62 protein-coding genes, 4 tRNA genes and 1 pseudogene (2 of these 67 only partly in view) are annotated in these 54,964 nt (G+C 71.1%); 42 read left to right on the top strand and 25 right to left on the bottom strand.

What is annotated here, in order from left to right; translation table 11 throughout:
- The 6 genes in view from PH190_RS17295 to PH190_RS17270 are tightly spaced (at most 49 nt apart) and all read left to right on the top strand, a layout consistent with a single transcriptional unit that may run on beyond the window.
- Positions 1–270, top strand: the 3' end of a protein-coding gene (locus PH190_RS17295) for an NADH-quinone oxidoreductase subunit H (protein ID WP_274232768.1). Its footprint begins 672 nt before the window's first position; only the last 270 of its 942 coding nucleotides appear in the window; its start codon lies beyond the left edge, outside the window; its stop codon occupies positions 268–270.
- Positions 267–830, top strand: a complete 564-nt coding sequence (locus PH190_RS17290; RefSeq protein ID WP_420791664.1) for an NADH-quinone oxidoreductase subunit J — start codon at positions 267–269, stop codon at positions 828–830. Before PH190_RS17295 ends, PH190_RS17290 begins: the two co-directional genes overlap by 4 nt.
- Positions 827–1,132 carry an NADH-quinone oxidoreductase subunit NuoK gene (locus tag PH190_RS17285; protein ID WP_274232766.1) on the top strand — a complete coding sequence of 102 codons (306 nt, stop codon included), beginning with the start codon at positions 827–829 and terminating at the stop codon, positions 1,130–1,132. The genes PH190_RS17290 and PH190_RS17285 overlap by 4 nt, the downstream gene beginning before the upstream one ends.
- A 2-nt stretch (positions 1,133–1,134) precedes the next feature.
- Positions 1,135–2,949 (top strand): proton-conducting transporter transmembrane domain-containing protein, encoded by a 1,815-nt coding sequence (locus PH190_RS17280; RefSeq protein ID WP_274232765.1) that lies wholly within the window; start codon positions 1,135–1,137, stop codon positions 2,947–2,949.
- A 1-nt stretch (position 2,950) separates the two neighbouring features.
- Positions 2,951–4,456 (top strand): complex I subunit 4 family protein, encoded by a 1,506-nt coding sequence (locus PH190_RS17275; RefSeq protein WP_274232764.1) that lies wholly within the window; start codon positions 2,951–2,953, stop codon positions 4,454–4,456.
- A gap of 49 nt (positions 4,457–4,505) precedes the next feature.
- The gene (locus tag PH190_RS17270) at positions 4,506–5,906 is read left to right on the top strand and encodes an NADH-quinone oxidoreductase subunit N (RefSeq protein ID WP_274232851.1); all 1,401 of its coding nucleotides are present in this window, start codon (positions 4,506–4,508) and stop codon (positions 5,904–5,906) included.
- 36 nt (positions 5,907–5,942) lie between these two features.
- Here the strand turns inward: PH190_RS17270 and PH190_RS30635 are convergent.
- Positions 5,943–6,452, bottom strand: a pseudogene (locus tag PH190_RS30635) (TetR/AcrR family transcriptional regulator); the annotation flags it as partial.
- A gap of 128 nt (positions 6,453–6,580) precedes the next feature.
- Here PH190_RS30635 and PH190_RS17260 point away from each other — a divergent pair.
- Both PH190_RS17260 and PH190_RS17255 read left to right on the top strand, forming a co-directional pair.
- The gene (locus PH190_RS17260) at positions 6,581–6,802 is read left to right on the top strand and encodes a hypothetical protein (protein WP_274232763.1); all 222 of its coding nucleotides are present in this window, start codon (positions 6,581–6,583) and stop codon (positions 6,800–6,802) included.
- A gap of 14 nt (positions 6,803–6,816) precedes the next feature.
- Positions 6,817–7,338, top strand: a complete 522-nt coding sequence (locus PH190_RS17255; protein WP_274232762.1) for a DUF2269 family protein — start codon at positions 6,817–6,819, stop codon at positions 7,336–7,338.
- A 45-nt stretch (positions 7,339–7,383) separates the two neighbouring features.
- On the opposite strand, the gene PH190_RS17250 is transcribed toward PH190_RS17255, so the two are convergent.
- Genes PH190_RS17250 through PH190_RS17240 form a run of 3 tightly spaced genes read right to left on the bottom strand, consistent with a single transcriptional unit; the run spans position 7,384 to position 9,221 of the window.
- Positions 7,384–7,905: a DinB family protein gene (locus PH190_RS17250; protein WP_274232761.1), complete on the bottom strand. Its 522-nt coding sequence runs from the start codon at positions 7,903–7,905 to the stop codon at positions 7,384–7,386.
- 24 nt (positions 7,906–7,929) lie between these two features.
- A complete protein-coding gene (locus PH190_RS17245) occupies positions 7,930–8,676 on the bottom strand; it encodes a methyltransferase domain-containing protein (RefSeq protein ID WP_274232760.1) in 747 nt (248 codons plus the stop codon).
- Positions 8,673–9,221, bottom strand: a complete 549-nt coding sequence (locus tag PH190_RS17240; protein ID WP_274232759.1) for an ArsI/CadI family heavy metal resistance metalloenzyme — start codon at positions 9,219–9,221, stop codon at positions 8,673–8,675. Before PH190_RS17240 ends, PH190_RS17245 begins: the two co-directional genes overlap by 4 nt.
- A gap of 90 nt (positions 9,222–9,311) precedes the next feature.
- On the opposite strand from PH190_RS17240, the gene PH190_RS17235 reads away from it, so the two are divergent.
- From PH190_RS17235 to PH190_RS17210, 6 genes are all read left to right on the top strand, one after another.
- A complete protein-coding gene (locus PH190_RS17235; protein WP_274232758.1) occupies positions 9,312–9,740 on the top strand; it encodes an ArsR/SmtB family transcription factor in 429 nt (142 codons plus the stop codon).
- A 79-nt stretch (positions 9,741–9,819) separates the two neighbouring features.
- Positions 9,820–10,233 (top strand): arsenate reductase ArsC, encoded by a 414-nt coding sequence (locus PH190_RS17230; protein WP_274232757.1) that lies wholly within the window; start codon positions 9,820–9,822, stop codon positions 10,231–10,233.
- Between the two features lie 2 nt (positions 10,234–10,235).
- Positions 10,236–11,396, top strand: coding sequence for an MFS transporter (locus PH190_RS17225; RefSeq protein WP_274232756.1), 1,161 nt, complete (start codon positions 10,236–10,238; stop codon positions 11,394–11,396).
- Positions 11,397–12,730: 1,334 nt separating this feature from the next.
- The gene (locus tag PH190_RS17220) at positions 12,731–13,903 is read left to right on the top strand and encodes a hypothetical protein (RefSeq protein WP_274232755.1); all 1,173 of its coding nucleotides are present in this window, start codon (positions 12,731–12,733) and stop codon (positions 13,901–13,903) included.
- 299 nt (positions 13,904–14,202) lie between these two features.
- Complete coding sequence (locus tag PH190_RS17215) at positions 14,203–15,246, top strand: CHAT domain-containing protein (RefSeq protein ID WP_274232754.1); 1,044 nt, start codon at positions 14,203–14,205, stop codon at positions 15,244–15,246.
- Positions 15,247–15,252: 6 nt separating this feature from the next.
- The gene (locus tag PH190_RS17210; protein WP_274232753.1) at positions 15,253–16,413 is read left to right on the top strand and encodes a hypothetical protein; all 1,161 of its coding nucleotides are present in this window, start codon (positions 15,253–15,255) and stop codon (positions 16,411–16,413) included.
- Between the two features lie 802 nt (positions 16,414–17,215).
- On the opposite strand, the gene PH190_RS17205 is transcribed toward PH190_RS17210, so the two are convergent.
- Positions 17,216–17,917, bottom strand: a complete 702-nt coding sequence (locus PH190_RS17205) for a creatininase family protein (protein ID WP_274232752.1) — start codon at positions 17,915–17,917, stop codon at positions 17,216–17,218.
- Positions 17,918–18,013: 96 nt separating this feature from the next.
- Entirely contained in the window at positions 18,014–19,168 is a 1,155-nt protein-coding gene (locus PH190_RS17200) for a helix-turn-helix domain-containing protein (protein ID WP_274232751.1), read from the bottom strand.
- A gap of 125 nt (positions 19,169–19,293) precedes the next feature.
- On the opposite strand from PH190_RS17200, the gene PH190_RS17195 reads away from it, so the two are divergent.
- The 8 genes from PH190_RS17195 to PH190_RS17160 are packed head-to-tail and all read left to right on the top strand — an operon-like array spanning position 19,294 to position 25,083.
- Positions 19,294–19,692, top strand: coding sequence for a hypothetical protein (locus tag PH190_RS17195; protein WP_274232750.1), 399 nt, complete (start codon positions 19,294–19,296; stop codon positions 19,690–19,692).
- Positions 19,689–19,910: a hypothetical protein gene (locus PH190_RS17190; RefSeq protein ID WP_274232749.1), complete on the top strand. Its 222-nt coding sequence runs from the start codon at positions 19,689–19,691 to the stop codon at positions 19,908–19,910. Before PH190_RS17195 ends, PH190_RS17190 begins: the two co-directional genes overlap by 4 nt.
- Before the next feature lie 18 nt (positions 19,911–19,928).
- A complete protein-coding gene (locus PH190_RS17185; protein ID WP_274232748.1) occupies positions 19,929–20,855 on the top strand; it encodes a hypothetical protein in 927 nt (308 codons plus the stop codon).
- A gap of 43 nt (positions 20,856–20,898) precedes the next feature.
- A complete protein-coding gene (locus PH190_RS17180) occupies positions 20,899–21,732 on the top strand; it encodes an FtsK/SpoIIIE domain-containing protein (RefSeq protein WP_274232747.1) in 834 nt (277 codons plus the stop codon).
- Entirely contained in the window at positions 21,729–22,016 is a 288-nt protein-coding gene (locus PH190_RS17175; RefSeq protein WP_274232746.1) for a hypothetical protein, read from the top strand. Before PH190_RS17180 ends, PH190_RS17175 begins: the two co-directional genes overlap by 4 nt.
- Positions 22,013–23,542, top strand: coding sequence for a replication initiator (locus PH190_RS17170; RefSeq protein ID WP_274232745.1), 1,530 nt, complete (start codon positions 22,013–22,015; stop codon positions 23,540–23,542). Before PH190_RS17175 ends, PH190_RS17170 begins: the two co-directional genes overlap by 4 nt.
- Before the next feature lie 21 nt (positions 23,543–23,563).
- The gene (locus tag PH190_RS17165) at positions 23,564–23,812 is read left to right on the top strand and encodes a helix-turn-helix domain-containing protein (RefSeq protein ID WP_274232744.1); all 249 of its coding nucleotides are present in this window, start codon (positions 23,564–23,566) and stop codon (positions 23,810–23,812) included.
- Positions 23,809–25,083, top strand: coding sequence for a tyrosine-type recombinase/integrase (locus PH190_RS17160; protein ID WP_274232743.1), 1,275 nt, complete (start codon positions 23,809–23,811; stop codon positions 25,081–25,083). The genes PH190_RS17165 and PH190_RS17160 overlap by 4 nt, the downstream gene beginning before the upstream one ends.
- A gap of 393 nt (positions 25,084–25,476) precedes the next feature.
- Here the strand turns inward: PH190_RS17160 and PH190_RS17155 are convergent, their stop codons facing one another.
- The gene (locus tag PH190_RS17155; RefSeq protein WP_274232742.1) at positions 25,477–25,815 is read right to left on the bottom strand and encodes an SLOG family protein; all 339 of its coding nucleotides are present in this window, start codon (positions 25,813–25,815) and stop codon (positions 25,477–25,479) included.
- Positions 25,816–26,418: 603 nt separating this feature from the next.
- Here PH190_RS17155 and PH190_RS17150 point away from each other — a divergent pair.
- Both PH190_RS17150 and PH190_RS17145 read left to right on the top strand, forming a co-directional pair.
- A complete protein-coding gene (locus PH190_RS17150) occupies positions 26,419–27,759 on the top strand; it encodes a hypothetical protein (protein ID WP_274232741.1) in 1,341 nt (446 codons plus the stop codon).
- Positions 27,760–27,774: 15 nt separating this feature from the next.
- Positions 27,775–28,554: a zinc-ribbon domain-containing protein gene (locus PH190_RS17145; protein WP_274232740.1), complete on the top strand. Its 780-nt coding sequence runs from the start codon at positions 27,775–27,777 to the stop codon at positions 28,552–28,554.
- 153 nt (positions 28,555–28,707) lie between these two features.
- Here the strand turns inward: PH190_RS17145 and PH190_RS17140 are convergent, their stop codons facing one another.
- From PH190_RS17140 to PH190_RS17130, 3 genes are read right to left on the bottom strand one after another with little or no spacing between them, the layout of a single operon-like run.
- Entirely contained in the window at positions 28,708–31,647 is a 2,940-nt protein-coding gene (locus PH190_RS17140) for an NACHT domain-containing protein (protein WP_274232739.1), read from the bottom strand.
- Positions 31,648–31,661: 14 nt separating this feature from the next.
- On the bottom strand, positions 31,662–32,309 hold the full coding sequence (locus tag PH190_RS17135; protein ID WP_274232738.1) for an HAD family hydrolase: 648 nt from the start codon (positions 32,307–32,309) through the stop codon (positions 31,662–31,664).
- A gap of 2 nt (positions 32,310–32,311) precedes the next feature.
- Positions 32,312–33,574: an NsdA family TPR-like regulatory protein gene (locus PH190_RS17130; RefSeq protein ID WP_274232737.1), complete on the bottom strand. Its 1,263-nt coding sequence runs from the start codon at positions 33,572–33,574 to the stop codon at positions 32,312–32,314.
- 270 nt (positions 33,575–33,844) lie between these two features.
- Here PH190_RS17130 and PH190_RS17125 point away from each other — a divergent pair, with 270 nt between their 5' ends.
- Genes PH190_RS17125 through PH190_RS17095 form a run of 7 tightly spaced genes read left to right on the top strand, consistent with a single transcriptional unit; the run spans position 33,845 to position 37,982 of the window.
- A complete protein-coding gene (locus tag PH190_RS17125) occupies positions 33,845–34,249 on the top strand; it encodes a hypothetical protein (protein ID WP_274232736.1) in 405 nt (134 codons plus the stop codon).
- A 1-nt stretch (position 34,250) separates the two neighbouring features.
- Positions 34,251–34,616, top strand: a complete 366-nt coding sequence (locus PH190_RS17120) for a WhiB family transcriptional regulator (RefSeq protein ID WP_337993825.1) — start codon at positions 34,251–34,253, stop codon at positions 34,614–34,616.
- A 3-nt stretch (positions 34,617–34,619) separates the two neighbouring features.
- Positions 34,620–35,873 (top strand): hypothetical protein, encoded by a 1,254-nt coding sequence (locus PH190_RS17115; protein WP_274232735.1) that lies wholly within the window; start codon positions 34,620–34,622, stop codon positions 35,871–35,873.
- Positions 35,870–36,112: a hypothetical protein gene (locus PH190_RS17110; RefSeq protein WP_274232734.1), complete on the top strand. Its 243-nt coding sequence runs from the start codon at positions 35,870–35,872 to the stop codon at positions 36,110–36,112. Before PH190_RS17115 ends, PH190_RS17110 begins: the two co-directional genes overlap by 4 nt.
- Positions 36,109–36,462 carry a hypothetical protein gene (locus PH190_RS17105; protein WP_274232733.1) on the top strand — a complete coding sequence of 118 codons (354 nt, stop codon included), beginning with the start codon at positions 36,109–36,111 and terminating at the stop codon, positions 36,460–36,462. The genes PH190_RS17110 and PH190_RS17105 overlap by 4 nt, the downstream gene beginning before the upstream one ends.
- Before the next feature lie 3 nt (positions 36,463–36,465).
- Positions 36,466–36,708: a helix-turn-helix domain-containing protein gene (locus PH190_RS17100; RefSeq protein ID WP_274232732.1), complete on the top strand. Its 243-nt coding sequence runs from the start codon at positions 36,466–36,468 to the stop codon at positions 36,706–36,708.
- Positions 36,705–37,982 (top strand): tyrosine-type recombinase/integrase, encoded by a 1,278-nt coding sequence (locus PH190_RS17095; RefSeq protein ID WP_274232731.1) that lies wholly within the window; start codon positions 36,705–36,707, stop codon positions 37,980–37,982. Before PH190_RS17100 ends, PH190_RS17095 begins: the two co-directional genes overlap by 4 nt.
- 91 nt (positions 37,983–38,073) lie before the next feature.
- Here PH190_RS17095 and PH190_RS17090 read toward each other — a convergent pair.
- The 4 genes from PH190_RS17090 to PH190_RS17075 all read right to left on the bottom strand — a co-directional run bounded on the left by PH190_RS17090 (position 38,074) and on the right by PH190_RS17075 (position 40,212).
- Positions 38,074–38,148, bottom strand: a tRNA-Val gene (locus PH190_RS17090).
- A 23-nt stretch (positions 38,149–38,171) separates the two neighbouring features.
- Positions 38,172–38,687 carry a TIGR02611 family protein gene (locus PH190_RS17085; RefSeq protein WP_274232730.1) on the bottom strand — a complete coding sequence of 172 codons (516 nt, stop codon included), beginning with the start codon at positions 38,685–38,687 and terminating at the stop codon, positions 38,172–38,174.
- Positions 38,684–39,631, bottom strand: a complete 948-nt coding sequence (locus PH190_RS17080) for an anti-sigma factor domain-containing protein (protein ID WP_274232729.1) — start codon at positions 39,629–39,631, stop codon at positions 38,684–38,686. The genes PH190_RS17085 and PH190_RS17080 overlap by 4 nt, the downstream gene beginning before the upstream one ends.
- Positions 39,628–40,212 (bottom strand): sigma-70 family RNA polymerase sigma factor, encoded by a 585-nt coding sequence (locus PH190_RS17075; RefSeq protein WP_274232728.1) that lies wholly within the window; start codon positions 40,210–40,212, stop codon positions 39,628–39,630. The genes PH190_RS17080 and PH190_RS17075 overlap by 4 nt, the downstream gene beginning before the upstream one ends.
- A 300-nt stretch (positions 40,213–40,512) precedes the next feature.
- On the opposite strand from PH190_RS17075, the gene PH190_RS17070 reads away from it, so the two are divergent.
- The 4 genes from PH190_RS17070 to PH190_RS17055 all read left to right on the top strand — a co-directional run bounded on the left by PH190_RS17070 (position 40,513) and on the right by PH190_RS17055 (position 41,316).
- Positions 40,513–40,938: an SsgA family sporulation/cell division regulator gene (locus PH190_RS17070; protein WP_274203592.1), complete on the top strand. Its 426-nt coding sequence runs from the start codon at positions 40,513–40,515 to the stop codon at positions 40,936–40,938.
- Between the two features lie 109 nt (positions 40,939–41,047).
- Positions 41,048–41,120 (top strand) — tRNA-Gly (locus PH190_RS17065).
- A 51-nt stretch (positions 41,121–41,171) separates the two neighbouring features.
- Positions 41,172–41,243: transfer RNA gene (locus PH190_RS17060), tRNA-Cys, on the top strand.
- Between the two features lies 1 nt (position 41,244).
- Positions 41,245–41,316 (top strand) — tRNA-Val (locus tag PH190_RS17055).
- 59 nt (positions 41,317–41,375) lie between these two features.
- On the opposite strand, the gene PH190_RS17050 is transcribed toward PH190_RS17055, so the two are convergent.
- Complete coding sequence (locus PH190_RS17050; RefSeq protein WP_274232727.1) at positions 41,376–41,828, bottom strand: YybH family protein; 453 nt, start codon at positions 41,826–41,828, stop codon at positions 41,376–41,378.
- A 53-nt stretch (positions 41,829–41,881) separates the two neighbouring features.
- Here PH190_RS17050 and PH190_RS17045 point away from each other — a divergent pair, with 53 nt between their 5' ends.
- The 4 genes from PH190_RS17045 to PH190_RS17030 all read left to right on the top strand — a co-directional run bounded on the left by PH190_RS17045 (position 41,882) and on the right by PH190_RS17030 (position 44,118).
- Complete coding sequence (locus PH190_RS17045; protein WP_274232726.1) at positions 41,882–42,535, top strand: TetR family transcriptional regulator; 654 nt, start codon at positions 41,882–41,884, stop codon at positions 42,533–42,535.
- A gap of 99 nt (positions 42,536–42,634) precedes the next feature.
- The gene (locus tag PH190_RS17040; RefSeq protein WP_274232725.1) at positions 42,635–43,009 is read left to right on the top strand and encodes a YybH family protein; all 375 of its coding nucleotides are present in this window, start codon (positions 42,635–42,637) and stop codon (positions 43,007–43,009) included.
- Between the two features lie 32 nt (positions 43,010–43,041).
- Entirely contained in the window at positions 43,042–43,200 is a 159-nt protein-coding gene (locus PH190_RS17035) for a hypothetical protein (protein ID WP_274203588.1), read from the top strand.
- Between the two features lie 87 nt (positions 43,201–43,287).
- Complete coding sequence (locus tag PH190_RS17030) at positions 43,288–44,118, top strand: IclR family transcriptional regulator (protein ID WP_274232724.1); 831 nt, start codon at positions 43,288–43,290, stop codon at positions 44,116–44,118.
- Here PH190_RS17030 and PH190_RS17025 read toward each other — a convergent pair.
- The 5 genes from PH190_RS17025 to PH190_RS17005 all read right to left on the bottom strand — a co-directional run bounded on the left by PH190_RS17025 (position 44,115) and on the right by PH190_RS17005 (position 47,677).
- Positions 44,115–44,288: a hypothetical protein gene (locus tag PH190_RS17025; RefSeq protein WP_274232723.1), complete on the bottom strand. Its 174-nt coding sequence runs from the start codon at positions 44,286–44,288 to the stop codon at positions 44,115–44,117. The two genes, PH190_RS17030 and PH190_RS17025, sit on opposite strands and share 4 nt — an antisense overlap.
- A gap of 35 nt (positions 44,289–44,323) precedes the next feature.
- Entirely contained in the window at positions 44,324–45,193 is an 870-nt protein-coding gene (locus PH190_RS17020) for an AAA family ATPase (RefSeq protein ID WP_274232850.1), read from the bottom strand.
- A gap of 14 nt (positions 45,194–45,207) precedes the next feature.
- Positions 45,208–45,999: an alpha/beta fold hydrolase gene (locus PH190_RS17015; RefSeq protein WP_274232722.1), complete on the bottom strand. Its 792-nt coding sequence runs from the start codon at positions 45,997–45,999 to the stop codon at positions 45,208–45,210.
- A gap of 3 nt (positions 46,000–46,002) precedes the next feature.
- The gene (locus PH190_RS17010) at positions 46,003–46,977 is read right to left on the bottom strand and encodes an NADPH:quinone oxidoreductase family protein (RefSeq protein WP_274232721.1); all 975 of its coding nucleotides are present in this window, start codon (positions 46,975–46,977) and stop codon (positions 46,003–46,005) included.
- 61 nt (positions 46,978–47,038) lie between these two features.
- Positions 47,039–47,677 (bottom strand): class I SAM-dependent methyltransferase, encoded by a 639-nt coding sequence (locus PH190_RS17005; RefSeq protein ID WP_274232720.1) that lies wholly within the window; start codon positions 47,675–47,677, stop codon positions 47,039–47,041.
- Between the two features lie 148 nt (positions 47,678–47,825).
- Here PH190_RS17005 and PH190_RS17000 point away from each other — a divergent pair, with 148 nt between their 5' ends.
- The gene (locus PH190_RS17000) at positions 47,826–48,095 is read left to right on the top strand and encodes a hypothetical protein (protein ID WP_274232719.1); all 270 of its coding nucleotides are present in this window, start codon (positions 47,826–47,828) and stop codon (positions 48,093–48,095) included.
- On the opposite strand, the gene PH190_RS16995 is transcribed toward PH190_RS17000, so the two are convergent.
- Together PH190_RS16995 and PH190_RS16990 are read right to left on the bottom strand one after the other, a co-directional pair.
- Complete coding sequence (locus PH190_RS16995) at positions 48,074–48,466, bottom strand: hypothetical protein (RefSeq protein WP_274232718.1); 393 nt, start codon at positions 48,464–48,466, stop codon at positions 48,074–48,076. The genes PH190_RS17000 and PH190_RS16995 overlap by 22 nt on opposite strands.
- 25 nt (positions 48,467–48,491) lie before the next feature.
- On the bottom strand, positions 48,492–49,142 hold the full coding sequence (locus PH190_RS16990) for a TetR/AcrR family transcriptional regulator (RefSeq protein WP_274232717.1): 651 nt from the start codon (positions 49,140–49,142) through the stop codon (positions 48,492–48,494).
- 112 nt (positions 49,143–49,254) lie between these two features.
- On the opposite strand from PH190_RS16990, the gene PH190_RS16985 reads away from it, so the two are divergent.
- Entirely contained in the window at positions 49,255–51,774 is a 2,520-nt protein-coding gene (locus tag PH190_RS16985; RefSeq protein ID WP_274232716.1) for a DEAD/DEAH box helicase, read from the top strand.
- On the opposite strand, the gene PH190_RS16980 is transcribed toward PH190_RS16985, so the two are convergent.
- On the bottom strand, positions 51,743–52,375 hold the full coding sequence (locus PH190_RS16980; RefSeq protein WP_274232715.1) for a MarR family transcriptional regulator: 633 nt from the start codon (positions 52,373–52,375) through the stop codon (positions 51,743–51,745). The genes PH190_RS16985 and PH190_RS16980 overlap by 32 nt on opposite strands.
- Positions 52,376–52,616: 241 nt before the next feature.
- A complete protein-coding gene (locus tag PH190_RS16975) occupies positions 52,617–53,597 on the bottom strand; it encodes an AraC family transcriptional regulator (protein WP_274232714.1) in 981 nt (326 codons plus the stop codon).
- A 143-nt stretch (positions 53,598–53,740) separates the two neighbouring features.
- On the opposite strand from PH190_RS16975, the gene PH190_RS16970 reads away from it, so the two are divergent.
- On the top strand, positions 53,741–54,604 hold the full coding sequence (locus tag PH190_RS16970) for an NmrA family NAD(P)-binding protein (RefSeq protein ID WP_274232713.1): 864 nt from the start codon (positions 53,741–53,743) through the stop codon (positions 54,602–54,604).
- Positions 54,605–54,616: 12 nt separating this feature from the next.
- Here PH190_RS16970 and PH190_RS16965 read toward each other — a convergent pair whose 3' ends face one another.
- A protein-coding gene (locus PH190_RS16965) for an exodeoxyribonuclease III (protein ID WP_274232712.1) crosses the window boundary here: on the bottom strand, positions 54,617–54,964 show its 3' portion. The gene runs 507 nt beyond the window's last position; only the last 348 of its 855 coding nucleotides appear in the window; its start codon lies beyond the right edge, outside the window; it ends in the stop codon at positions 54,617–54,619.

Genomic DNA, 54,964 nt, shown 5'->3' with positions numbered 1-54,964 from the left:
GTGGCCGGGCGGTGGCTCCTGCTGGTGGCGGCAGCGGCAATGGCGGTGCCGCTGTTCCTCGGCGGGGGGCACGGGCCGTGGCTGCCGGCCTGGGCCTGGGTGCTGGTGAAGACCCTGGCCGTGCTCGTGGCACTCGTCGCCCTGCGCCACCGGATCCCGACCATCCGCATGGAGCGCTGGACCGAGTTCTCCCTGGTGGTCCTCACACCCGCCACCATCGCGCAGGCCCTCGTCGTGACCCTCGTCGTGCTCGGCGAAGGAGGCTTCTGATGACGACTGCCCTGTTCGTGGTGCTCGCCGTGACCGCCGTCGTCGCCGGCGCGCTGGTGTTCCGCGTCGACTCGATGGCGCGCGCGACGTTCCTGCTGCTCCTCTCGTTCCTCGCCGTCGCCGGACTGGTGCTCATGACGGGACTCCAGTACCTCGGCGTGGTCATCGTGCTGATGATGGTCATCGAGATGGTCGTCATGGCCATCTTCATGATCATGTACATGATGAACCCGGCCGGGCTCATGCCGATGTCGATGTTCCACAACACCCGTGGGGCCGCAGTCATCGCCGTGACCACCTTCGTGGCCCTCGCCGGGGGCGCGCTCCTCGTGGACTGGCCGGTGCGCGGGGGCCGGCCGGCGGCGGACCTCACGATGGCCCTCGGCGAGAGCCTCATGGGCGGCCAGATGCTGACGATGATGACCCTGGGCGTGACGCTGTTCGCGACGATCGTCGGCACGGTCGTCCTGGCCGCCGGCCGGGGCCGGTACGACCGGCTGGGCGACGAGCTCGACGCCCCGGCGTCCGACGACCGCGACCGCGGCGGTGTCGGACGATGAACCTCCAGGCCTTCCTCGTCGTCGCCGCCGCGCTCGTCGCCGTCGGCCTGTTCGGGGCGCTCACCCAGCAATCCATCGTCATGCTGATGATGGGCCTCGAGCTCCTGCTCAACGGCGTCGTCCTCGCCGCGGCCGCGTTCTGGTACTTCCTGGCCCCCGCCGGCACGGAGGGCCAGGTGCTGATCGTCATCGTCGTCACGGCGATGGCCATCGAGATGGCGGCCGGCTTCGCGGTCACGACCGCGATCTACCGGGCGAAGCGCATCGACATGACCGACGACGCCGCCGAGCTGCGGGGCTGACGATGAGCGTCCTCCTCGTCGCCCTGCTCGCCGTCCCCCTCGTCGGCGGCATCGCCCTGATCGTGGTGCGTCCTCCGCGCGGCGCCGTCCCCGCGGGACTCCTGATCGCCGCGGCGACCGTCGGGCTGGCGGTGGCCGCCGCCCGGCAACGCCCGGTGGGTGTCGTGCCGCTCCTCGACGGCATCGCCGCCGGTTTCGCGGTCGACGACCTGTCGGCGGTGATGATCGTGCTCGTCGCGGTCGCGCTCCTCGCGGTGCTGGCGTTCGCCGCGGGCGAGCCGGCCCTGCGATCGGGCCGCTTCGTCGGCCTCGTGCTGGTCTTCGCCGGCGCGATGCTGGCGACGGTCACCGCGACGACGCTGCCGCCGCTGCTCGCCGCGTGGGAGGTCATGGGCGCGACCAGCTGGGCGCTCATCGCCCACCACACCGGCGACCCGGCGGCGGCCCGCGGCGCGAGGACGGCCTTCCTCACCACGCGCACGGCCGATCTCGGGCTCTACCTCGCGGCGGGCGCCATCCTGGCGGGCGGCGTCCCGACACTCGCGATCGACGCACTACCCGTGGTGGCCGGTGGCTGGCGAGACCTCGCCGTGGCCGGCGTCGTGGTCGCCGCGGTCGGCAAGTCCGCGCAGCTGCCGTTCAGCTTCTGGCTCGCGGGCGCCATGCACGGCCCGAGCCCGGTGTCGGCGCTGCTGCACTCGGCGACGATGGTCGCCGCCGGTGCCTATCTGCTCCTGCGGACAGCTGCCGGGCTGGACGCGACCGATTGGGCCGGGCCGCTGGTGGCGTGGGTCGGCGTGGCGACCGCCCTGCTGCTCGGTCTCGTCGCGCTCGCCCAGAGCGACCTCAAGCAACTGCTCGCCGCCTCGACCTCGGCCCAGATCGGGTACATGGTGCTCGCCGCCGGGGTCGGCGCCGTGCCGGGCGGGGTGCTCCAGACCGTCGCGCACGGCGCGACCAAGAGCCTGCTGTTCCTGGTGGCCGGCGCGTGGCTGGTGCGGGTCGGCAGCCGGGAGCTCGACGATCTGCGTGGCGCCGCGCGGCGCCATCCCGTCCTCGGCGTGAGCTTCACCGTCGGCGCCGTGGCCCTGGCCGGCGTGCCACCGACGGGCCTCTGGGTGAGCAAGGACGCCGTCCTCGCGGGCGCGGCGGCGAGCAGTCCCGCGCTCTACGCCGTCGGTCTGGCCGCCGGCCTCGTCTCGGCCGGCTACGCCACGAAGGCGCTGTGGTTCGTGTGGCGACCCTCGCCCCCGGCCACCGAGGACGCTGCGATCGGGCGCGCCGGGGCGCGGCTCCAGGCCGCCGTCGCCGTGACCCTCGCGGTGACGGCAGCGGCGGCGGGGCTGCTCGCCCTCGGCCCGGACATCCTCCGGCCGGCTCCGGAACCGACCGTTCTCGAGCTCGTCGTGTCCGGGGCGATCGCTCTCGTCGGCGTCGGGGTGACGTGGCGCGCGGCCGGCCGGTTCCCGGCCCCGGCGGCACTCCGCGCGTGGCTGGGCCTCGAGCGGCTCGCCGTCGCCGTCTCCGTCCGGCCGGCCCTCCGGCTCGCCACCGCCCTCGCCCGCCTCGACGACCGGTTCCACCACCGCGTCGTGCTCGGAGCGGGCCGCGCCGCGGTCCGCGCCGCCGACGTGGTCGATCGACGTGTCGAGCGGGGTCTCGACCGGGGCGTCGACGGTGTGGCGGCCGGCGCCCGAGCTCTCGGCCGTACTGCCCGCCGACCCCAGACCGGCCAGCTCCACCAGTACTACGCCCAGGCCGCCGTCGGTTTCGGCGTGCTGGCCGCCCTCGCCGTGATCCTGATCGGGGTGAGCTGACGTGCTCTCCGTCGTCGTGTTCCTGCCCGTCGTCGTCGCGCTCGCCCTCGCCGCGCTGCCGGCCACGAGCCGACCGCGCCGCTACACCGTGCCGTGGGTGGCCACCGGGCTCGTGCAGCTCGCCCTCGTCGCCGTGATGTGGCGGCAGCTGCCCGCCGGCGGCTACGGGTTCGTCGAGCAGGTCGCCTGGATCCCGAGCGCGGGCATCTCGTACCACCTGGGGGTCGACGGGCTCTCGCTCCCGCTCGTGGCGATGACGGTCGTCGTGTTCACCGCGGCCGCGGTCTGGTCGTTGCGCGAGGACCGACGCCCGAAGTCGTACGTGCTGCTGTTCCTGGCCCTGCAGACCGTCAGCGTCGGTGTCTTCGTCGCCCTCGACCTGATCCTGTTCTTCCTGTTCTTCGACCTGTCGATCGTGTTCATGTACTTCGTCATCGCCGGCTGGGGCCACGGCGCCCGCGCACGCTCGGCGGCCCTGACGTTCTTCCTGTACACCTTCCTGGGCTCGCTGGCGCTTCTCCTCGGCTTCATCCTGATCTACCTCGCCGCGACCCCCCACACCTTCGACATCCCCGCCCTCGCCGCGCAGAACCCGCTCGCGGCCGGAGGCCCCGTGGCCGGCGCCGCCCTGCTCGCGATCGGTGTCGGGCTGGCGGTGAAGACCCCGCTCGTCCCGTTCCACACCTGGCTGCCGCCGGCCCACACGGAGGCCCCGGCCGCAGGTTCCGCCGTGCTGGCCGGCGTGCTGCTGAAGATGGGGACCTACGGCTTCGTCCGCATCGCGATGCCGCTGCTGCCCGCGTCGTGGCGGCAGTTCGCCGGTGTCGTCGTGGTGCTCGGCGTCGTGTCGGTGATCTACGGCGCGATGGTCGCGCTCGCCCAGACCGACCTGAAGCGCATGATCGCCTACACCTCGGTGAACCACATGGGCTACGTCCTGCTCGGCGTCGGCGCCGCCGGCCTGGTCGCCGGGAGCGACGCCCAGGCCCGGCAGCTCGCGACGACCGGCGCGGTCACCCAGATGGTGTCGCACGGCCTCATCACCGGCGCCCTGTTCCTGCTCGCCGGCGCGCTGCACGACCGCGGCCGCACCTACGACATGAGCGCCTACGGCGGCCTGGCGGCGCGCACGCCGCGGTTCGCCGGCCTGTTCGCGGTGGCCGCCTTCGCCTCGCTCGGGCTCCCCGGCTTCTCCGGGTTCATCGCCGAGTTCCAGATCTTCACCGGCGCGCTGGGCGCGGCACCCGTGGCGACCGCGATCGCCGTCGTCGGCATCCTCGTCACCGCCGGGCTGTTCCTGCTCGCGCTCTCCCGGATGTTGCTCGGCGAGCTGCGCTTCCCCGACGCGCCGGGCACGCCACGTCCCTTCCCCGACCTGCGGGCCCGGGAGCTCGGGGCCGTCGTCCCGCTGCTCCTGCTGGCCACCCTGATCGGCGTGGTGCCGCGCTTCCTCCTCGACCTGATCGAGCCCGCGGCGCGGGTGGTCAACGAGCTGGTGTCCCGATGAGGGACGTGTCGGAGGCGTCAGTGCCCCGTCGGGGGGAGCCGCCGTGGTGATGATGACCGAGGACCCCACGACGCTGGTCCCCGAGCTCGCGCTGCTCGGAGGCGCGGTGCTCGCCGTCCTCGTCGGGGCATGGACACCACGCCGCCGGCAGGGGCGGGTGCGCGTCCTCGCCCTGCTCGCCGTGGGCGTCGGCGTGGTCGCGACGGTCGTCGCCGCGACGAGGCCGCCCAGCACCACCTTCGACACCTACGTCCTCGACACGACCACCCATGCGGTGCGCGCGATCGTCCTGGTCGCGGTCGCCCTGATCCTCTGGTGGTCCCGCGACGCCGTCGCCGCGCACCCGCGCGAGAGCGAGTTCACCGCGCTCGTCCTGCTCGGCGGTCTCGGAGCGGTGCTGATGGCCGGTGCCTGCGATCTCCTGCTGCTGTTCGCCGCGTTCCTTCTCGCGAGCGTCCCGCTCTACGCCCTGACCGGGTGGGCCAAGTCGGGCGCGACGACCGAGGCCGCGTTGAAGTACTACCTCTCCGGTGCCTTCGCCGGAGTCACGATGCTCGCCGGCACCACCCTGCTGTACGGAGCCGGCGGGACGACCGGCTACGAGGCCCTGCCCGGCGGACTCGCGACGGGAGCGGCCGGGCCGGCGGCCGTCGGACTCGTCGCGGTGCTGGCCGGCCTGGCCTTCAAGGCCGGCGCCGTCCCCGCGCACTTCTGGGTCCCCGACGTCACCGACGGCACGCCGCCGGCTGTCGCCGCCGTCCTGACGACCATTCCCAAGGTCGGCGCGCTGGCCGCGATGTGGCGGCTCCTCCTGGCCGTCCCGGACCAGATCGTCCCCTGGCCGTTGCTGGTCGCGGTGCTGGCAGCGCTCAGCATGACCCTGGGCAACCTCGCCGCGTTCGCCCAGACGTCCGTCCTGCGGCTGCTCGCCTACTCCACGGTCTCCCAGGTCGGCTACGTGCTGATGATCATCGCCGTGGGCGCCCGTGCCCCGCAGGCGCTGCCCGCCCTGCTCTTCTACCTCGCCGCCTACACGCTCACGAACGTCGCGGCCTTCGCCGTGGTCGCGGCCCACCCCGCGCGCACCATCGAGGAGTTCCGGGGGCTCGGCCGACGTCGTCCCCTGCTCGCGAGCGCCCTCGTCGTGAGCCTGCTCGGCCTGGTCGGGACACCGCCCACGGCCGTCTTCGTCGGCAAGCTCACCGCCTTCGCCGCGGCCTTCGACGGCGGGATGGCCTGGCTCGCCGTCCTCGCCGCGATCAACACCGTCGCCTCGCTCTTCTACTACCTGCGCTGGATCGCCCCGCTGTTCCGGGACGAGCCATCAGGGTCCGCGGACGGGATCCGTGAGTCCCGGACCGCACGCCACGGCGCCGTCACCGCCGCCCTTCTCTCCCTGGTCCTCGGCATCGCCGCCGGCCTGGTCCTGCCCGTCTTCGTCGCGTCGTGACACCGAGCCCGGACCGGCGGCCTCCGGCTCCAGTCCGGCGAGCGTGAGCTCGACGAGGCGGTCGACGCCCTCCGGTGAGTGAAGCTCGGCTGCTGCTCCCAGGGCGTGCCGGCAGAAGCGGACGAGGAGGTCGACCTCGATGTCCGCCCGCACGTGGCCCGCCTCGACGCGGGACGTGATCAGTCGCCGCAGGAGGTCGTCGACCCGTGCCTCGCTCGTCCGGTGATCGCCCGGCCGGTGCAGCGACGCGGCGAGCTCGGGGCCGTGCCGTCCACGACGAGCGATCATCCCGGCGTAGGCGCCGAGGACCGATCGCAGGGCTTGCTCCGGGTCGTCGGCGGACTCGCTCATCGCGGTCAGCTGCTCGAGGTGCGCGTCGACCTGGCGCTGGTGCCAGGCCGCGAGGACGGACTCGACGTCGGGGAAGTACTTGTAGATCGTCGCCCGGGAGATCCCCGCGGCGGTGGCGATCCCGGCCATGGTGACGGCCCGGAGCCCGTGCTCGTCGGCGAGCGCCCACGCGGCGTCCTCGATCGCCTCGCGCACCACGCGGCGGTGGGACTCGACGGTCTCGTCCCAGAGCTTCGGCACGCGCCGACGGTACCGCCGATCGCGCTCCTGTAGACAGTCTGTCGTGGTGTAGACACACTGTCCACGAAACTTCGGAGGTGCTCATGGCCGACGACCCCCACCCGCCGGACACCGCTCGCGGACGGGCCGGCCGCCGCGTGCTCGTCCCGCGATGGGTCACGGTGTTCGTGCTGGTCGTGCTGGCGATCGCCCTCGCCCTGCTCGTCCACACGATCGTGGGCGGCGGCTCGCACGGGCCGGCGCAGCACGGCTCCGCCGCCCTGGTCCACGTCGGGACGGTCCCGACGCGGGTGGCGATGTCGTGAGGATCGATCGGCGTGTGCGGCTGGGCCTCCTGACGGTCCACCTGGTGGCCTCGGTCGGCTGGGTGGGTGCCGCCGCGTGCTACCTCGTCCTCGGGATCGTCGCGGGCTCGAGTGACGAGCCGGACGTGGTCCGCGCCGCGTGGCAGATGCTGGAGACCGTGGGGTGGACCGTGGTGGTCCCTCTGGCCGTCGGAGCACTGGTCACCGGCGTGGCCGTCTCTCTCAGCACCGCCTGGGGCCTCGTCAGGCACTGGTGGGTCGTCGTGAGCCTCGTCCTGACGAGCGTGGCCACGCTGATCACGGTGCTCCACATGCGGGACGTCAGCGAGACCGCACGACGCGCGGCGACCGCGCCGGCGGAGGAGGTGCTCCGCCTGGGCGGTGACGTCGTCCATCCCGGCGCCGGCCTGGTCGTCCTGCTCGTCGTCGCGGTGCTCAACGTCTACAAGCCGCGCGGCCGGGTCCTCGCCGATGAGACCCGGACCGACCCCGATCGACGACCACCGCGAGTCGCCGTGCGGGACCCCGAGGACTGAGCGCGCCGGCCGTCTCGTGATCCGGCCTGGCCGCGGCGACGACCCTCACGGAGGGCCGTCGAGGGTGAGCTGTCGTCGGTGGTGGTCGAAGTGCCGGGTGGGGTACGCGTAGACGTCGGCGAGGGTCATGTACGGCGTGAAGTACGGGTCCCAGCGCGTGGGGTAGTGCATCCCCCGCGCGAGGTCGGCGTCGGTCTCCCGGTCCAGGCGGCGGTGCAACGCGGCGATCACCCGGTCGAAGAGCGCCGTCTGCCCCCGCGGCCCGAGAGTGCTGCCCCCGGCCCACGAGCCGGCGTAGTTGACGACGTCGAAGGGGCGTGTGCCGGCGTCCAGGACCCTCGCCCAGGCCCGACCCACGCCGGGCGGGAGCCGTCCGACGATGCGGACGAGGTTGCCGAGCGCCCGAATGATCAGGTAGCCGAGCAGCATGTGGAACAGCAGTTGCTGGTTGGACCACCGCGTGCCGTTCGAGCGGCGCGCCAGAGCCGCGGGTGTCGCCCGGGCGTGCAGTTCGTGGAACGTCGAGCGCGCGCGCTCGAGGTCCCGATGAACCGCGTGTCGGTCCATCCGGGCAGTGTGCGCCCGGCCTCGTCAGGTGCGCGAGGCCTGGATGACGGCCGAGAAGACACCGCCGGCGACCTCCTGGGTGAGGGTGATCGCGACCTCGGAGAGGCCGGCCTCCCGGAGCTGGGCCCGGTACTCGGCCCGACGGAGGACACCGGTGATCGCCCCGACCGATGCCGCCCCGTCGGCGACCGTCGCGCGGTCGGCCTCGTCGTCCGCGACGAGGTCGGAGACGCCGAGGCGCCCGCCGGGCCGCAGCACTCGCGCGATCTCGCCGAACACGGCCGGCGCGTCCGTGGACAGGTTGATCACGCAGTTGGAGATGACGACGTCGACCGAGGCGTCGGGCAGCGGGATCGCCTCGATGTGCCCGCGCAGGAACTCGACGTTGGTGACGCCCGCGTCGGCGGCGTTCTGGCGGGCGAGGTCGAGCATCTCGTCGGTCATGTCCAGCCCGTAGGCGAACCCGGTGGGTCCGACGCGGCGGGCGGAGAGCAGCACGTCCAGCCCGGCGCCGGACCCGAGGTCGAGCACGGTCTCCCCGGCGAGCAGCTCCGCGACGGCGAGCGGGTTCCCGCAGCCGAGGCTGGCGACCCCGGCCCCCGCGGCGTCGGCGAGGTCGGACGGGTCGTAGGCGTCGCCGCACATCCCGGCCGGGTCGGACCCCGAGCAGCTCGGGGTCCGGCCGGCGCGGACCTGGTCGGCCGCGGCGGCGTAGCGGGCGCGGACCCGCTCGCGTGCCACGGCCGACCCGTCCGCGGACTCCGTGGTCACGCGACGCACCCGCAGCCGGCGGCGGTCGTGGCCTCGGTGACGGTCACGCCGGGCTCGGTGGCGTGCTCGTCGTGGGAGCAGCAGGCGGTGACCCCGCAACACGCGGTCTGGCCGCCGGCGGTCTCGGCGGTGGCGTCGTCGGGCATCGTGGCACCGATGCCGCTGGTGCCGAAGTCCGCGGAGTCCTCCTTGACGGTGTAGACCTCCCAGGGCTCGCGGCCCGGGCCCCGCACCCACACCTTGTCCTGGCGGGCGTAGCAGCAGGTGGTGTCGTCCTCGACCTGGGTGAACAGCCCCAGCTCCGAGAGGCGCGCCGTGGCGTCGTCGACCTCGGCGGTCGACGCGACCTCCACCCCGAGGTGGTCCATCACGGTCGGGCGGTCGGCCTCACCCTCGAGCAGGACCAGCTTGAGGGGCGGCTCGGTGACCGCGAAGTTGGCGTAGCCGGGACGGCGCTTGGCCGGCTCGACACCGAAGAGCTGGGAGTAGAAGCGGATCGAGCCCTCCAGGTCGGAGACCCGCAGGGCGAGCTGCACACGGGACACGGCGTCCTCCTCGAACACGTTCCGGCGCCTGTTTCGACGTCTATCGAACCAAAGGTTGCCTCGTGGTTCGACGCATGTCAAGGTAGACGTATGTCAAAGCAGGATGGGGCGCAGGAGCGGATGCTCGCCGACCTCGCCGCGGTCGTCGGGTGCTGCGAGCCGCTCGCGCGCGAGCCGCTGTCCGCTCGGCAGTCCACCGAGCTCGCGCGGGTGTTCAAGGCGATGGGCGATCCGGTGCGGTTGCGGCTGCTCTCGCTGATCGCGTCGCACGCGGGCGGCGAGGCGTGCGTCTGCGACCTGACCGACGTCTTCGACCTGTCCGGCCCGACGATCTCGCACCACCTCAAGGTGCTGCGCGAGGCCGGGCTGATCACGGGCGAGCGTCGCGGCACCTGGGTCTACTACCGAGTGCGCCCCGAGCTGCTGGACCAGCTGTCGGCCGTCCTCGTGCCCGCGGCCCCGGACAGCCCCGCCACGATGCCCGCCGACCGCGACGAGCTGCCGGTGGTCGACGCGTGAGCGATCCGGACGCCACCGACACCGCGGGTGATCCGCCCGCGAGCGCCTGACCGCCGCCGCCCGAGCCCAGGGAGCACTCGTGTCCGACGTCCCCGAGGTCCTGTTCGTCTGCGTCCACAACGCCGGCCGATCCCAGATGGCCGCCGCCCTGCTCGACCACCACGCCCGGGGCGCCGTCCACGTCCGCTCCGCGGGCTCCGCCCCGGCCGACGAGATCAACCCCGCGGTCCGCGAGGTCATGGCCGAACTCGGTCTCGACCTCTCCCGTGAGTTCCCCAAGCCGCTGACCACCGACGCCGTCGCCGCCGCCGACGTCGTCATCACCATGGGCTGCGGCGACGCCTGCCCGATCTTCCCCGGCAAGCGGTACCTGGACTGGGAGCTCACCGACCCGGCCGGCAAGGGCATCGACGACGTCCGCCCGATCCGCGACGACATCGACCGCCGCGTCCGCGAGTTGCTGACCGAGCTGGTCCCCGCCACCACCATGTGACCGTGGCCGACACCGGCGCTGCAGCGGGCAGCAAGCGACGCGCGCTCACCGGCGCCGTGCTGCTCGACCTCGCGGTCAGTCCGCTGTTCGCCTGGGACGTCTTCACGGACTCGCTCGGCCGCGATCTCGGCGTGGGCCACGCGGTGCTCGCGGGTGTGTTCTCCGTCGGCCTGGCCGCCTTCATGCTCGGCGTCCTCGCCGGGGGACGTGCCGCCGACCGGTTCGCGCCGCGGCGGCTCGCCCTCGTCGCCCTCGCCGGCACGGTCCTCGGACTGTCGGGCAGCGCCGCCGCGTCCTCCGTGGTGGTGCTGTTCCTGACCTTCGGTGTGCTGGTCGGCGGCTCCACCGGACTCGGCTACGCCACCGCCGTCCGTGTCGCCGGCACCGTCGCCACCGGCCGCGGGCTCGCCCTCGGCCTGGTCGTGAGCGCCTACGCCGCCGGCACGGCCGTTCTCGCCCCGGTCGCCTCCACCCTGATCGACGCGGTCGGCCGCGTCGGGACCTTCGTCGTCCTGGCCGGCGCCCTCGGTGTCCTGCTCGCCGTGGCGGCCTTCCTCGTACCGGGTGCCGCGCCCCGCTCGGGCCCGCGGCGCGAGGCCGGCGACGGACCGACGCGGCCGGGTGGACCCGTCGTCGTGCTGTGGCTCGCCTTCGGCCTCGGCAGCGCGCCCGCCCTCGCGGCCTTCGCCCAGGCCGGCAACCTCGCCGGAGACGTGGCCGTGGTGACCCTCGCGGTCGTCCTGCTCAACCTCGGCAACTTCGCGGGCCGGCTCATCGCCGGACCTGTCTCCGACCGCATCGGCCGACGCGCCGCGCTGCACGCCAACTCGGCGCTCCTCGTGCTCGCCTGCCTCCCGTTGGCCCTCGGCGCGAGCGGACCCGTCGCCCTGGCGGCCCTGCTCCTGCTCGGCACCCAGTACGGCGCGCTCTCGACCCTCACCCCGGCGGCCACCTCCGACGTGGTCCCGCCCGAGCGCTTCGGCACCACCTACGGCCTGGTGTTCACCGCCTGGGGCATCGCCGGCCTGCTCGCGCCCGTGGCCGCCGCGACGCTGGCCCCCACACTCGGCTACGACCGGGTCTACCTGGCGTTCCTCGTCGTGGCGGCGGCCGCGTGGGGATGTGTGGTCGTGTTCGCGGGCATGGTCCGTTCTCGCGCGTGACGACGACGAGGGAGACCGCGATCACTGCTGCATCTCTGCTTCGATCTTCGCCGGATCGGCGGGCCGAGCCGAGGAATCGGACGGTGATGATCGTCCCGGACGGATCGGTGTTCCAGCGTGTCTGCGCGCCCTGTGCCCGAGGCCTGCGGACACCGCACGCCGTCACCGGGTCCTGCCTGCCGAGGCGTATCCCGACTTCGTGAGGCGCGCTCGGAGGAGGGCCTCCGTCTCGGAGTCGAGATCGACAGGTCTGCGCGGTCGTGCCGCGAGCTGTTGTTCGAGCCTGATCGCGCTGCTGCGCAGCCGCGCTGCACGGGCGGCAGCGGTCGCTTCGGCCGCGTGGGAGAAGGCCGCGCCGGCGCTGAGCTGCTCTGGCTTCCGTCGCATCGGCATCTCCCCCGAGGTGGCGGGCTGCTGGCTGATCCAGGAGCCGGCGCTCGAGGTGGACCGGTTGGTCCGAGCTGCCCACTCTCACGCAGGGAAGAAACCCTCACCCGACCGACGCGGTGGGGCCCACTCGAGGTTCGGTCCTCGACCCAGGGCGGAGCGCCCGGCCGCCACGTCGGGCCCGTGTACACGCTGAGGTGGCGTCGGCGCGGGGATCCATCGTCTTCGGCGGGGTCGTCACCGAGCTCGTGGGCGCTCATGGTGCGGCCGGTGACGGCCTCGCGCGCCGAGGAGTAGCGGAGCACGAGGCCGCCCCGCCCCCCGCCGCCCCCCGCGATCAGCGCGCCCTCCGAACGTCTGCCCAGCACTATTCCAGAGCATCGCCGCAGGTCAACGGACTCTTAGCGAAGACCTTGGCCCATCAGCGGCATGGCGTCACGGGCGCATGCGGGCCGATCAGGAGCTCGCGCCGTCCTGCGCGTGGGTCACCGTCGGCACCGACCACGGTCCAGCAGGTCGTGAGCCACGAGCGGGCCTCGACGACCCTCGACAGAGACGAGAAAACCCCTGGCCGGCGGCTCTGTCAAGCCGGTGACCAGGGGTTTTGCTGGTGGGCGATACTGGGATCGAACCAGTGACCTCTTCGGTGTGAAGCCTGCCCCGCCGTGCTGTCGACCGCCACCGCGGGTCGCCGAGTCGAGCTGAGCTGGGCGTTCGTGTCGAGTAGCCCTGGGGACTAGCACGGCCGGCCACGCCGCACGTTCCCGTGATGTTCCCGGGTGAGCGAGGCTAGGCCTGATCTTTGACAACTCCATCACGAGTGAGCGGAGACCGAGACTGAGCAGCGGCGAGGTCAAAGTCGTTGGCCGACTCTGGTTTGCCGTCCCCGCTGCGCTGTTCACCCTCAAGGCCATCAGCAGCCGAGTGGCGCGCGATCAGGAGGACCGATGACCGACCTCGAACGGGGACAGAGCCCGAATGCGGTGGCCGCCGGTCGCCGCACGCTGGTGGTGGGCCTGCTCGCCGATCCCGACACTCCTGCGGAGATCGCCGCCAAGCTAGTCGACGAGCTCCCCGACGAGCTCGGCACCCACGTCGACAGCCACATCACCTGGGACGTCCGCACGATGACCCACCCGGTGACCGCCTCGGTGCAGGACCCCGAGGAGGTGCTCGGGGCCGTCGCCGACAAGACCGCCGACACCGACTGGGACATCGGCGTCTACCTCACCGACCTGCCGATGCAGCACGGGCAGCAGCCGATCCTCGCCGACCTCGACCACGACCGCCGCGTCGCTGGGCTCTCGCTCCCCGGGTTCGGCCCGTTCCTGCAGCACCACAAGGTGCGCCACGCGATCGTCCGCCTGGTCGCCGACCTCACCGGCACCGCCGACGCCGGCCTCGACCACGGACAGCACCACCCCAACCGCCTCGGACGCGCCCCCGCCCAGCACCTGCAGCCGGTGCACGTCGTCCAGGCCGGAGACGGCCAGCACACCAGGCGCTACGTGACCACCCCGTGGCGCGGGCGGGCGCGCCTGCTCGCCGGCATGGTGCGCACCAACGAACCCTGGCGCCTCGTGCTGGGCATGCGCAGCGCGCTCGCCGCCGTGCTGGGCACCAGCGCCTACCTGACCCTGACCTCCACGACGACCTGGGTACTCGCCACCCGCCTCGGGGCCGGCAAGCTCGCTCTGACCCTGCTGGTAGCGGTCGCGCTGATGGTCGCCTGGATCATCGGCGCCCACCACCTCTGGGAACGAGCTCGCGACGAGGGCGAGCGCGAGGAGACGTTCCTCTACAACGCCTCCACCGTGATCACCCTAAGCATGGGCGTACTCGCCATGTCCGCCACGGTCTACGTGCTCACCCTGCTCGGGTCACTGTTCTTCCTCGAGCCCTCGGTACTCGGCTCCTACCTCGGCCGCCCACCGACGTTCGGCGACCACCTCGCGCTCGCCTTGCTGACCACCGGCCTCGCCACCGTCGCCGGCGCCCTGGGCTCCGGGCTCGACAGCGAGGACGCCGTGCGCCGGGCGGCCTACGGCTACCGCGAGCGCCAACGCCGTGACGAGATCGGCCAGGACAGCGAGAACACCGAGGATGCGTCCTCGTCGTAGTTCATCTGGCCGACCGAGCCGCCGTGCGGCTATCGCTCCACATAACAGTCAGCTCGGCGAACTCGCCCCCTTGACCCCCAGGACGAGCCCCGACGCGGTGCTGCACGTCGCGCCTGAGCGCAACCCGTCACTGGCGAGCACGACGTGTATAGGTCTACGCCCTGTGCCCGGAGTGTGGTCCCCGACTGGTCCCCAACACGGCTGCCTCAGGCGGGGCTTGCGGCCGCGCGAACCGACGTTGTCGGTGCTCCATGCGATGGTCGTGATGGGGGCGGCGGTCGCCCACGAGGAGGTGTGCGGTGTCTTCGTCCAACGATCGGCGACGAGTTGCGAAAGAGAAAAAGGCCGAATCTAAGCACGCAGACAAGGCGGCGAACAAGCGGGAGAGCGCCGCCAAGGAACGCGAGAAGGCGCAGAAGAAGGCAGAGTCTGCAACCCGTGCCAAATCCCCAAGCGTTGCAAGGCAACGTGCACGGGCCGCCAACCGAAGCGAACAAAAAGCAGCAGCCCTCGACAAAGCCGCAGCGGCGGAATCTAAGCAAGAAGCCAAGGCTTCGGTGCGCGCAGGGCGAGCCGAGGACAGTCTCCGATCTTCCGTCGTATCGGAGCGCCGACGAGATGAACTCGCTGACAAGAGGCGACGGAAAGAGGAGCTAGCTCACGCCCGGCGCTTGGCAAGTGAACGCACGAGCGGAACAGCCGTCAGTCCTGCCGTCCTCCCGCCCCGCACCAAGGTCCGGTTGGCCCTGCTCACCGCGAGCCCAGCAGGTGAAGAACGCATCAGGGTCGACCAGGAAGCCCGCGAGATCCGCGAAGCGCTGAAGCGAGCTGTTGTCGGCACTGACATTGAGGTAACTGTCTGGCCGGCAGCGACGACCGATGACGTACTCCACGCCCTGAATGACGACCATCCCGACATTGTCCACTTCTCGGGTCATGGCTCCGAAGAAGGGTTGTATTTTGATGAACCGGATGACGTGGGCGCTGATGGTGTTGAGTACTCGTATAGCTACCTAGGAAGGGCCTTCGCTGCGACCGACTGGACACCCAAACTGGTAGTGCTGAACGCTTGTTATTCCTTCAGTGGCGTCGAAGACGTTCTGTCGGCGACACCCGCCGTTGTTGCAATGACCGAATCCGTTACCGACATTGGCGCCAAGGCATTCGCGGCGAAGCTCTACGCAGCGATTGGCAGCGGACAGTCGCTGCAGTCCTCGTTCAACCAGGCCAAGTTGGCTCTTGATGCCGTCACAGGCGAGGGCGATAAGGCAGAATTGATCACGGTCGACGGTGTGAGCGCGATCGATTTCCGCTTGGTATCACCTCCCGCCGAAGGGGATTAGTACGTCATGGAGAGCCCGGAAGGCCAGCGTCGCGCCATCGATGAGTACCTACGATCTCAGTCAGGCCCCGATTTCGCAGTCGAGCACGTCGAGAAGGTGAACAGCGAGTCGATCCTAGGGCGTGATTACGACGTTTGGGACGCGCACACGAACGAAGGCCGTTGGTGGGTGATCACACCGCCAACCAACCTCTACAGCCAAGAACAGATCAAGAGCATGGACATCGCCCTCTCCTTCCATATCGGACTGATGACCCGCATGGAGGCTCGGAACCCGGTCATCTTTAGAGAGGCCGAAGACCGGACTTGGGTGCTTGAGGTCCTACGCCGCATCGAGACTGCTAGCGACAACCTGGACAGAGCAAAAGAAGTCGAGGACGTTCAAGCAGTTGGCATGAGACTTCGCGAATGTCTACTTAGTCTTGTCTCCAAGATGCGCGAGATCAGTCTCAGTCTGCCTCCAGAATCTACCTTGCCATCTCAGAATGGTAATTTCAAGGAGTGGGCAGCGGTATTTTCAAACGCGATTGCCCCGGGACGGAGCCTCGCACATCTACGAAAGCTATTGAAATCGCAGAGCGACAGCACTTGGGAACTTCTCGGCTGGCTGACTCATGCTCGCAATGCTAGTCATCTCGATGGCCGGCTTGCTTTGGTAGCGGCGAACTCCCTTGTGGAGTTGTTCCTGTTCGCACTTGCTCGGGCAGAACGTGAAGCGCTTGAGCGCTGCCCAGCGTGTTCCTCGTATCAGGTCGAGAAGCAAATGGCCGAACCCGGAGAAGGATGGCTGCTAGTCTGCTCGACGTGCGGTTGGTCTCGCCAGACTGACCCACCCGGCCCTTCACCTGCTCGTGCTTCCCCGGAGCCGCGAGAGGAGGAGATCGACCCGGATGACTGCATACCTCTCCAAGACTTCGGCATCTTTCTCACTCCAGGGCAGGCGCGGGCAGCTTTACAGGCTGCAGCAGCACAGATCACCGAGGATGAGCAACCAGCCTGGTCGAATACCTTCGCTGTGCAGTTTCCTGAGGATGGAAGCATGCACGACATCCACCGACTTGTTCATAACAGCTTCAACCCAGATGATCCATCTGTCGGGGCTGAACTCGTCTACGAATGCGGCGAACCGAACTGCGTCAGCCCCAACATGCTGGCGTGTGCGAGCTGAAGGAAATGTCTGGCTGGCAACCAGCCGTGGTTGAGCGAGTAATTCCAAGGCCAGACGGCCTTGAGCTTCTTCTTTCCGACCCAGAGAAGGGAAGACGCACGCTCCTCTCACCGCACGAGCTACTTACGCGATACGGCCTCGGAGACGGAAGCAGTGTTCTAGAGCGGGTCGTGTTTGTAGGCCCGGAAGACGAACACGGCCAGGTTCTACTTGTGCCCGCGGCCCGACGTGTGGACCTGAGCGGCCGGTCCATCGTGCGCGGCAGTGTGATCGCAGAGCGCGAGAGGGCTGATGGGCGCCAGGACCTCGCATGATGGGGGCCTCCAACCAGAGCGGCGGTGCGTCGGCGCGTTGTGGGTGGGGGCCCGTTCTTGGCCCCACCGCGCACGCGGGCGCTTCGGTCGTCGGAGGCTCGCCAGCAAGGGAGGAAGTGAACGATCTTGGACGGCCCCTCCTGCTGACCGATCACGTCCTCGCGGTGTCGCCGGCAAGATGGTTTGCGGCCCTTGCTGGTGAGGGACGGCCGGTCAAGCTCGCGCCGACGCATCGCCGTCAGAGCACCGCCGGAGGCGGTTCTGGTGTTCCTCGTCTTGGCCGCGCGGCCTTGAGCTGCCTCGCGATCGGTGAGGCTTGCGCGTCTGCTGCTGATCTACGGGTGTGGCCGGGCGTGCCCGCGCCGGCCGCCGGGTCGAAGACAAGAGGCGGTCCGGCAGCGGAGCCGCCCGGTCCGGCCCGTCAGGGCCGGCTTGAAGACGTAAAGAAAGTCCTCACCGACAACGAGGGCGTGCAGATCGCTCTCGGCCTACCGCAGGACGTCGAGATAGTCCTTGAACTGCGCGGAGAACGCGTCGAGCAACAGGCGGCCCTTCTCCGCACTCGCTGCGGAGGGTTCGCCGATGACCCCGGAGTCTGTGTAGCCACCCATGCCGAGGGTGAGCAGATGTGGCCGGTGGTCGGCGCGGTGATCGGCCTCGCGGTAACTCCCGCGAACGACCTCGGGGCACTGGTCGAGAAGGATCGAGGTCTCACCCTCGCCGGCGTGCATGTCCTGGCTCGCGGTGGTCTGGCAGCCGGCGTGCTCGCGGGCCGTGTCCCACTCTTTCGACGATGGGAACAGCACGACCCGTCGTGCGTGGACGTTGGCCTCCTGGGCGACGTGGGAGAGCACGTAGTTGCCGCCGTGCGCGTTGATGATCGCGAGACGGTGGATGTCGGACCCGGCGAGCGATTCGAGGACGTCGCCCAGGATCGCGGCCAGTGTGCTCGAGCTGATGGAGACCGTGCCGGGGAAGTCGGCGTGCTCGTGGGAGCACCCGAGGGTGACCGGCGGCAGGAGGAACAGGTCGTAGTCAGCGGCGAGCCGGGAGGCGATGGCGGAGGCGATGAGGGCGTCGGTTGCGAGGGGGAGGTGTGCGCCGTGCTGCTCGAAGCTCCCGACGGGCAGGACCGCGACGTCGGCGCCGCGGGCGGCCTCGTCGTGCGACGACGCCGTAGTGATGAACATCGTCGTCCTTCCCTCCCGGTTCGGCCGGGACTAGCTCGGCTCTGGTTGCGAGCCTAGCGAGCCAGCGACGACGGACGCCGCCGCCGACCCGGACGGTCAGGCGACCTCGGCGATCTCGCGGGCCAGGTCCCGTATACGGCGGTCCTGGCGATACGGCGCCAGCCGTGTCGCGATGAGCTGGAGCATGTGCAAGGTCCGGGCGGATGGTGCCGTGCGGGCCCGGTCCAGTGCGGTCGATGTTGCTTCCCGAGCCTCGTCGATCTGCCGGAGCTGCAGGTGGGCGACGGCCAGTCGCGTCCGGCACAGCGCTTCGTCGCGGACGAGCTCGGTGGGCCACCGGGTCAGAGCGGCCGTGCACGCCTGGACGGCGTCGGCCGGGCGGCGCAGGGTGAGCCAGCACAACGCGGCTTCCATGTGGAGGTAGCCGGTCGTGCAGTACGACGAGAACTCGTCGCCGGTCAGGGTCGGTGCGGTCAGCTCGACGGCGCGCTCGAACATCTGACGTGTGGCGGCCTCGTCGCCTCGGCGAGCTGAGGTGAGCGCCTCCTGGCGCAAACACACGGCGAGCTGATCCGGGGCGTGAACCTGGGCGAGTGCGACGGCGCGGCGAGCGACCGCAGCGGCCTCGTCGACGCGGTCGAGGGCGTAGAGGACGTTGCCCTTGCGCATGAGGTTGTAGACCGCGAGGGCGTCGTCACCGGCGGCGTCGGCCAGCTGGACGGAGCGGTCGGTGTAGGTGAGCGCCTTCTCGGTCTCGCCGGAGTCGTGCAGAAGCCACCCGGCCAGCTCGGCGTACCGCGAGGCGGCCCGCTTGGGCTCTCGGCCGGGCAACGCGACGAGCTGCTCGAACTGCGTCAGAACGGTGTCGACGACGAACAGCGGGCCGGTCAGGTTGTCCATCCGAGCGTGCTCGGTCATCTGACGCGTGAAGTAGTCGGCGACCTCGGGGCCGGCGTTGGCGGTGCGGCGGCGTAGTAACGAGCGCACCGGCGCCTCGTCGGGCTCCGGTTCCGGGGCGGCGGTCAGCCCAAGCGCGTCGGCCGGGACGTCGTAGGCGGCGCAGAGGACCAGCACGTGGTCCGCGCTCGGGGTGTGCCGGGCGTTCTCCCAGCTAGAAATCATCACACGCAAGCTCTGTTGGCCCCCGGGCAGCGTGAGGCCGAGACGAGCCGCCGAGCGGCGCATCTCGTGCTGGAGCTGGTCCTGCGTCCACCCCCGGCGGCGCCGGACCTCCCTGAGCTCAGTGGTCATGATCGAACCCCCAAGACGCGACGAGTCGCCCGACGATTATCGCACACCGAGATCTGATCGCGAAGACGTAAGAACTGTCGTATTACGTCGTGCTACGTCGTGTCACTTACGACGGATGAATTGCGATGGTGTTCTTGAGTTGTCCGACCGAACGGATCGGAAGCTCTCGTATCGAGTCCCTGGAGGACCGCAGCCATGGCAGCAATCAGGGTGGACATCTCGCAGGACCGTACAGCGTCGGATCGGAGCCGAAGCCGAAGACCGACATGCAGGGCCGCCAGCGCACCGACCGGGTCACCGGGATCGGCCTGTCGACCACGCAGCTGGTCAAGATCGGCCCCGAGGGCGCGGAGGTCCTGAACTGCGTGACCGCGGGCGTGCCCGAGGTGAAGGTCGGCGACGAGGTCCGCCCCCGGAACCTCATCGCGATCCCGTGGAACCAGGACGGCCGTTCCGGGGTGTCGTTCAAGGCCGACGCCATTGACGTCGTCACGGCCTCGGCCGGCAAGGGCGGTGCGGCGTGATCCGCTTTCCCACCAAGGACGAGCAGCGCGAGCAGCGCTGGTCCGGGCTCAACGCCGCGCAGGCCGACGGCCTGGAGTGCGTGATGTGCGAGACCAACTACCTGCACCCCAGCGTCCCGGACCCCGCCGTCCCGCACGTGCCGGTCGGCGTCTCGACCGACACCGGATCGCAGGTCTTCGCCTGCGTGGGCATCTGCGCCGCCCTGGCCTGGCCCTGACCGCCCGCTCTCGCCCCGGTGGTCGGGGCTGGCTTCCCCGCAGTCCCGACCCCCTTCTTCCCATTCGCTTTCACCTCGTCGGCTTTCTCGTCTCGGAGTGCTCTGATGGCTCGCTCGACTTCCCGCCTCACGTCCCGCCGGTCGATTCGCGTCGCGCGTACGGACGGTTTCGAACTGATCACCGCGCCGGCCACGTACCCGGCCGCGCGCGTGGCTGGGTTGCTGATCCGGCTGCGGGTGGAACTGCTCGCCGTGGCGCTCGTATTCGCGTTCCTCGCGCTCGCATACTCCTGGCTCCCACCCGCGGCGGCGTCGGCGATCATCGCCGTGACGGTGGCCGTCTTCGTCGCGGTGCCGGTGCTGCGCCGGTTCGTCTCGCGGCGGGCGTCGGCGGTGATGACCCGGCATCGGCTGCGTCAGGTGCTCGTCGAGCGGCGCTGCTTGAACTTCTCCCGCCACGCCCCGCTGTTCCTCTGGTCGCATCCCACTGAGGTCGGCGAGTCCGTCTGGCTGCTCCTGCGCGCGGGGATCAGCCCGTCCGACGTCGAGGATCAGGTCGAATGGATTGCCTCGGGGTGCTTCGCCCGCGACGCCCGGGTGACCCCGACCCGACGGATGACCGCCCTGGTGCGGGTCGACGTGATCCGTCGTGACCCGCTCGCCCGCGACCTGATCGCCTCCGAGCTGGACGACTGGACCGCCGCCACCGGCGCGGCGCCCCCGCGCGGCACCGTGATCGTCCCGCCGAAGCCGGTCAACCAGCACCACTCCGGCACCAGTCGCGCCGCCGGCTCGAACGGCGTCCCGACGCCGAGGCCCACGCTCGACGACCGCGACGACGCCCCCGTCGTCATCGACCATCCCGAACCCGCACAGCCCGAGGGCGCCGAGAATGAGCGGACCGCGGTGCCCGACCGTGGCGGGGACTGGTCGGACTATGTCTGACCCAACCCGCCTGCGCGTCCTGCTCCGCGACTGGCTCAGCGCCGTGACCACTCCCGCCGCGATCTGCGACGAGGCGCCAGAGCCCCTGGCACTGTCGATCTGGGACCCGATCCACCTCGGGGTCGACGAACACGGCCAGCCGGTCCGGGCGACGCTGACCTACCGGAACCTGCTCGTGGCCGGGGAGCCGGGCGCTGGCAAGTCGGTCGCACTGAACCTCCCGGTCGGCCATGCCGCCTTGTCGACCGACTGCGACCTGTGGCTGTTCGACGGCAAGCTCGTCGAACTCGGACTTTGGCGCACTTGCGCGGAACGCTTCGTCGGCCCTGACCTCGATGACGCCATCACCGCGCTCAGTGACCTTCAGGTCGAGATGGACCGCCGGTATGACCTCCTCGACGCGCAGCGCCGCCGCAAGATCACCCCCGACGACGCCGCGCACGGCATCTCGCCCGTGGTCGCGGTGTTCGATGAGGTCGCCTACTACTCGGCCACCGTCGGCACCAAGTCCCAGCGCGAAGCCTTCTCCGTGGCCGTGCGCGACCTCGTCGCCCGCGGTCGCGCCGCCGGCATCATCGTCGTCGCCGCCACCCAGCGGCCCAGCTCGGACATCATCCCCACCTCGCTGCGGGACCTGTTCGGCTATCGGTGGGCGTTCCGCTGCACCACAGACTCGTCCTCGGACATCGTGCTCGGCGCCGGGTGGGCCACCCGCGGGTACACCGCCGCCGCCATCGCCCCCGAAGACAAGGGCGTCGGGCTTCTCCTGGCCGAAGGCGGCGAACCCCGTCGGATCAAGTCCGCGTACCTGTCCGACGAGCAGGTCTATGCCCTCGCCGACCGCGCCACCATTCTGCGCGCCGGGTGGGCATCGTGAACGCCCCCGCCCGCCGGGAGCCCGTGCAGCTCGCGCCCGCTGCCGACCCGGTGGACGACGGCCAGCCGCTGCTGTTCCGGCTGTGCGCGGCGAACATCGCCCCGGTCATGGACGCCGCGGCGGTCGTGCTCGTCGTCCGCCTGACCGTCCTGCCCGACACCACCGTGGAAGTGATCCTCTCCCCGGACGAGGCCGACCTGCTCGGGCGCGACCTGCGAGCCAACGCTCGCTATCTCGCCAGCCGGGACCCCAGCATCGACACCTCCCGCTGGGACCGACGATGACCACCACCACGGGGCCCGCCATGCGGCCAACGGGGGCGACGGTCGACGAGCTCGCCGCCCGCCGGCTCGCGAAGGCGGCCGGGTCGGTGTCGTTCGACGAGCTCGCGGCCTCCCTCACGCGGGACTACGACGCCTGGACCGCGCACGTGGCCGGCGCCGCCGGCTGCTCGCACCCTATCCGGCTCGTGGGCCTGGTCCAGCACGTCGAGCAGGCGACCGGCCGGGTCACCGGGGAGCGGCACACCACCGACATGCCCGACGGGGTGCTCTACACCCCGTGCGGCAACCGCCGCGCCTCCGTCTGCCCGGGCTGCGCGGAGACCTACCGCGCCGATACTTACCAGCTCGTCACCGCCGGCCTGGTCGGCGGCAAAGGGGTCCCCGCCAGCGTGGGCGAGCACCCGTGCGTGTTCCTGACCGCCACCGCCCCGTCCTTCGGCCCCGTGCACACGCACCGCACCGACCGCGCCGGACGCCCCGCCCCGTGCCGGCCGCGCCGCGACCTCGAGCACTGCCCCCACGGTATTCCCCTGGCCTGTTTCCAGCGTCACGACGACGACGCGGCCGAGCGGGGACGGCCGCTGTGCCTGGATTGCTACGACCACCCGGCCCAGGCGGTGTGGAACCTGCACTCCGGGGAGCTGTGGCGCCGCACCATGATCGCCGCCCGCCGGGCGGTCACTGCGCTCGCGAAGCGACACGGCATCAAGCTGCGCCTGTCCTACACCAAGGTCGCCGAGTTCCAGCACCGCGGCGCCGTGCACTTCCACGCCCTCGTGCGCCTCGACGGGCTCGAGCCCCGCGACCCCGACGCAGTCATCCCGCCCGACCCCCGCGTCGGCGCCAACCACCTCGCCACCATCCTCCGAGACGCCGTCGTCGAAACCCGGTTCACCACCGCCAGCCACCCCGCCCGCGAGCAGGGGTGGCCGGTCGTGTGGGGCGAGCAGGTCGACCCCCGTCCCGTCCGGCTCTCGCGGCTCGACCTCGATGACGCCGGAGAGATCACCACCACCGCCGTGGCCGGCTACCTCGCCAAGTACGCCACCAAAGCCGCCGAACTCGCCGGCCACACCTCGCGTCGGCTGCGCCCCGACACCGTGCGAGACCACGCCACTCTCGACACCCACCCCGGCCGACAGGTCGACGCTTGCTGGCACCTCGGCACCCGCCCCGAACGCGCCGACGCCAAGGAATGGGCCGCCGGCTGGGGCCGGCTCCAGCGCTGGGCGCACATGCTCGGCTTCGGCGGCCACTTCTCCACCCGCAGCCGCCGCTACTCCACCACCCTCGGCGCCCTTCGCCGGGCACGCCGGGAATGGCGCCTCGCCCAGCACCAGCACGGGCCCGACCAGGACGACGAGCCCGGCGACGAGGACAGAACCGAGATCGTCGTCAGCTCTCTGGCCTACGCCGGCATCGGCTGGCACACCAGTGCCGACGCCCTGCTGGCGAATACCTCGGCCGCCAACGCGCGAGCGCAACGACGAGCCGCGCGCGACGAACTCGACTCGATCACCGCATGACCACGGAGAAGGAGAAGGACAATGCAGGGCGACGAACTGCTGAAGAAGCTGGCCGACCGCTCCGACGACCCGGTGTCGTTGAACGACATTCCGGCGCTGCAGGTCTACACCGTGCGCCAGGTCGCCGCGGCTCTCGGGATCAACCTCGGGATCACGTACGAGCTGATCCGCAAGGGCGAGATTCCGGCCAAGCGACTCGGCCGGCGCTGGCTCGTGCCGCGTGAGGCCTTCCACGCATGGCTCTCCGAGGTGTCGGCGGTGGCCTCGTGAGCATCCACCGGACCCCGGAAGGCACTTATCGGGCCAAGTGGCGCGACCCGTCCAACCGTCAGCGATCGAAGAACTTCACGACCAGACGAGAGGCCAAGACGTTCCTGGCCGAGCAAGAGACGGCGAAGGCGCGAGGTCAGTACGTCGACCCCCAGGCTGGCCGGCTCCGATTCGCGGTGCATGCCCAGGCCTGGCTCGACAGCCGCAACAGCGAGGCGACGACGCAGGCCCGGGACGCATCGATCATGCGGACCCACGTGCTCCCGCAGTGGGAGCACTGGCAGCTCGCGAAGATCGATCACCTGTCGGTACAGAGGTGGGTGACGCAGCTGGCAGGGCGTCGCTCCCCCGCCACTGTGGCCGAGGCGTACCGGCTCACGTCGTCGGTGCTGCGATCTGCGGTCAGGAACCGGCTCATCGCCTTCAACCCCTGCGAGGAGGTACGGCTCCCTCAGCGGCGTAAGCACGACCACGACGACCGCGTGATCGCGAAGGAGGACCTGTCAGAGCTACTGCTGCCCGCCGTGCCCGAGCGCTACCGGGCGTTCGTCGCCACCGCCGCGTGGGCCGGGCTGCGTTGGGGTGAGATCGCCGGTCTCCGGATGGACGCGTTGGACCTCCACCGCCGCCGGCTCCGGGTGGTCCGAGTCGTGGTGGAGGTCAGCGGCACCACGGCGTTCAAGCCCTACCCGAAGTCCGGCGCCGGGCGACGAACCGTGCCCTTGCCGGAATGGCTCACTACGATGATCGGCGACCACACGGCGCGGTTCGGGGTCGGTGATCACGGCCTGGTGTTCCCCAACGCGGTCGGCAAACCGCTGCGCCGGACGCTCTTCCGCTCCCGCGTCTGGCGTCCCGCGCTGGTGCGGGCGGGACTACTCGGCCAGGTCGCCGAGATCGACGGTCACAAGTTCGAAGCCCACTGGACCGACGAGGACGGCGAGTCCGTCGTCCAGGTCTGCGGGTCCTACGACGAGGCGGTGAAGGTAGCCGCTCGGGAGGCCGGCGCCGCGTTGCGCTTCCACGACCTGCGCCACTCCTACGCGACGTGGCTCGTGGATGACGGAGTCCCGCCGAACATGGTGCAGCGTGTGATGGGCCACGAGAACGTGACCACGACGCTGCAGCTCTACACGCGGCGCACCGAGCACCATGACCGCATCCTCGACGCCCTTGGCGGCGGGCAGGCGCCGGCTCGGGAGGACGACGAGGACGGGCCCGACGATGACGACGAGGACGGCCCGGCCGGCTCGCTAGCGATCATCAAGTGAGGGCCGATGTTCCCGAAGTGCTCCCGCTGGAACGGCGAAGGCCCGACCCCAAGGTTCGGGATCGGGCCTCTGACCTGCGGTGGGCGATACTGGGATCGAACCAGTGACCTCTTCGGTGTGAAGGTCCCCCGGGTTACCCGCGGCGTGCCGCGCGGTGTCACGGATGAGCCCTGGAGCTGCGGTTTCGTGCCGGATCGGCTCGTCGTTGTCCGGACCCGTCTGCGGGCTGTGTTCGTCGCGTGTTCGTCGTCGGCCCGTCCGCTCGACGGTGCCCACGTAGGTCACCCCGGGCGCCCTGGCCCGTCCAATGGCGGCGCCTGACCCGTCGTCCCGAGTCGCGCAGGAACCGGTGGTGCCTCGTCGCCGCCGGCTGTCACGCGACCCTCGGGGCGCTCACGTCCATCCGTACGTCGGGACGCCGGCTGCGCGGCTCATCGCCTCCAGCGACCGCGGCCCGGTCAAGCTGCCGAAGGTCAGGCAGACGTCGGCGCCCGCCTCGAGCATCCGCCGGTGCCGGCTCTCGACCACGGTCCCCGCCGGTTGGTCCCAGTCGAACTCCCACCGCTCGACCCGTCCGCCCCAGCGCCGCCAGCAGCGCGCCGCCAGGTCCTCGGCGCCCTCCGGGCACGCGCCGGTGACGAGTGCGGCGTCGGGCTCCCACACATCGGCAAGCGCGGCCATGAGGGTCTGCCCGTCGGTCCAGAACTTCGAGCCGGCTACGAGGACTCGCATCCCGGCCACCTCCTACGCCCGTGAGATCGGCGGGGCGGCGGTGCGCGCCCCGGGTGGGGTCCGTCCCGGCCCCACCGCGCCTGCGGGCCCTTCGGCCGTCGGAGGCTCGCCAGCAAGGGAGGAAGCCAACGATCTTCATCGGCCCCTCGTCCTGATCCGCGGCGCTCGTCGACGGCCGGCCGGTGAAGATGGTTGGCGGCCCTTGCTGGTGAGGGACGGCCGTACAAGCTCGCGTGCCGCCGCCCCGCCCCGCCATAGGCGGTTCCTCCGGGGTCTCGGCCGCGCGGCCTTGAGCAGCCCCACGGCTGGTGAGTCGGGCGCGCGAGCTCTCCCCGGCGTTCTCCGGGCCGGGCTGCTCTACGTGCTTCTCGCCGTGGTCGTGGTCGCCGCTGCCGTTGCCCCGCCCGGCCCTCGGGCCGGGCGCGCGCCGCGGGTCGAAGACAGGAGCGGAAGCGTGCCCGGCCCGGAAGGGCCGGGCACCGGCGCGCCAGCGCCGGCCTACGCCACTGGAGGTGATGCACCGTGAGCGCACCGCGCCTTGGGAATGAGGGGTTTAGCTCCCCCGCCCCGAACGACACCGCCGCCGGGCCCGCTCCGGTCGCGGTGCCGCCCCCGGACGACGCCGACGTGCGGTGGGCGGTGCACCGCGCGATGTGGAGCGTGTCCCCGCTGCGCAAGGTCCGCACCTGTCGCCGGTTCCGGTTCGACGCCCAGGCCGAGGAGCTGCCGCTGCGCGGGCTCGAGACCGACGACCGCGGCTCCCTCGACGTCGGCGTCGGCGGCCTGCAGACCTGCGCGACCTGGCACTCGTGCGTGTGCTGCGGCGCGAAGATCGCCGTCGGACGCGCCCGCGACCTCGCACACGCCTTCTCGGTGTGGGAAGCGCTCGGCGGCACCGTCGTGCTCGCGACGTTCTCCGCCCGCCATCACCTCGGGCACTCGCTGCGCACCCTCGTGCAGGCACAGCGCACCGCGTGGAAGCACGTGACCAGTGACCGGCCGTGGCGCCGGCTCAAGGAACGGCTCGGGGTGCGGTTCGTGCTGCGCGCCTTCGAGTGCACCGTCGGCGACGAGGCCGGCTGGCATCCGCACATGCACGTGTTCCTGCTCTGCGATCCCCGCGAATGGACCACCAAGAAGGTCCCGTGGGGCACCGAAGGCCGTACCCGCACCGTGCTTGACCAGCCCATCGGTGATCCGGTCGGCATCACCACTCCCTACGCGGAAACCGTGCTCGCCGAGTGCTGGGAGCGCTGGTGCGAGGGCCTGGCCGAACACGGTCTCGACGCCATCAGCTACGTCTTGCGCGGCGGACAGCAGGAATCCGCCGGGTTCGACGTCAAGGTCCTGGACATCGGCCCCGACACCAGCAGCACCGAGCTGGCCCGCTACCCGTTCAAGATGGCGCTCGAAGCGGTCGGGTCGGTGTTCAAGCACGGCCGGCAGGAGCCCGGCCGCCGCCACCGCACCCCGTTCGAGGTCATGGAGTCTTGCGCCGTCGCCATAGCTGAAGGCGACTACCAGGCCGCCGAGGCCGACGCCCGGCTGATCGGCGAGTGGTCGAAGACGGCGACCGAGATGCGGTTCCGGCAGTGCCAGTGGCCCCCGCTGATGCGCGGCTGGTTCGCCGAGAAAGCCCGCGAGCTCGGCATCGCCGGCCCGCTGCTCGAGGACGAGGCCACCGAACAGGAACTCGCCGACGCCGAAGAGCTCGGCACCGAGACCGTCGCCTACATCTCCGTCGCCGACTACGGCTCCGTCGTGGCCTACGAGCTCGACACCCTCAAGGCCGCCGGCCGCGCCGGCGGGATGCCCGCCATCGTCGCCTGGTTCGACCACCGCGGCCTGGCCCTCGACCTCACTGACCACGGCACCCGGCTACACCACAAGCGCGCCGGCGCGGACCCACCGCCACCGTCCGTCCCATATCCGCAGGCGGCCTGAAGGAGATCCCGACTGATGCCTCGCAGCCTCGATCCCAACCGCACGCTCGCTGCCCGATTCCCTGCCCTCGCCGCTCAGTGGCACGCCGAGCGGAACGGCCGAGGACCCGCCCGGTACGCCCCGGACACGATCCTGGCCAGCTCGTCGGCCGTCGTGTGGTGGCGCTGCTCAGAGGGCCACGAGTGGCAAGACAAGGTCGCCACCCGCACCGGCATGCCGAAGTGGAAGAACGGCGACGTCGCCGCCTGCCCCGAATGCATCCGCTCACCCACCCGGCTCACCGTCCACACCTACCCCGGGTGCGGACACACCCTGACCGTTCAGCGCAGGAACGCCGAAAAGGACCAGCAGAACTGCTGGGACTGCGGCGGCGACCCCGACCCCGCCAAGGACGTCGCACGCCGCGAGCACACGCGAGCCTCCGCCCTCGCCAGCTACTATCGGCATAAGGAGCGCGGGGGCTTGCTGTCCGACAAGGAGCGTGCTGCCCAGCGGGCTCTCGTCGGGTTCCTGAGTCGCGCAGCCGTCGAGATATCTTACAGAGGTCTCACTTGGTGGCGAGACGGGGCGCTCGCTGAGACTCACCGCGTGACCACGACAGAGAGTCTCTCTGCGTGGCTCAGCGCCCTTTACGTTGAGCACGAAATAGCTATCCGTCGACCTCGCCCGGGCACCCACGCCGCTCAAATCGGCGTGCATGTCCGCAGGTACGAGGTCTACAATCTTGCGCAGTGGGCGCCGACTTTCGTGACCAACGTCGAGGCGGCATACAGCTCCGTATATAGCGAGCTTTAGAGTCACGGACCGACCGTCAGGTTGAGCCCTCCTTCGTCGCGTATCCGCACTACGGGCCAGCTAGAAGAGGCCAGTCCCCTGGAGAGAAGGGTCCTCATCCGGAACGTCGCGAATTCGCGAGCCCGGCGCCCACGCTGCCTTTGAACGACGCCACTAGCGCTGCCTTATTACGGTCTGCCAACCGCCCCCGAGCCACCTCGAGAAGAAGTCTGCGGCTGCCGGCAACATGTCCGCAGTCGTCCGAGATTGAAGCTCGCCGTTTTCCTTTCCCATCAGCACGTGCCAATACTCCCGACGGCTTGCTCTACCCGCATCGATATCCGGTTCAACAGCAAAAGCATAGTCTGTTACAAAAGCCGCTAAGAGTCCCTGCAAAGTACGGTCCACTGCAGTTGAAAACGGATAAGCACGCACGAAGCGGTCCTGCGCAGAAAGGAAGTAGCGCTCGCCGGGAGCCACCACAGCCCACGGTGGCCGAATTGCTAACAGCGCCCTCACCAATAGAATCCTATCTGAATCGATGGGTACGCTCTTGCGGAACTTGCCATGCGACACCTTTCGAGACCGGGCCATGGCGAGGAGAATCTTAGTGGCTAAGGGCTGAGTGAGGGCCCACTCGGCCTTATTCGCAATAAAGATCCTTCTCACGTTCCGCGCGTCGAGGAACTCGGCAAACCCCATTTCGCCGGTTTCGAGAAGATAATCAGATATCCATTCCGCGTACTTTGCGACACTGCGCAAGTCGGCCACTCTGTCGATGGTTTGGCGAAATGCATCGACCTCGCCCTCCCAGAACGACACGCTGCGAGCAGTCGAGTTTCCCCTCATCCGAGCAAATCCGTCTGGATAAGCAGCCAGCGCTAGCACTTCCAGCTGCATAGTCGACGCCTTCCATTGGCGCGACTCCATATAGTTCTCCAACTGGCGCTGCATCTCGCTCGAGATGGTTGCAAGATTCTCGTCGGCCGCAGCCATCAAGTCGTATAACGGCCCGTGGGAGGGAGACTGCTCCGGGAAAGACGGAACCTTGCCCTTCACCTCGTGACTCGTTGAAAAGGACTCGAAAGCCCTCGCAACGACTTTACGGGTAATAGCAGGAGAAGGAACCACGAAGTCTAGAGATCGCGCCAGGAACGAGAGGACAGCCTGACGCTGGCTGTCAACCGTGGTGGAGGCAGCATCAAGTAACTTGGCAGCGAAAACCTCTCCTTCACTCTCGGAGTCGTCAAAGAGCATCTGAAAAGCCATTTGGGAGATAATATCTCGTTCAGCGCGCTCTATTCGCGGAATGAGAGCCTCGAACAAGTCATGACCACTGCGCATATCTCGAAGCAACTTCTTGGCCGCGAAGTACTCAAGGAATGTGCGATGTGTGAAACCGTAAAGCGGCTCAGTTTTGGTAGAGCCAACATCGGTCAGGACCCAGGCTCGTCCCGTGAACCAGTCTACAAAGCTAGTCGCGGCAGCACTGGCTTCGTCATAATCCTCGAACCGTCGGGGATGCAAGAAATGAGATATAAAGGAGATCAACTCTGATCGACGAACACCCTTCTCTCTATCTGCGCTGCCTAGAATCCACTCAGCCATTGCATATATTGCAGGTTTCACGGCAGATTCAGCCGGAAGTCGAACAAGAAGACGGCGATCGCGATCCCAGCGCTCGATGAGCAGCGTGGAGCATTTCTCGTACAGCTCTGGACGGTTCTGTGGTATGAAGCCTTCAACTGTATAGACACTACACATGAGCGCCAGCATCAATGGGTTTGTTCTGATATCAGGTACGTGTGCGCTATCGCGGTTGAATGCCGCAGCCCGGTCAGCTGACGACGACGAAGCCCCTGTGTCGTCAAAGGTGAACCACTTTTGCGCGTAGTCTCGGACGGCGCCATCGTCAAACGCATCGAGGTCAACGCGCGTGAACTGCGAAGGGTCTAGTGGCGCTGCAATGTAGCCGATCTTTCGAGACGTGACGATGACTCTAGCGCGATAGAAGCGGTTGGCAAATGAGTCTATTGCCCCCGCAACTCGGACACGCAGCGCAACGTCAACCAATTCGTCGAGACCGTCGAATACTACCGTTAGGCGTCCATTTAGGAGGAGATACTCGACTGACTCGACATCTGTTCCTACATTGTACTTCGAGCTGCATGAGTGCAGCACGACTTCCGATAACGAAGTATTCGCGGCCTCTAGGCTTGTGATGTGATCCCTTAAAATTACCATGACTGGTGTGGGGCTGCTTACCTTTGCCTCACTTGATCTCGCTGTTCCGTTAAGACATATATAGGAGGCCAACGTAGTCTTACCACCACCTGGATCACCTAGAATTACCAGGCGATGGTGCCGCTCAAGACTATCGATGGATGGTGCAAGCGAGCCGTCGCCATAGTGAAGCCGTGGTCGGACATATAGCTGTTCAAGCGGCACCCACCGGGTTGATCCCAGCTGGGGGAGCCTAATCTTCTCGTGTCCGAATGCTACCTGAGGACGGAGCGCATGCTCAAAGTCGTTAATCGGCTTAAGGGATAACACGCGTGAGAGGTTGTTGAGATGGCCTTCAGTTCTTTGGAGAGCGAGGTCCAACTTCGGCAGCAGCTGTGCAAGACGGGCCCTACCCACCTTCGTCGCAACTTCCGTGGCTACGATAGATGCAGCGACGTTAGCTGAGACATCTCCGTACAAAGCGAGAGCGATTTTCTGTGTTGCAGCTCTCGGCTGTGACGGGAGGAGCAGACGAATGCGCTCCGACAGCTCCTCGCGATATTTGTCAACGTGAGGATCGCTCTTCCTCGCGATGATCGAGTTACTAAACAGCCTACGCGTGTAGTCCTCGAACTCTGATCCCTCAATGAAGGCCACGAGATCGCGGCTCTCAGCCAATGTTAGATCCTGCAGCTCCGAATCGATCTCTTTCTCGATCTCAACGGCAGCCTGCTCCTTTACCTCCCGACGAAATAGAAAATCGGAGAACGACGAACCGAGGACGGAACCAATAATCCTTCCAACAGCCGTACCTACAACCTTGCTGACTGCTGCACCAAGCTCTATCTGCAATGTCCCCCCGCTCTCTAACGCCTCCTGGCCAACTGGCACCCACGCATCTTCTCTTACAATTCAGGTGCAATCATGGGCAGGTCGGCCAACGTCGTGATTACGATCGTTGGAGTAACGTCAGGGAAGCCCTCTTGGTCGAGGATATAGCCCCACGGTCCTCTCTTGATCAACGCGGTTCTTAGTCCGACCTGGGCAGCAGGTGCAATGTCGTTGTCGAGCCGGTCGCCGACATAGAGGATGTCCCCCACGTGGTGACCTGAAACAGCTGCAAGTTTATCGAAGAATGCTTTGTCAGGCTTAGACACCCCCCAGTCGTCAGAAGTTGCAATGTGATCTGCGGGTAGGTTTAGCTCGCGGATGAAACGTCCAGCCCGGTCGGTCTGATTCCCTGCAATACCTACTGTGTAGCCAGCTTCGCGCAGGGTAAATAGGCATGGCCGGACGTCGTCGTACAGGTCGCGGGCGTTGAGGTACTCCCCGAGCCCTGAGTCGATCCGCTCCTGCCGTGCCTTCTGAAGGTCGAATCCAGGCTGGAAGTGCTGAAAGACCTCGCGGTAGTCACCACCGCGCGCGATCACGGCCCCGAAGACGGCTGAGAAGGTGTGCCGTGGGACTCCGAGCCAGTCCGCCCAGGTGCCGTACTCGCGGGTCTCGTCGATGAGGGCTTCGCCGACGTCGAACCAGACGGCGCGGATGGTCACTCCTAGGCCTCCTCGAGTTGCAGCGTGCTCAGTCGCTCGGAGAACCCCCGCACGGCCGGCGTCGAGCTGTGCGGGGAAACGAGGTCGTGGAACTCCCGCAGACGGCCCGCGCCCGTGGCGTAGCCGGCGCGCCGGAGCTCGTCCGTGGCATCGACGGCGACCGAGCAAGCCTGCTCGAGGTCGCCCGCGTGGTAGTGCACCGTCGCGAGGTCGGCGAGGAAGACGGAGCGCTGCTTGATGGCCGACAGAGGCAGGTCCAGGGCCTCGGTGAGCTCGGACGCCGCGGCGTCGTAGCGGCCGGCTTGCAGGTTGGCGTAGCCGGCGAAGCCAGCGAGGCGGTTCACGTCGTAGTAGTCGAACCATCGAAGGTCGGCGTTGATGGACGACCGCGAATAGGCCGTCTTCGCCGCGTCGATCGCTCGGAGGGCCGACGAGTGGTCGCCGGCGTGAGAGTGGAATTCCGACTCGATGGCGAACGCCCACGACTTTAACGGTCCGTGAGGATCGAGGTCGATCTGCTGGCGCGCACTTTCGAGGTATTGCAGAGCAGAGGTCATGCTGTATTCGGCCGCGGGGATGAACGCCATGTGCCCCAGGGCGGCCGCCGCCTGGTGCCGGTCGCCGGCTTCGGATGCGGCCTCGACGGACAGGTTGTAGAAGCCGCGGGCGGACATGGCGTCATCGAAGTCGAAGAACGACAGGCGGCCGGCCAAGAGCGCCACCCGCGCACGGTTCGCCAGGAGCTTGGTGCGTGCGAGGTGGTCCTTCGTCCCCCGGATGGCATCCGAGACCGCGTCCAGGTGTGCCAGCACCGGCCGGATGAGGGCGCTCGGGCTGGCCGAGTGGTAGAGGGTCTGGTAGCGGTCGGCGAGGTCGTCGAGGTCATGAACTGAGCCCCTGACCGGGGGCGAACCGGGACCGACCAGCCGCGACACAGCCGGCGAGACGGGGGCCAGTCCCAGGAGCTTGACCAGGGTTCGCCGGCGCATCAGCTCGTCCCTCCACACGTCCGCCATGCGGCTCTCGAGGATCGTTGCTGCTGGCCCGAGCTGCTCGAGGAGGGCAGCGGTCTCACTGATGACTCCTGCGAGGTCGGCGTCGGGCTCGTCGGAGGCGACCATAGAGGAGGCCGCCGGAGCCGGCGCAGCGATGGAGAGGCCGAGTGTCGCAGCGTCGGTCTCGAACAGCACGCACAACAAGTCACGGTAATACGGGCTGACGCCTTTCTCGCCGCGTTCCCACTTCGACACCATGTCGGCGTTCACGGCCGCAGACCTGTCGCGGTACTTGTGGTGAGCCAAAACCTGGAGCTGTTCAGCAACAAAGCGCTGAGTCCAATGACGACGGCGACGAGCGTCCTTCAGTACGCACTGGGCGTGAGTTACAGACATTCCGCCATCACCGCCGCGTCGGATCGCTGTTACGCGGTACTATTCTAGACGACGTGGTCCGCGGATGGGGACTAGTTCCGGGACTAGTTCGGGACTGGCGTTTCGGACTACGGGGTCGTGGAGATTCGGGCCAACCCTGGAGGCATGTTCGAGTTCAACGCACCCATCGACACCAGCCAGCTGCAGGCCATCGCCACCGGCCACGCACAGACCATGGAGCGCTGGGAGGACACGCCGCAGGGTCGGCGGTCCTCGGGCCAGCCGCTCATCGACGAGGCGACCGGCGCGCCGGTACGCATCTTCGACGTCATGCTCCCGACCGGCCGCGACGGGCGCCACGAGCTCCACGGCGTCCGCATCACCTCGCACGAGGCCCCGGAGCTCACGCCGTACTCGGCGGTGGAGCTGCCCGGCCTCCGGGCGAAGGTCCGCCAGGCCCGCAACGGCGCCAAGGGCGTCGACGTGTCGTTCTCCGCCGACGGCATCGCGCCGGCCGTCGGCTCGGTCCCGCGCCCGACACGACGCCAGGCCGAATCCGAGGCGGCCTGAGATGGGCTGGCAGCAGCACGCGGCGTGCCGAGACACCGTCCCTGACCTGTTCTTCCCGACCTCGGACGACTTCACCGCACCAGAGGCAGCCCGTCAGCTCCTCGTGGCGGGCGCAGTCTGCGGACGCTGCCCGGTCCGCCGGGAGTGCCTCACCTACGCCGTGGAGTCCGGCCAGGCGCACGGCATCTGGGCCGGCCACACCCCGGCCGACCTGCGCGCGATCCGCCGCCAGCGCGCGGCCGGCGTCCCGGACCCCGTGGTCGACGCCGACCCGATGTGCCCGGGGTGCTCGCTGCTGTTTGCCCTGCCCGCCCTCGACGGCCAGCTGTGCTCGGCGTGCGCCGAGCGCCAGGAGAAGGGGGCCTGAGCCATGTCCGAGCTGCATCACCTCCGACCCGTCCGGCCCTCCGACCACCGCACCGCCGGCGGTACTGGCTTCCTCGGCCGGCAGCGAGCCCGGCGCGCGCAGCGCGAGTACGAGGCCTCGATCCTGACGTTCGCGTCGGCGGTGAAGGGCGAGTTCCGCGCCGCGTGCGAGGGACTGCACATCTGCCACTACGTCTCCGTCGCGGCTGGGCTCACCGTCCGCACGCCCCGCGTGGGCGAGGTCCGACCCGGACCACCCTTGTCGTTCACGGTTGAGCTGCTGCCCGGCCAGGAGCCCGGCGATTTCACCGCCAAGGAGAACGGCCCGCGTCTCGCGCACTCCCTCGGCGGGCACGGATTGCGTGTCGAGCCCATCGCCGGCCGATGGGTGCGACTCGTGGTCCTTGCTCATGACCCGCTGGCCGACGGATTCGGACTTCCCTCCCTCACGGTCGCGGCCGGCGCGGAGTCGGTGGTCCTCGGGCGGACCGAAGGCGGGATCACGCTCGGCCACGCGATCACTGATCCCGCACACCTCGCCGTGCAGGGACAGAACGGCTCGGGCAAGTCCGCGTTCTGCTACGGGCTGCTCTCGCAGCTCGTCGCCGCCCCCGATGTCCTTATCGCCGGCTCCGACATCACCGGCCTCCTGCTCGGGCGTGCCTTCGACGACACCGCGCACCGTCCTCATCAGGTGGTCGGCACGAGCGACCTCGGCGCCCACGCCGTCCTGCTCGAGGACCTCGTCGCGGAGATGGATCGTCGCCTCGAGCACCTCCCGCCGCGCCAGGACAAGATCGAGCCGACGACTGCCACGCCCACCGTCCTCGTCGTGCTCGAGGAAGTGCCGGGCCTGCTCCGGGCCGCCGACGGCCTGCCCAAGCCCAAGCGTGGTGACGGCATCCCGGTCGGTGACCGCATCCGCACCGCGATCCTGCGACTGCTGAGCGAGGGCCGGAAGGCCGCGTTCCGGGTGCTCATGCTGGCCCAGCGATTCGAGGCCACGGCCGTCGGCGGCGGCTACGCCCGCGATCAGTTCGCGCTGCGGCTCTCGTTCCGGGTTCCGGCGGACTCGCTAGCGATGCTGCACGGCGACGACGCCCGACGCCTCGGCCAGGAGCACGCCAACGCCGACCCCGGCATCGCGTACCTCTCCGGGCTCGGGCGCGACTGCGAGCGCATCCGCGTGCCCTACCTCGGCGACTACGGCGAGTACGTCGACCGCGTCCAGCGCTCCGGACGGCGGGCGCCCCGATGAACCTTCTCGCCATCGTCGTCATCGCCGGGCTCGTCACGGCGCTGCTGATCAAGAGCCGTCGCGCTGCGCCGGCGCTCGTGTCCGGCGTCGTGACCCTCGTCCTGCTCTTCGCCGCGTTCCCCACGCTCGGCCCGGCGGTGTCGAGCTCGGCCGGGGAGTTCGCCCGCCAGCTCGGCGCCGCCACGGATCGCGCCGCCGACGTCCCCGCCGCCGCGGAGACGGGAGGCGAGCAGCCGTGAGCGCCGAGACCATGCACCGCCGCCTCGACGACGCCTCCGAGGCCGTCCGTGCCGCCAACCACGTCCGCCTGGACGAGACCACGACCGCCGGCCACGCCTACGACGTCGTCGGCACTCTCGACGAGCTCGTGCACCGCATCCCTCACGTTGTGGAGCACCTCGCTGGCGCGCTGCGTCGCACCGACGCCGCCGGCTACCGCGACGACCGGGGCCACGACCCGATCCGCGCCCTGTTCGCGGTGCAGGACGAACTCCGCGACGCCCGGGCCGCTCTCGACGTGGCGGGCCGCCATCTGGCCACCGCCCACAACCACCTCGGCCACCTCGGCCGCGTGATGACGGAGGACTGAGTGATGAACGGGCACGAGCTGTTGACGAAGCTGCGCGATCGGGAGGACCCGACGTCGTTGAGAGACATCCCGGCACCGCAGGTCTACACGGTGGCCCAGGTCGCCGGGCTGCTCGGTGTCGGCCGCGGGACGGCCTACGAGCTGATCCGCGCCGGGAAGATTCCGGCCAAGCAGATCGGGCGGCGGTGGATCGTCCCGCGCGAGGCATTCCACACGTGGCTCTCCGACCTAGAGGCCTCGGCGTGAGCATCCACAAGACACCGCGGGGCCGGTGGGAGGCCAAGTGGCGTGATCCCTCGGGGCGCCAGCGGTCCAAGAACTTCCCGACCAAGCGTGAGGCCAAGGACTTCCTCGCCGAGATGGCGACGACCCTGCGTCGCGGCAACTACGTCGACCCGCACGCCGGCCGCCAGCGATTCGAGACCCATGCGCGGGCGTGGCTCGCGAGCCGCAACGACGAGGCGACCACGAAGGCCCGTGACGCGTCGATCATGCACAACCACGTGATCCCGCAGTGGGGGTCGTGGCAGCTCGGCAAGATCGATCACCTGTCGGTGCAGGGCTGGGTGACCGAGCTCGGGACCCGCCGCTCCCCCGCCACAACCGCCGAGGCGTTCCGCCTCACGTCCGCCGTGCTGCGCTCGGCGGTCCGCAACCGACTGATCGCCTTCAATCCCTGCGAGGACATCAGGCTCCCGAAGCGGCGCAAGCACGACCACGACGACCGCGTGATCTCGCGGGAGGACCTGAGCCGGCTGCTGCTCCCCGCCCTCCCCGAGCGCTACCGAGCCTTCGTCGCGACCACGGCCTGGGCCGGTCTCCGGTGGGGTGAGGTCGCCGGCCTCCGCGCCGACGCGCTCGACCTCGAGGCCGGCAGGCTCCGAGTGATCCGCGTGGTCGTGGAGGTCAGCGGCAACACCGCGTTCAAGCCCTTTCCGAAGTCCGCCGCCGGCCGCCGGACCGTGCCGCTGCCCGCGTGGCTCGTCACGATGATCGGCGAGCACACCGACCGGTACGGGCTCGGGGACCACGGGCTCGTCTTCCCGAACGCCGTTGGCAAGCCGCTGCGCCGCACCCTCTTCCGGTCCCGGGTGTGGCGGCCGGCGCTGGTTCGGGCGGGGCTGCTCGGGGAGGTCGCCGAGATCGACGGTCACAAGTTCGAGGCGCGGTGGACCGACGAGGACGACGACGAGGACTCGGCCACCTGCGGGTCGTACGACGAAGCCGTGAAGGCGGTGGCGCGGGAGGCCGGTGCCGGCCTGCGCTTCCACGACCTGCGCCACTCCTACGCGACGTGGCTGGTCGACGACGGGGTGCCGCCCAACATGGTGCAGCGGGTCATGGGCCACGAGAACGTGACCACGACGCTGCAGCTCTACACCCGGCGCACCGAGCACCACGACCGCATCCTCGACGCCCTCGGCGGCCTGCCCACGCCCGCGGCCGACGACCCCGCGCCGACGAGCGCGGACGGCGACGACGACCCCGACGAGGAGGACCCAGGAGTGGTGACGCCGTGAGCCATGTTCGTCAGATGTTCGTTATCAGGGCCCGGACACGAGAAAACCCCTGGCCTGTGGCTCCGTGTGGGCCTGTGACCAGGGGTTTTGCTGGTGGGCGATACTGGGATCGAACCAGTGACCTCTTCGGTGTGAACGAAGCGCTCTCCCCCTGAGCTAATCGCCCGCAGCGCACACGAGCCTAGACCATCAGACGATCGGGCTCTGCAGCCAGGTCCAGTGTCCGAGGCCCACCAGCTCGGCGACGAGACCGAAGGCACCGAGCAGCCAGAGCGTCGCGAGCACGATCGCGCAGGTCAGCAGAGCCAGCAGCGCCTTGACGACGACGTGCTGGCGGCTCACCCACGCCATCCAGCGGTCGTAGTGGCGCCGGGCGAAGCGCAGGAGGCGACCGGCCCAGGTGAACTCGGTGGCGAGGATGCCGAGGCCCGCGAAGACGATCAACCAGCCGGGGCCCGGGTAGGGGATGGCGATGATGCCGAGGATCAGCACGATCGTGCCGATGACCCCGATGCCGACCCGCCAGGCCTGGTTCATCCTCGGCTTGGCCCGCACCCGCGCCCGGAAGTGCCGCAGCCGCGTGCGCAGCGTGCGGTGGCGCGGCGCCGCGGTCGGCGTCGACCGCTCCCGCTCCGTCGGCTGGGTCGGCTGAGCCGGCGGTGCCGCCTGCGCGGTCGCCGTCGACTGCTCGGCCGGTTCGCTCAACGTCCCACCTGCCCACTCGCGACGACTCTGGTCGGCGAGGCGGGCGCGGTCCGGCCGGGCTCGAGCGAGACCGCGAACCCGGCGTACGGCACCGCCTCGGGCGTCGAGGGTACGGAACGGACGTCCGGACCCTGTCCCCCGATGTCGAACGTGCCGAGCGGGCGTGGGGTTCCGTCGGCGAGGCCCCAGAGGACGTAGACCTCGTCGCTCCCGTTGGGGCCGAGACCCGTCGCCAGCACGCGGCGTCCGGTGCCGTCGTCGACGACCACGCCCACCAGCCCGCCCTGCGGCGTGGCCAGGACGGCGTGCGGCACCCCGGGCGTCCCGGCGTCCGCCAGCACGTCCGTGATCGCCGCCTCGCGCTGCGCCTGGGCCGCCGCCGCGGCCTGGGCGCTGTCGCGCTCGGCGCGCAGGGACTGGTTGGCCGCGGTGAGCCCGCCGATCGCGATCACGACGACCACGGCGGCCGCGGCCGCGAGCCAGCGGGTGGCGCGGCGGCGGCGGGGCGCGAGCGGGACGACGGTCCCGTCGTCGGTGTCCCCGGCGTCGTCGGCGTCGTCCCTGGCGTGCCTCGGCGCGGTCGATCCGGAGGACGACGGCTCGGCGGGCTCCGGACGCGAGGAGCGCGAGGAGCGCGAGGAGTCCGCCGTCCGCGACGGCGGCACCGGCCCGGGCACGATCCCGGCCTCCTCCGCCTCGGCGGCGTCGAGGAGCCGCTGGCGCAGCCCGGCCGGGGGGTCGACGGGCTCGACGGCACCCGCGAGGTCGCCGAGGACCGCGGTGGTGTCGTCGACGGTGCGCCGGCAGACGGGGCAGCCCGCGAGGTGGGCGCCGAACGCCGTCTCCTCGTCGTGGTCCAGCGCGTGGAGGGCGTGGGCGACGGCGAGGGCGTCGTGGTCGGCGGTGTGGTCGGCGGGCGCGCCGGGGGCGGCGTGGTCGCTCATCGCTCCTCCCCCTCCACCTCGACGTGCGGGCCCAGCAGGGCCCGGAGCTTCTGTGTGCCGCTGAACATCCGGGACTTCACCGTCCCCAGCGGGACGCCGACGAGGCTCGCCACCTCGCGTTGCGTGTAACCCCCGAAGTAGGCGAGGGCCAGCGCCTCGCGCTGCTCCGCCGGGAGCTCGGCGAGCGCCTCGCGCACCTGCCCCGCGATCACCGCCCCGAGCGCCGCCTGGTCGGCACCCGGTCCCGCGGGTACGCGCCACTCCGCGCCGTCGGGTCGGTCGGCACCGTCGGCGGCGACGGTGCGCCGGCGGCGGGTGGCCTCGCGGCGCACGGCGTCGACGGCCCGGTGGTGCACGAGGGTGAGCAGCCAGCTCGACACCGCCCCGCGGGTGGGGTCGAAGCGCGCCGGCTCCCGCCACACCACGAGGAACGCCTCCTGCACCACGTCCTCCGCCAACCCCTCGTCCACGCAGATACGACGGGCGAGGGAGTACGCGGGCCGCCCGAAGCGGTCGTAGAGCTGCGCGAGGGCTTCCGTCTCGCGCCGGCCGATCCGTTCGAGCAATGTGGCATCGGTCACAGCACCGTCGCGGGCATCGTCACGCTCCGGAGTCGCCTCGGGGACTCCTCGCGACGCGTCCGTCACTGGTCGGACCTTTCCTCCGCTGGTTTGTCCGGGTCAGACGGCTGTCAGGCTAGTGCTCCCGTGGCGGAGGTGGACGCCCGCCCGGGGAGGGTGGTTCGTTACGGAACCGAACCGGGTAAGCGCCTGTCCGAGTGCTCGTCCGGTGTGATGCGTGAGTGAGCCGGGTGAACCGGCGTCACAGGGTCGTCCGCCAGTCGTTTCCCCCGACGACAGCAGCGTGCGAAAGGCAGCCTCATGCTCAACGACCACACGACGATCCGCTCCACGGCGGTCTTCGACCTCGTCGGCCCGCCGAACCCGCCCGTGCCCGTCCAGGTCGAGATGCGGTACGACACGCGCGACCCGTACGCCGTGCAGGCGGCGTTCCGGACCGGCCGCGCCGGCTGGGTGGAGTGGGTCTTCTCGCGTGACCTGCTGACCGAGGGGCTCCTGGGCGCCTCCGGTGCCGGCGACGTCCGCATCCGCCCGGCCGACGGCGACGCCGAGTCGATCGAGATCGAGCTCAGCTCGCCCTCGGGGCACGCCACCTTCCGCGCCGCGAGCCGTGAGGTGTCGGAGTTCCTGACCCGCACCCACGAGATCGTCGCCCCCGGGTGCGAGGACGACTGGCTGGACCTGGAGCACGCTCTCGGACTGCTGCTGTCGAGCGACCCGAGCTGACGAGCCCCCCCCCCCGCGATGAGCGGGGGGCGCACGATGCAGTAGTGTTCTCTTCGTCGGCAACGGCGGGTCGGAGATCAGCAAGACTTCCGACACCCGCCGGCCACACGCGGACGTAGCGCAGTTGGTAGCGCATCACCTTGCCAAGGTGAGGGTCGCGGGTTCGAGTCCCGTCGTCCGCTCGGGAGGCTCTCGGCTGTACTACACCAGGTGAGCCGGACGACCTCCGGCCTGGCGCAGTGGCCGAGTGGCTTAGGCAAGGGCCTGCAAAGCCCTGTACGCGGGTTCGATTCCCGCCTGCGCCTCGGGCGATTAGCTCAGTGGGAGAGCACTACCTTGACACGGTAGGGGTCACTGGTTCAATCCCAGTATCGCCCACCCCGGAAAGCCCTGGTCAGAACCCGAGAACGGGTCGAGACCAGGGCTTTCGTCGTTCCTCACCCCGCAGCCGGGGCACCACCGGCCGGAGCAGCGTCGGGCGCCCGGTCGGTCGTCGGCGGGTGGTCGCCGTGGCGGTGCACGATCCGCCACTCGCCGTCCTCACGCCGGTAGACGTGGGTGACGCGCAGCGTGTAGGTCGCCGGAGACCCGTCGACGACGACGGTCTTGTGCTCGAACCCGACCGTGTAGGCGAGGTCGCCGCTCGCCCCCGCCGCCACCAGCTCGAGGTCGAACGCCCGGACGTCGGTGAAGCGGCCGGCGAGCCACCGGGCCACGGCGTCGACCGCGTCCCGGCCCCGGCGCACCCGGGCCGCGGCCCCGAACAGGGTGACGGGGTCGCGGCGCGACCACGTCGCCGCCCGCCCGCTCGCGTCACCGCGGCACAGGGCGCGGTCCGCCGCGAGCTGGCGCGGCAGCATCTCGTCCAGGAACTCCTCGACCTCGGACATCCCGACCCCTCCGATACAGTCGGACTTGGTTCAATACAGAGAGGGTGTATCGGATGGCCGAGGGCGTCAAGAGGCGGTACGACTCCACCCGCCGTACGGCGCAGGCCCACGAGAACCGGCTCCGGATCCTCGAGGCCGCGCACGCGCTGTTCGTCGCGCAGGGCTACGGCGCCACCACCGTCGCCGAGGTCGCGGCCGCGGCCGGGGTCGCCCCGGAGACGGTCTACGCCGCCTTCCGCACCAAGCTGACCCTGCTGCGCCGCGCCTGGGACCTCGCCGTCGGCGGCGACGATCGCGAGGTCCACCTCCTCGAGCGACCCGAGCTGCGCGAGGTGTTCGACGAGCCCGACCTCCGCGCCCGTCTCGCCCGGTTCGCCCGCGTCAACACGGCGATCATGCAGCGGACGGCCGGGCTGCGCCTCGCCGTCGAGCACGCGGCCGACGGCGACCCCGCGGCCGGCGAGCTCCTCGCCGAGATCGATCGGGCGCGCCTCGACGCCATGGGCGTCCACGCGCGGGCCGCGGCGGCCACCGGTCGGCTCGCGGTGCCGGAGGCGACGTGCCAGGACGTCCTCGTCGCCACGACCGACGGCGCGCTGTGGCGCACCCTCGTCGAGCGCCGGGGCTGGTCCGACGAGGACTACGCCGGCTGGCTCGCCCGGCTGTGGGTCGCGACGCTGGTGGAGGGTGTCGACGTCGGGGAGTGAGCACGGCTGCGCCGTCTCGGTGACGACTCGTGCTGCCGATCTCGGACGGTGCCACGCTGGGTGACCTGCACCACACCGTTCCCGGAGGAGGTCCCCCCGATGGCGATCGACAACCCGCGCGAGGCCGACCAGGTCTGGATGGACCTGTTCAACAAGGGTGACCTCGACGGGCTCCTGGACCTGTACGAGAAGGACGCGCTCCTCGTGCCCGAGCCGCGCGGCACGGCGATCGTCGGCCCCGAGGCCATCCGCGAGTGGATGACCGGCTTCCCGCTGCGGGACCCGCAGATCGATCTCCGGACCCATGCCGTCCACGAGCGCGACGCCGAGGCCATCGTCTACTCGGACTGGACCATGACGGGCACCGGCGACGACGGTCCCACGCGCATGGACGGCCAGGCGATCGTCATGCTGCGCCGGCAGACCGACGGCAGCTGGCTCCTGGCCTTCGACGACCCGTTCGCCCAGCGCTGACCCGAGGGGCCCGCTCGGGGGACGATGGTGCGATGACGTCCTCCGAGCGGTCGCCCGCCGAGCTCCCCGACGACGCCGGCGGGGACCCGGCGTGCTGGATGCACCGGGTCTGCGACGAGTGCGGCCGGCTCGCCGACGAGGACCCGCCGACGACCTGCCCGGGCTGCGGTGCGCGGCTCGAGGCCGTCTGACCTCGGGAGCGATCTCAGGGAGTCCTCAGAGCCTCCCGGAGGGTGATCCGTTCCGGTCCGCGCCCGGTCTGTCTAGGATCACGAGCCGTGACGATCGACGTCCCGCTCCCCCGGTCGGGCGATGTTCGGCGGCCCGCGACGCCCACGGCACCGCGCGGCGTCGTCGCGCCGGGCACGTTGCGTGTCCTGCGGATGCTGGCCGCCCACCCGGAAGGGGTGGACCTCGCCGCGCTCGGCGGGCACCTCGGACGGACGAGCACGGGCGTGCTGCCCGTCGTCCAGGGCCTGCTGCGCACCGGGCACGCGGAGCGCACCCCGGCGGGCGCGTACCGGCTGCGCCCCGGCCCGCGGTGGGGGGCCGCGCCGGGGGCGGCGGGCTCGCCCGCGGTGCCGCTGTCCCGCGAGCTGCCCGCGGTGCTCTCGGAGGCGGTCGGCGAGCTCTACCGGCGCGCCCGCGCGTGGGCGTACCTCGTCGAGTGGGCCGACGACGACCACCTCGACGTCGTCGACATCCGCGGCCACCAGGGCCTCGGGCTGGTCCCCGAGCTCCCCGCCCGCATCCCGCCGTCGATGGCGCACGCGCTGGCGGTGAGCAAGGTGCTCGTCGCCCACGCCCCCGACCGGCGCGCGCGGCTCGACCCGCAGCGCTGGACGGCCTACACGCCGTGGACGATCACCTCGCCCGCGGCCTACGACGCCGAGCTCGCCCGGGTGCGCCGGGACGGCTACGCGCTCGACCGCGAGGAGTACGCCACCGGGTTCGCGTGCGTGTGCGCCCCGATCGCCGACCCCGGCGGACGGGTCAGCGCGGCGATCGCCGTCTCGCTCCCGGCGTCACGCCTGCGCGCGGAGCAGGACCGCCTCGTCGCCGACGTCACCGACGTCGCCCGCACGGCGCACCGGCGCTGGTACCGCTAGCTCTCGTCGTAGCGGTCCGCTTCCTCGGTGCGCTGCTTCGCGATCTCCAGCGCGTGCTCGGCGGTCTCCTTGTCGGGGTACGGGCCGAGGCGGTCCGCCGCGCGGCAGCCGTCCCACGGCTCCACCCGGTGGTGCTTGAGGCAGTAGTACCACTCGTTCTCGTGGGCCACGGGCACATGCTGGCACGACCATGCGTGCGCGTGCCTCACACCTCGCCGGGCGCGACCCCGAGGACGGCGAGCCCGGTGCGCGCCCACACGCGGGCGGGGCGCGGGCGGCCCTCGACCACCGCGGTCACCGTGTAGTGGTCGCGGACGTGGGCGTCGAACAGCGCCAGCAGCGCGGTGCCGTCGCGGCGCCGATCGCGCGGGGGCCGCAGCAGGAGCGCCTCGACCGGCACCGAGACGTGCGCGGCGAGCCAGGACGCGACGACGGCGCGCTCGTCCTCCGGGCGCGGCGAGCAGGCGATCACGCGGTGCCCGGCGCCGGCGAGCGTGCGCACCACCGCGACGGCGGCGTCGACCGGCGCGCCGTCGGGCCCGGTGATGCCCTCGACCACCACGAGCACGGCGGGCGGGGTGCCGGGCACCGGCCGGTACGGCGCGCCACCGGCCGAGGACAGGCGCCCCGGCTCGCCGAGCGGCGCCGGGCGGCCGGTGTCGGGGTCGAGGAAGCGGGCGGCGAGGTCGCGCAGCATCTCCTCCCCCACGCGCTCGACGGCGGGGCGGGCCGCGTCGCGGCGCACGCACTCCTCGACGTCGGCCACCACGTCCTCGACGTGCACCCCCGCCCCGCACGCGGCGGCCAGCGCGAGCCAGCGCCGCGCCGGCCCGGCGCGCAGGTTGGTCGCGTCGACCACGACGTCCACGCCGTCCTGCAGCGCCCCGCGCACGAGGCGCCACTCCGCCTCGGAGATCCGCCGCTCCACGGCGTCGACCGGCGCCGCGTAGGTGGGGTCGACCATGCTGCGCCGCAGGTCGTCGCGGTTGACCCGCAGGATCGAGCCCGGCCGCCGCGACGCGACGAGGGCCCGCGCCCACGTCGACTTCCCCGAGGCCGGCAGGCCGCGGGTCAGGTACAGGGTGGGGCTCAGGCCGGCCGCGGGCGGGTCGCGGCGAGGACGAGGTCGGCGACGAGCGCCGGGTCGTCGCCCATCGGGACGTGCCCGCAGCCCGGCAGGATGTAGACCGAGGCGTCGGGCAGCGCGCGGCGCAGTCGACCCGACTGCCAGCGCGGCAGCAGGAGGTCGCGTGAGCCCCAGCCGACCGTGGTGGGCACCGACGACCGGGCCGGCGGCACCCACGTGTCGAGGTGCCGGAGCATCGTCGCGAACGACCGGCGCGGGTGGCTCAGGCCCTGGAGGTCGGCGCCGATCTCGGCGGGGTCGATGCGCGAGGGGTGCGCCAGGAGCAGGCCGACGAGCGCGGTCCGCAGCACGGGCGAGCCCAGCATGCGCTCGAGGCGCGCCGACGGGATCAGCGCCAGCGCGGCGTGCGCGCCGCCGAGGATCGCGCGGGCGTAGGTCCGCTCGAGCCCCGACCAGAAGCCGGCCGGCGAGAGCGCCGTCGCCGAGCGCACCGACCCGCGCGCCGCCAGCTCGAGCGCGACCAGCCCGCCCAACGAGTTCCCGACGACGTGCGGGCGGTCCAGGCCCTGGGTCCGGCAGAACGCCTCGACCGCGTCGGCGAGCGGGGCGATGTCGCCGCCGTAGTCGCCGGGCAGGTCGGGCGACTCGCCGTGGTCGGGCAGGTCGATCGCCCACAGCTCCCGCTCGCCGGCGAGCAGCGGCACCACGCGGTCCCAGCCCTGCCGCCGGTGGGTGATGCCGTGCAGGAGCAGGACGGGCTCGCCCGTGCCGGTGCGCGTGTGCGCGAGGTCCACGGGTCAGTGCTCCCTCGGGTGGATGACGACCTTGCCCGTGACGCGGCGCTCGGCGAGCTCGCCGATGGCGGACGCGGCCTCGGCCAGCGGGTAGGTCGCGCTGATCGGCGGGGCGAGCCGGCCGCTCGCGACGTCGTCGCGGATCGCGTCCCACTGCCGGCGCATGAAGCCCGGGCGCTTCGACGCGTAGGCACCCCAGCCGGCGCCGACGACGGAGGTGTTGTTGAGCAGCAGGCGGTTGACCTTGACCGTCGGGATGTCGCCCGCGGTGAACCCGACGACCGCGAGGCGCCCGTCGTCGCCCAGGCTGCGCAGCGAGTCGGTGAAGCGGTCGCCGCCGACCGGGTCGACGACGACGTCGACGCCCTGCCCGCCCGTGAGCTCCCTGGCGGCGTCCTTGAAGCCCTCGACCGGCACCCAGTGGTCGGCGCCGGCGGACGTCGCCACCTCGCCCTTGCCCGCCGAGGACACCACGGCGATCACCGTCGCCCCGCGGGCCTTCGCGAACTGGATGCAGGCCACACCCACGCCGCCCGCCGCGCCGTGCACGAGCACCGTCTCCCCCGCCTGCAGGTGGGCGCGGGTGTCGAGGACGAAGTGCGCGGTCAGGTAGTTCATCGGCAGGCCCGCGCCGACGTCGAACGAGACGCCGTCGGGCAGCGGGAAGACGGTCTCGGTGGACGACGCGACGGTGGTGGCGAAACCGCCGAGCACCGGCAGCGCGGCCACCCGGTCGCCCGCGGCGAACCCGGAGCCGTCCGGGGCCTCGCGCACGGTCCCCGCCACCTCGCTGCCGAGCAGGAACGGCAGCTCGGGGCGCATCTGGTACTGCCCACGCGTGAGCAGCAGGTCGGGGAAGACGACGCCGGCGGCCTCCACGTCGATGAGCACCTGGTCCCCGCCGGCCTTCGGCTCCTCGACCTCGTTGACCTCGACCGCCTCCGGTCCGTCGAGCCGGACGACCTGCACCGCGCGCACCGCGACACCTCCCCGCGCCTGGAACCGTCAGTCGGGACGGTTTCTACAGCAGAGGCGCGGTTCAGGTGAACCGGTAGACCGTCGTCCGGGTCGTCGCCCCGCCCTCGAGGTCGGCGGTGTCGGTGACGTCGTAGCCCGCCAGGGCGGTGCACCGGCGCCGCGGCAGGTACTCGCGGCCGGGGTCCCCGACGACGACGTCGACGCCCGCCGCGCTCGCCTCGTCACAGAAGCGCTCCATGTGCCGGGCCATCGGCTGCTCGTAGAAGACGTCGCCGGCGAGGACCACGTCCACGTCGAGGTCGTGCTCGCCGCCGAGGACGTCACCGACCACCGCCACCTCGACACCGTTCGCGGCCGCGTTGAGGGTGATGGCCGTGCGGGAGCGGGCGTCGGTGTCCGAGGCGATGACGTCCTCGGCGCCGGCGAGGGCCGCGGCGATCGCGACGATCCCCGAGCCCGAGGCCAGGTCGAGCACGCGGCGCCCGCGGACGAGGTCGGGGTGGTCGAGGACGTGGCGCGCGAGGGCCTGCCCGCCGACCCACGCGAACGCCCAGAACGGCGGCGCCTCCTCGTCGAGGGCCGACCAGGTGCGGTGGATGTCGTCGGCGAGCAGCAGCGTGATCTCGCCGACCAGCGGTGCGGTGCCGGGCGCGGTCCAGGCGCGGACGGCGTCCTCACCCTCGTCGTCACCGTCCGTCACGGTCACCGTCCGTCGCCGACCGCCTCCGGAGAGGCACAGCTGCTCCGAAGGGACGCAGCGCCGGACGGCGTTGATCCCTACGCTGGATTCGACGCAGGATGCGTCCACGTCCGCGCAGCCCACCCCCGAGCCGTTCGAGGAGGCCGTCATGACCCACCCGTCCGGCCCGGCCCCGCTCGGTCCCGTCCCCGCCGACGAGGACGCGGTGCTGCTCTACGTGGGCGGCCCGCTCGACGGGCGCGTGGAGGTCCGCGAGGCGCGGCACGGCGCGCCGCTCCCGGTGGTCACCCACACCCACCTCCACGACGGCCCCAAGGTCGTCCACGTCTACGACCTGCACGCGCTCACCCCGGCCGCCGGTGTCTACCACCTGCGCGCGGCCGAGGTGGCGGTCGATCAGTCGCCGGCGGCGAGGTAGCTCAGCCCGCACAGGGTGCCCCACGCCGCCGCGACCCCGGCGGCCTTCGCGCGGTACCGCTGGTCCGGCAGCGAGGTGCCCAGCACGGCGAGGTCGGCGAGGTCGGCACCGACCCGCACGGCGATCGCGGTCCGCAGTGCCCGGCCCGCGGGCGCCAGCGCCATCGCGAGCCCCGAGGCGAGGTCGCGGCCGCCGAGCGCACGCACCCCGATCGCCGTGGCCGTCGGCAGCGGCGCGCCCTCGGCCTGCAGGCCGGTGGGCTTCGCGAAGAGCGACGGGTCGGCGATGATCGCCACGCTGTAGCCGGCCGTGGCGAGGCCGAGCAGGCGGGGGATCCAGGTCAGGTCGCGGGACCGCGAGGAGGAGCGCACGGGCTCCTGTACCCCGTTCGCCGATCTACTCCCCCGACTGCTCGGGCAGGCGCAGGACCAGGCGCAGGACGCGGCTGTAGAGGTCGGCCGGCACGGCGTCCTCGCCGAGGACGCGACGCAGGCGGATCAGACCGTGGTAGAGCGCCGCGGCGGCGACGATGAACTCGTCGTCGCGGACCGTCGCGCGCACGGCGGGGTCGACGCCCTCCCAGTTGGGCGAGAGCTGCTCGCTCGCGAACCGGGCCAGACGCACCTCGTGCTCCGCGAGCCGCCCGACGAACTCGGGGTGGCGCACCGCGTAGAGCCAGATCTCGGCGTCGAGCAGGGCCTCCTCGCGGGAGTCGGCGACCTCGCCGACCAGCCGGTCGAGGGCGTCGAACGTCTCCTGCGGATCGTCCCGGACGAGCGACGCCCGGGTGTCGACGTCGGCGGAGGTCTGGGTCTCGACGAGCGCCGTGAACAGCGCGTCCTTGCTCGCGAAGTGCACGTAGACCGAGCCGACCGACACCCCTGCGGTGCGCGCGATCTCCTCCACCGACGCCGGCCCGTACCCGCGCTCGGCGAACACCCGGCGCGCGGCGTCGAGCAGCGCCTCCCGGGTGCGCGCCTTCGTCGCCGCCCGCCGACCCAGCGGCGGGCCCGCCGTCCGCGCCGCCGGCTCGCAACCCTGGGTCACAGCTGTCGACCTCCTCGCCACCGCCGGCCCAACGACGGGTCCGCGCAGTGGTGACGCATCGTAACCCGCCGGGTGCGACGGGCCGCGCCGTCGATCGCCGACAATGGAGGGCGTGACCACCTCGACGGCGCTCCTGCCCGCTCCCGGCGCGGACCCGGACGAGATCTACGAGGGGTTCGCGGACTGGGCCGCCGAGCGGGGCCTCGATCTCTACCCGGCGCAGTCCGAAGCGCTCATCGAGCTGGTCTCCGGCTCGAACGTGATCCTCTCGACGCCGACCGGGTCGGGAAAGTCGCTGGTCGCGCTGGGTGCGCACGTCGCGGCGCTGTCACGGGGCGAGCGCACCGTCTACACCGCGCCGATCAAGGCGCTGGTCTCGGAGAAGTTCTTCGCGCTCGGGGCGCAGCTGGGCTACGCGTCGGTCGGCATGCTCACCGGCGACGCCGCGGTGAACCCCGAGGCGCCGGTCATCTGCTGCACCGCCGAGGTGCTCGCCAACTGGGCGCTGCGCGAGGGGCCCGACGCGCAGATCGGCCAGGTCGTCATCGACGAGTTCCACTACTACGCCGACCCCGAGCGCGGCTGGGCCTGGCAGGTGCCGCTGCTCGAGCTGCCGCAGGCGCAGTTCCTGCTGATGTCGGCGACGCTCGGCGACGTCACCTTCTTCCAGCAGGACCTGAGCCGGCGCACGGGACGCGAGACCGCCGTCGTCGCCCACACCGAGCGCCCGGTCCCGCTGTCGTTCCGCTACGCGCGCACCCCGCTCCACGAGACGATCACCGAGCTGCTCGCCGGCCAGCAGGCGCCGGTCTACGTCGTGCACACCACGCAGGCCGCGGCGATCGAGCAGGCCCAGGCGCTCATGAGCCTCAACGTGTCGTCGAAGGCCGAGAAGGAGCAGATCGCCGAGCTCATCGGCTCGTTCCGCTTCACCGCGGGCTTCGGCCGGACGCTCTCGCGCCTGGTGCGCCACGGCATCGGCGTGCACCACGCCGGCATGCTGCCCAAGTACCGGCGCCTGGTGGAGACGCTCGCCCAGGCGGGGCTGCTCAAGCTCATCTGCGGCACCGACACCCTCGGCGTCGGCATCAACGTCCCCATCCGCACGGTGCTGTTCACCGCGCTGACCAAGTTCGACGGCCAGCGCGTGCGCCACCTGCGCGCCCGCGAGTTCCACCAGGTCGCCGGCCGTGCCGGACGCGCCGGGCACGACGTCGCCGGCTACGTCGTCGCCCAGGCCCCCGAGCACGAGGTGGAGAACGCCAAGCGGCTCGCGAAGGCCGGCGACGACGTCAAGAAGCAGCGCCGGGTGGTGCGGGTGAAGCCGCCCGAGGGGTTCGTGTCGTGGTCGGAGAAGACGCTCGAGCGCCTCGTCGAGGCCCAGCCCGAGCCGCTGACCAGCCAGTTCCGGGTGTCGACGGCCATGCTCCTGCAGGTCGCGCAGCGCCGGCAGCCGTTCTTCGCCGCGATGCGCCACCTGCTGGAGGACAACCACGCCGAGCGTCCCGTCCAGCGCCGGCTGATCCTGCGGGCGATCGCGCTGTACCGGGGGCTCATCGAGGCCGATGTCGTCGAGCGGATCGAGACCCCGGCGGGACCCGACGTGCGGCTCGTCGACGACCTGCAGGTCGACTTCGCGCTCAACCAGCCGCTCTCGCCGTTCGCGCTCGCCGCGTTCGACCTGCTCGACAAGGAGTCGCCGACCTACGCCCTCGACATGGTGTCGGTGGTCGAGGCGACCCTCGACGACCCCAAGCAGATCCTGCGCGCCCAGGAGAACCAGGCCCGCGGCGAGGCCGTGCAGGCCATGAAGGCCGAGGGCATCGAGTACGACGAGCGCATGGAGCTGCTCGAGGACGTGACGTGGCCGAAGCCCCTCGGCGAGCTGCTCGAGGGCGCCTACGAGTCCTACCGCGCCGGCCACCCCTGGGTCGCCGACCACGAGCTGTCGCCCAAGTCGGTGGTCCGCGACCTCTACGAGCGCGCCATGAACTTCACCGAGTACGTCGGGTACTACAAGATCGCGCGCTCCGAGGGCCTCGTCCTGCGCTACCTCACCGACGCCTTCCGCGCGCTGCGCCAGACGATCCCCGAGGCCGCCCGGACCGAGGACCTCGACGACCTCGTCGCCTGGCTCGGCGAGCTCGTGCGCCAGACCGACTCGTCGCTGCTCGACGAGTGGGAGAACCTCGCCAACCCGACGGAGCTCGACGCCGCCGGGACCGACGCGCGCCCGGTCGACCAGGGCCCGCCGCCGGTCACCCGGAACGAGCGCGCCTTCCGGGTGCTGGTGCGCAACGAGATGTTCCGCCGCGTCGAGCTCTTCGCGCGCCGCTCCCCCGCCGACCTCGCGGCCCTGGCGGAGGAGGGTCCGGACGCGGCGTTCTGGACCGACGCGATCGAGGGCTACTTCGCCGAGTACGACGAGCTCGGCGCCGGCCCCGACGCCCGCGGCCCGGCGTTCTTCCGGGTCTCCGTCGAGGGGCGGGTGTGGCACGTCCGGCAGGTCCTCGACGACCCCGAGGGCGACCACGACTGGGCCATCACCGCCGACGTCGACCTCGACGCCTCCGACGAGCTCGGCGCCGCCGCCGTCCACGTCACCGCCGCGGGGCCGATGCCGGCGGCCTGAGCGATCGGGGATCGGGATATCCGCCCACCGTCGGCGTCCTGAGGTCCCCACCACGGAGAGGGGTCCGCCTCCCGCCGGCGCCGCCGCTCGGCGAGGATCCGGCGCCGGGTGGTCGCGTCGGCCATGGCGCGGGCGTGCCGAAGAAGGTGTCGGAGAACCGGATGACGAGCCGGGCGACGAGGGCGTGCCGGCGTCCTCGGATGCCGTGGTCGTCGACGATCTCCTGCACCGAGCGCCGCATCTCCTCGCGGAGGCCCTCGAGCAGGGCGTCGCGGGTGGCGTGCGGGCGGAGGCGGACGTGGACGTCCTGCTCGCGGCCCTGCGGCAGCTCGCGCACGACGTGCCCGGCGGCCTCGAGCCGCCGGACCATCTTGGCGACGGCGCTGCGCGTCAGACCCAGGTACTCGCCGATCCGACCGCTGGAGATCGGCCCTCGGCACCGGCAGACGTCGAGGCACAGCAGCTCGCTCGCGGTGAGCCCGAGCCGCCGCGCCACCTCGTCGCGGTACCACTGCAGCGACGGACCCAGGTCGTCCAGCAGCAGCGTGAGGAGCTCGTCGGTGTCGTCCTCCCGCTGCCGGTCGACGGCGCTCTGCTCCACGAGGGACAGCGTCGCCGAGGGCGGCCCGCCGCGGGGCCGGAACGGGACAGCTCGACCCGTGTCCTCGGGACACGGGTCCGCCTCACCCGCCGGCGACCCGGCGGTGGTCCAGCGGCGGCACCGGTCCACCCGACCCGTGTCCTCAAGACACGGGTCCGCCTCACCCGCCAGCGCCCGGGAGACGGTCCCCCGACGACGGTCCCCCCGACCCGTGTCCTCAGGACACGGGTCGGCTCCGACCTCACGCCCCGAGCAACAGCTCGTCGACCCTCGGCCGGGCCCGCACCGCCCCCGGCGGCGTCCCCACCACCCGCCGGAAGGCCCGGCTGAACGCCGCCTCGGACCGGTAGCCCATCGCCGAGGCCACGGCGGCGACGGTGGTGTCGCCGGCGCGCAGGCGGTCGTGGGCGACGAGCATGCGCCAGCGGGTCACGTAGGCCATGACGGGCTCGCCGACCAGCGCGGTGAAGCGTGCGGCGAAGGTCGAGCGCGAGAGGGCCAGCTCGCGGGCGAGGCCGGCGACGGTCCAGTCGCGGGACGGGTCGGCGTGGACGAGGGCGAGCGCGCGGCCGATGTCGGGGTCGGTGAGGGCGCCGAGCCAGCCGGTGCGCGCCGTCGGGTCGTGGGCGAGCCAGGCCCGCAGCATCTGGACGACGAGGACGTCGGCGAGACGGGTGATCACGGCCTCGCCGCCGGGGCGCGTCTCCTCCACCTCGAGCGCGATGAGCCGCAGCGTGTCGTGCAGGCGTGCGGTCAGGGGCGAGACCGGCACGTGGACGACGTCGGGCATCAGCTCCACGAGCCGCTCGGCCATGGGGTGCTCGAGGCGGACGGCGCCGCAGATCATGGTGGTGGGCGCCCCGTCGCCGCCGTAGGTGATCGTGGCGTAGCGCTCGCCGTACCAGGTGTGCGGCAGGTCCATGACGTTCGGCACCGAGGTCCGCGGCGGCGGGTGGATCGACCGCAGCTCGTGGCCCTCGCCGCGGGGCAGGAGCACGACGTCCGACGGGGTCAACGTGATCTCCTCGCCTCCGACCACGAGCGTCGCGCTCCCCGAGGTCACCATGTGGAACCACAGGCAGCCCGGCGTCGGCGGCAGCACGAGACCGAAGGGCGCGCGGAGATCCGAGGCGCAGTAGAACGTCCCGTTCATCCGCAGGACGTGCAGGGCCTCGCCGACGGCGTCGGACGGGGTCCAGGGCGGGGCGACGGTCGCGGTCACGTCCCCCAGCCTCCGGCACCGGGTGCCTGATCGTCCACGGTCGTCGGACGATCGAGCAGGAGAACCGGCGTCACGGCGATGGTTCGTCCGGCGCGACCGGCCCAGAGTTGGACGCACCGGATCACCGAGCACGAGGAGGCACCATGATCACCGTCCTGGGGGCCAGCGGGAACACCGGCGGACGGGTCGCCCGCCGCCTGCGCGAGGCCGGGCAGCCGGTGCGCGCCGTGGGTCGCGACGCCGCGCGGCTCGCCGACGTCGCGGGGATCGGCGCCGAGGCGCACGTCGGTGACATCACCGACGCCGCCTTCCTCGCCGACGCCTTCCGCGGCGCCGACGCCGCCTACGTCCTCATGCCCCTCGACCTCGCCGCCGGCGGCTACCGCGCCCAGCAGGAGCAGGTCGGCACCGCGATCACCGCAGCGCTCGGCGCGGCCCGCGTGCCGCGGGTCGTCGCGCTGAGCGCGGTGGGGGCCGACGTCGCGCGCGGCACCGGTTTCCTCGAGACCCTCCACGAGCAGGAGCAACGTCTGGGGGCGCTGGACGCGCAGGTCACGGTCGTCCGCCCCGGACTGTTCTTCGAGTCGTTCCTGCCCTCGCTCGCCGCGATGCAGGCGACGGGCGTCCATCACGACACGATCGACCCCGCGGTCCCGCTGCCGATGGTCGCGACCGTCGACGTCGGCGACGCCGCCGGGGCGGCCCTGCTCGATCCCGCCGCCGCGGGCGTGCGGGAGGTGCACGGCCCGGAGGACCTGACGGTGCCCGACGCCGTCGCGCGCCTCGGGGCGGTGCTGGGGACGTCGCTGCGCTACGAGCGCGTGCCCGAGGACGTCATGCGCGCGGCCCTGGTCGACGCCGGCCTCCCGCCGGACGTCGTCACCGAGCACCTCGCGATGAACGCCGCGTTCAACGACGGCACCGTGCACAGCCTCGCGGGGCGCAGCCCGGCGACGACCACCCCGACGAGCATCGAGGACTGGGCCCGCTCGCTCGTCGCCGCGTGACCCCGTGCGTGGTCACCGCCGGCGGGAGCCGCCCTTCTTCGCCCCGAGGGAGGGCGGCGGGACGACGGGGCCGAGGTCGCCGTCGGGGGCCTCGTCGAGGTCGAGGATCACCGGCGCGTGGTCGGACGGGCCGGTGCCCTTGCGGGCCTGGCGGTCGACCCACACCGCGGCGCGGCGCGCGGCGATCGGCCCGCCGGCGAGCACGTGGTCGATGCGCATGCCGCGGTCCTGGTGGAAGGCGCCGCCGCGGTAGTCCCAGTAGGTGAAGACCCGCTGGTCGGGCCAGCGGTCGCGCACCGTGTCGTGCAGGCCGGTCTTGAGCAGGGCGGCGAACGCCTCGCGCTCCGGCGGCGTGACGTG

The organism is Actinomycetospora straminea (assembly GCF_028737255.1).
Taxonomy (GTDB): Bacteria; Actinomycetota; Actinomycetes; order Mycobacteriales; family Pseudonocardiaceae; genus Actinomycetospora; species Actinomycetospora straminea.
The sequence above is the reverse complement of the archived record's forward strand: the minus strand, read 5'-3'. Positions and strand labels throughout refer to the sequence as shown.

What these genes read in the sequence shown, in the direction of transcription:
- PH190_RS17285 (WP_274232766.1), top strand. Translation starts at nt 827, where the DNA reads ATGAACCTCCAGGCCTTCCTCGTCGTCGCCGCCGCGCTCGTCGCCGTC.
- PH190_RS17280 (WP_274232765.1), top strand. Translation starts at nt 1,135, where the DNA reads ATGAGCGTCCTCCTCGTCGCCCTGCTCGCCGTCCCCCTCGTCGGCGGC.
- PH190_RS17270 (WP_274232851.1), top strand. Translation starts at nt 4,506, where the DNA reads ATGATGACCGAGGACCCCACGACGCTGGTCCCCGAGCTCGCGCTGCTC.
- PH190_RS17260 (WP_274232763.1), top strand. Translation starts at nt 6,581, where the DNA reads ATGGCCGACGACCCCCACCCGCCGGACACCGCTCGCGGACGGGCCGGC.
- PH190_RS17250 (WP_274232761.1), bottom strand. Translation starts at nt 7,905, where the DNA reads ATGGACCGACACGCGGTTCATCGGGACCTCGAGCGCGCGCGCTCGACG.
- PH190_RS17235 (WP_274232758.1), top strand. Translation starts at nt 9,312, where the DNA reads ATGTCAAAGCAGGATGGGGCGCAGGAGCGGATGCTCGCCGACCTCGCC.
- PH190_RS17220 (WP_274232755.1), top strand. Translation starts at nt 12,731, where the DNA reads ATGACCGACCTCGAACGGGGACAGAGCCCGAATGCGGTGGCCGCCGGT.
- PH190_RS17210 (WP_274232753.1), top strand. Translation starts at nt 15,253, where the DNA reads ATGGAGAGCCCGGAAGGCCAGCGTCGCGCCATCGATGAGTACCTACGA.
- PH190_RS17205 (WP_274232752.1), bottom strand. Translation starts at nt 17,917, where the DNA reads ATGTTCATCACTACGGCGTCGTCGCACGACGAGGCCGCCCGCGGCGCC.
- PH190_RS17200 (WP_274232751.1), bottom strand. Translation starts at nt 19,168, where the DNA reads ATGACCACTGAGCTCAGGGAGGTCCGGCGCCGCCGGGGGTGGACGCAG.
- PH190_RS17195 (WP_274232750.1), top strand. Translation starts at nt 19,294, where the DNA reads ATGGTGTTCTTGAGTTGTCCGACCGAACGGATCGGAAGCTCTCGTATC.
- PH190_RS17170 (WP_274232745.1), top strand. Translation starts at nt 22,013, where the DNA reads ATGACCACCACCACGGGGCCCGCCATGCGGCCAACGGGGGCGACGGTC.
- PH190_RS17165 (WP_274232744.1), top strand. Translation starts at nt 23,564, where the DNA reads ATGCAGGGCGACGAACTGCTGAAGAAGCTGGCCGACCGCTCCGACGAC.
- PH190_RS17155 (WP_274232742.1), bottom strand. Translation starts at nt 25,815, where the DNA reads ATGCGAGTCCTCGTAGCCGGCTCGAAGTTCTGGACCGACGGGCAGACC.
- PH190_RS17145 (WP_274232740.1), top strand. Translation starts at nt 27,775, where the DNA reads ATGCCTCGCAGCCTCGATCCCAACCGCACGCTCGCTGCCCGATTCCCT.
- PH190_RS17125 (WP_274232736.1), top strand. Translation starts at nt 33,845, where the DNA reads ATGTTCGAGTTCAACGCACCCATCGACACCAGCCAGCTGCAGGCCATC.
- PH190_RS17120 (WP_337993825.1), top strand. Translation starts at nt 34,251, where the DNA reads ATGGGCTGGCAGCAGCACGCGGCGTGCCGAGACACCGTCCCTGACCTG.
- PH190_RS17115 (WP_274232735.1), top strand. Translation starts at nt 34,620, where the DNA reads ATGTCCGAGCTGCATCACCTCCGACCCGTCCGGCCCTCCGACCACCGC.
- PH190_RS17110 (WP_274232734.1), top strand. Translation starts at nt 35,870, where the DNA reads ATGAACCTTCTCGCCATCGTCGTCATCGCCGGGCTCGTCACGGCGCTG.
- PH190_RS17100 (WP_274232732.1), top strand. Translation starts at nt 36,466, where the DNA reads ATGAACGGGCACGAGCTGTTGACGAAGCTGCGCGATCGGGAGGACCCG.
- PH190_RS17080 (WP_274232729.1), bottom strand. Translation starts at nt 39,631, where the DNA reads ATGAGCGACCACGCCGCCCCCGGCGCGCCCGCCGACCACACCGCCGAC.
- PH190_RS17070 (WP_274203592.1), top strand. Translation starts at nt 40,513, where the DNA reads ATGCTCAACGACCACACGACGATCCGCTCCACGGCGGTCTTCGACCTC.
- PH190_RS17050 (WP_274232727.1), bottom strand. Translation starts at nt 41,828, where the DNA reads ATGTCCGAGGTCGAGGAGTTCCTGGACGAGATGCTGCCGCGCCAGCTC.
- PH190_RS17045 (WP_274232726.1), top strand. Translation starts at nt 41,882, where the DNA reads ATGGCCGAGGGCGTCAAGAGGCGGTACGACTCCACCCGCCGTACGGCG.
- PH190_RS17040 (WP_274232725.1), top strand. Translation starts at nt 42,635, where the DNA reads ATGGCGATCGACAACCCGCGCGAGGCCGACCAGGTCTGGATGGACCTG.
- PH190_RS17035 (WP_274203588.1), top strand. Translation starts at nt 43,042, where the DNA reads ATGACGTCCTCCGAGCGGTCGCCCGCCGAGCTCCCCGACGACGCCGGC.
- PH190_RS17000 (WP_274232719.1), top strand. Translation starts at nt 47,826, where the DNA reads ATGACCCACCCGTCCGGCCCGGCCCCGCTCGGTCCCGTCCCCGCCGAC.
- PH190_RS16970 (WP_274232713.1), top strand. Translation starts at nt 53,741, where the DNA reads ATGATCACCGTCCTGGGGGCCAGCGGGAACACCGGCGGACGGGTCGCC.